Consider the following 57,671-nt stretch of genomic DNA (forward strand, 5'->3'; position numbering starts at 1 on the left):
GCCTGATGACCATAGCAAGTTGGTACCACTCCTTCCCATCCCGAACAGGACAGTGAAACGACTTAGCGCCGATGATAGTGCGGATTCCCGTGTGAAAGTAGGACATCGTCAGGCTCTTACAGCAAGAAACGCCCAGTTGAGTGATTCAACTGGGCGTTTTGTTTAGCGCGTCCGATTTGTCATAAGGCATGATCGGAATAAAAAAGCCCGCATTGCTATAAGCGGGCTTTTTGCTTTCTGTGATGTATCTGCGACACGGGGTGCCAGGCACTCAAATGTACTCAGGCATTCAGAATAAATGCCCCCTCTCTCCTGGCCGCCCCTGCAGCAATCAACTCTGAACACAACTGCTCAATCCACTGGTTGGCAGGGATGTCCGGAAAAAACTTTTCCCGAACCAGTTCGAAATAAGTGGTGGCCACCGCCCATTGGGAAAACTTGGCAAAGGACTGTCGCTGTGTTTCCAGCAATTTGAATTTGAGCAGCACTTTCGCGGCATGGTGCGCATGCCGCACCGGATTTTTGACAAAAGAAGCCAGGCGTTGGCGTGAACGATTAAGCACTTCGGTGGAGTAGGCAAAGATTCGGCCGTGCCCTGGGATGACCGTGCGCGGACTCAAGCGCTCGATCAGGTCAAGCGTACTGCTCACCGCATCAAAAGCATCGATACCCTCCAGTTCCGGAAACACCACGCCGAAGCCGTTTTCCCATAAAGCGTCCGCGGAAATTAGTGTTTTGCTGCCGGGCTCAAAGAAAATGACCGAATGCGGATCGTGGCCGGCGGCGGCGTGGATCTGCCACAGCGCAGCACCCAGGCGCAGTTCGGTGCCAGGTAGCAGCGTTTGATCGAATTTAAATGGTGGACACAGCTGGCCGGTTGGCAAATAAGTCAGCGCCACCGGGTCCCATCGCGCGACCTGAGGGGCCAGCCCAGGCGGGATTAGCGTTTGCAGCGCCGGATAACGCTTTTGCAAGGCGGCATTCCCACCACAATGATCGCTGTGCAAATGGGTATTGACCAAGACATCGAGAGGACGGTCTGGCAGCAAACCCTCGACCAGTGCCAGTGTTTGCGCTGCATGCGTGCAGTAGCCGCTGTCCACCAGGGTGGTGTGCTCATCACCAATGAACAGGATGTTGTTGGAAGACAACCAGCCACGCTCCAAAACATGCAGGCCTGTGGGCAGATTCAGGCTTGTCATCAGGAAAAAGGAGTGGTGAGGCGGCTAGGCCGTCGTGCGCAACTCGCGCCTGAGGATTTTGCCAACATTGGTTTTGGGTAAGTCATCGCGAAATTCAATGTATTTGGGACGTTTATACCCGGTCAGGTTCTGCTTGCAGTAAGCGCTGACATCCTCCTCGGTCAGGGTCGGGTCATTTTTCACCACAAACACCTTGATGGCCTCGCCCTGTTTGTCGTCTGCAATGCCGATGACGGCACACTCCACCACGCCCGGACACAGGGAAATGACGTTTTCCAGTTCATTTGGGAACACATTGAAGCCCGAAACAATGATCATGTCTTTCTTGCGATCGATGATTTTGGTGTAGCCCTGATCGTCCATGATGCCAATGTCGCCGGTGCGCATGAAGCCATCGGCGGTAAAGGCCTTTTGGTTTTCTTCGGGCTGCCTGTAGTAGCCTGTCATGACCTGCGGGCCCTTGATGCAGATCTCGCCGGACTCGCCCACGGGCAAGGACTTCCCCTCGTCGTCCTTGATGGCTATTTCAATGCTGGGCAGTGGCAGGCCAATGGTCCCGCTGAAGGTTTTGTTGGTCACCGGGTTGTTGGTGCCGATGGCGCAGGTCTCGCTCATGCCCCAGCCTTCGACCATGGCGCAGCCGGTGGCTTTAAGCCAGGCCTTGGCCGTTCCTTCCGAGGCCGCCATGCCGCCGGCCTGCGAGACACAGAGATTCGAGCAATCGACACTCTTGAACTGCGGATGCTGCAGCAACGCATTGAAGAGCGTGTTGACGGCCGGAAAGAGATGGAACGGGCGTTTCTTCAGCACCTCGATGAATTGGCCGAAATCGCGCGGGTTGGGGATCAGCGTCAGGTGCGCGCCCCAGCGGATGGTCAGCAGGCCCAGCGTCAGCGCAAAGATGTGATACAGCGGCAAGGCTGCAATGTTGTTGGCCTTGCTGATATCGCCGACCCGTTTGAGCGCCGGCGTGAACCAGGCCTCGGCCTGCAAAATGGCGGCCACGATATTGCGGTGCGTCAGCACAGCGCCTTTGGACAGGCCGGTGGTGCCGCCGGTGTATTGCAAGAAAGCGATGGAGTCGAGCGTGCTCGGTGCGGGCTTGAGCGTCAGGCGGGTGCCCTCTGCAATGGCGCGGTTGAACGGGGTGACGCCGCGGCCGTTGCCCAGCGGCAGTTTGTAGGCCGGCACCATCTTGGCCAGGTGGCGAACCGCAAAAGTGATCCAGCTGCCGAACCAAAAACCCAGCAAGTCTCCCATGGACGCCATCACAACCTGCTTGACCGGCGTGCGTTCAATGACTTCGGCCAGCGTGTGGGCGAAGTTCTCCAGAATCACGATGGTGGTCGCGCCTGAGTCCTTGAGCTGGTGCTCCAGTTCGCGCGCGGTGTACAGCGGATTGACGTTCACGCAGGTGTAGCCGGCGCGCAAAACTCCGGCCATGGTGACTGCAAACTGCGGAATGTTGGGCAGCATGATGGCCACCCGTGCGCCCGGCTCCAGCCCGAGATTCTGCAGCCAGGCCCCCAGCGCACTGGACAGGTCGTCGAGTTCGCCATAAGACATCCAGCGGTCCATGCAGACCGAAAACGGCCTGGAAGCATTCTTTTTGAAGGACTCCTCCAGCAGCTGATTCAGCGAGCGGAATTGCTCGGGGGCAATCTCGTGTGGCACACCTGCGGGGTAACTTTTGAGCCAGAACTTGTCCATACACACTCCTTGTCACGGATTGTGGGAGTGACGGCCTGCAAGTCGTATGGGGCTTGTCCTAATGCGAGCGGCCTGCGCTGAATAATTGCCGCAATTTCGTCTCGCAGGTGACAGCATCATCCTCAAACAGCGATGCAATCCAGCTGGATTCGCGCGTCTCAATCAGGCGCAGGAATTCGCCCGAGCCGTTCATGGTGGCAAACGCGTCAAACCCGGCCTCGAGAAACTGTTGCAAGGACGTCAGCCCTGCGGCGGCTGCCGGGCGATGCATCATCCTGAGCAGCATGCGCAGTCCGCGCATGCGGGTCAGGCGTTCCAGCTCGTGGCCCAGTTGAAGCACCACCTGCAGTTGCTGCTGGCGCGCCGCCGGGTCAGCCACACGGCGCCAGCATGCCATGTAGCCGGCGCCATCCAACTCCTGCAGATGTGATGTCTGGATAGCCAGCCACTGGCGCGCCATCGCGTCATCAAGCTCTTCGGTCAGCGCGTGCACACCGGCCAGCGCCGCGGCGGTGGTCACCACGGCTTCGGGAAAGAGGCGTGCGATGGTGTTGGCAATGCGGGCAAACTGCTGGTCGCGCTCCGCGTAGTCCTTGTCGCTGTATAGCTCATGAAGGAAAAATCGCACCGCGGGGTCGTAGCGCGGCTGCTCCCGCAAGTCGGCATAAGTGGCCTGAAAGCGCAGCGCCTGAAAGCGCTTGATGGCAAGACTGGCTTCGGCCAGCGCGGGATCGGCGGCGCGGCGCTGTCGCAGCAGCGACACTGCTTCAAGCGCTTCGTGAATTTCGCGGGCAGAGGTGTCCATACAAACCCCGAGTCTATCTAGGTATCACGCTCTATTGAAACCCGCAGCCTGCGTGAGAGACTTGCCCATCATGGAACGAAGAACTTTGCTCAAGCTGGGCGCTGTCTCAGCGGCCCTGTTGGTGGTCGCGGGCGGCACGGCGGCCTTGCTGCAGCCCGGCTTGCAGGATGGGAGACTGGCCGCTGCCGGGCGCGAGGTGTTTTCTGCGGTGGGCCGTGGCGTGCTCGATGCCAGCTTGCCGGCCGATGCCGGCGCCCGGGCGATCGCTCTCAATGGCTTGCTGGACCGCGTAGACACGCTCATCCAGTCATTGCCGCCGCATGCGCAAGACGAGTTGTCACAGCTGCTCTCGCTGCTGGCCAGCACGGCGGGGCGCTACACGCTGGCAGGTTTGAGTGTGCCGTGGCCAGATGCCCGCGTGGCCGACATCCAGCAGGCGCTGCAGGGCATGCGGCTGTCAGGGCTGGCTTTGCGCCAGCAGGCCTACGCGGCTTTGCATGACATCACCGCAGGCGCTTACTTCTCGGACGAGTCCAGCTGGCCCCTGCTCGGCTACCCTGGGCCCATGAAAATCTAGGACATTTCCAAAAAGCAGCATGAGTCAATTGCAAGACCCGATTCGCGAGGGCTTAAAACGCGGCTGGAAAGTGATGGGCGGTGCGCTGGCGCCCGTGCCCGAGAAAATCGTTTGCGACGTGGCCATCATCGGCAGCGGCGCCGGGGCGGGCATCACGGCCGAGCTGCTGGCCAAAGCCGGGCTGCAGGTGGTGATGGTTGAAGAGGGGCCCTTGAAAAGCAGCAGCGACTTCAACCAGAAAGAGTCCGAGGCCTATCCTTCGCTGTATCAGGAAAGCGCCGCCCGCAAGACGCAAGACAAGGCCATCAACATCCTGCAGGGGCGCTGCGTGGGCGGCTCCACCACGGTCAACTGGACCAGCTCTTTCCGCACGCCGGCGCCCACGCTGGCGTACTGGCAGGCCAAATTCGAGCTGCCTGATTACACCGTGGAGGCGCTGGCCCCTTACTTCCAGCAGGCCGAAAAACGCCTGAACATCCTGCCCTGGTTGACGCCGCCCAACGAAAACAACGACCTGCTGCGCCGCGGCGCAGCCAAGCTGGGTATTCCCGCCGCAGCCATTTCGCGCAACGTCAAGGGCTGCTGGAACATCGGCTCCTGCGGCCTGGGCTGCCCGACCAATGCGAAGCAATCCATGCTGGTCACCACCATTCCGGCAGCGCTGGACAAGGGCGCCCAGCTGCTGACCGAAATGCGGGCCGAGAGGTTTGAGCTGGCCAACGGCAAGGTGACCGCGCTGCTGTGCCGCCCTGTCAAGCCAAATGGGGCTCCAGCCCTCGATAAATCTGCGCAGGCAGCTATAAAAATCATAGCTAAACACTATGTGCTCGCCGGCGGCGCCATCAATTCGCCGGCGGTGCTGCTGCGCTCGGGCGCGCCCGATCCGCATGGGCTGCTGGGTGCGAGAACCTTTTTGCATCCGGTGGTGATGTCATCCAGTGTGTTCGAGCAAAAAGTCGAGGCCTGGAATGGCGCTCCGCAAAGCATTTACAGCGACCATTTTCTGGAGACCCAGGCGATTGACGGGCCGATCGGTTACAAGCTGGAAGCGCCGCCGCTGCATCCGGTGATCTTTGCCTCCACCGTGCCCGGTTTTGGCCAGAGTCAGCATGACCTGCTCAAGTCCTTCCCGCACAACCACACCTTGCTGGCCCTGCTGCGCGATGGCTTTCACGAGCAATCCCCGGGTGGCAGGGTCTTGCTGCGCGGCGACAACTCGGCCGTGCTCGACTACCCCTTGACCGACTTCGTGATGGACGGCGCCCGCCGGGCTTTGCTGTCGATGATGGAAATCCAGTTTGCAGCCGGCGCCAAACAGGTGCTGCCGCTGCATGAAATGGCCAAGCCCTACACCGCGTGGGCCGAAGCGCGCGACGCCGTCAACGCCCTGCTCATGAAGCCGCTGCTCACCAAGGTCGTGAGCGCCCACGTGATGGGCGGTTGCGGCCTGGGCGGCCACGAGACGCTGGGCGTGACCCGGCCCGACGGCCTGCACTGGCAGCTTGAGAACCTGTCCATCCACGACGGCTCCATCTTCCCCACCAGCATTGGCGCCAATCCGCAGCTGTCCATCTACGGTGCCGTCAACCGTCTGGCGCAAGGCTTGGCCAAAAAGCTGACCGGCCGCGAGGTCACGCTGGCCTAGTGTGCTGTACCTGTAGACTGCCCTGATGCTGGCGCGCCTGCAACAACTCATCACCGTTTCGCTGCTGTTGCTGGGCGCTGCCTGGCTGGCTTATTTTTGGCGCCACTCGCCCGTGCTGGCGGTGTCCGGTTTTTTGGCGATTGTGCTGGGCTACACCGCCTTTCTGGCGCTGGAGTTTGTGGCGCAGCGCTATGCCAACCGAGCCGACCCGGCGCCGCAACCCAGTTGGGCCGAGGTGGCCCGGGCCTGGCTGGGCGAGGCCCTGACCGCACCGCGGGTGTTTTTCTGGCGGCAACCATTTCGCCCCCATGCCATTCCTGACCAGTTGAGCGCGCCGGCCGTGATGCCGGGACGGCGCGGGGTGGTTTTTGTCCATGGGTTCTTCTGCAACCGCGGCTTCTGGACGCCCTGGCTCAAGCGGCTGCAAGGCCAGGGGAATGCGTTTGTGGCGGTCAGCCTGGAGCCGGTGTTCGGCTCGATTGACGCCTATGTGCCGCTGCTGGAAGACGCCGTGCAGCGGGTGACTCGCGCCACCGGCTTGCCGCCCCTGCTGGTGTGCCACAGCATGGGCGGGCTGGCGGCCCGCGCGTGGCTCCAGGCCATGAAGGCCGAAGCACGCGTGCATCACGTGGTCACCATAGGCTCGCCGCACCGCGGTACCTGGCTGGCCCGCTTCGGCCATGCCGCCAATGGCCGGCAGATGCGCCTGGCCAGCGAATGGCAGCGCCAGCAAGACCTGGGCATGCCCGCCAACCGCCATGCGCTGTTTACCTGCTGGTACTCCAACTGCGACAACATCGTGTTCCCGGTGTCCACCGCCACCCTGCCCGGTGCCGACAACCGGCTGGTCCGGGGCGCCGCGCATGTCCAGCTGGCGTTTTTGCCGCCGGTCATGGCGGCCACGTTGGCCTTGCTGAACGACCCCACACCCTGAGCGCTCAGGGTCTCCCGGGTGGCGAAATGTGAATTTCACACAAAAGCGACACCTCATATTCACTGTTCAAAATCGCCCGGTCTTCGTAGGCTCAACAGCTTGTACGCAATAGAAACGGGTAGGCGCGGGCCATGAATTTCCGGGTGGATCACGAATTTTTGACCAGCGGTTTGGGTGCGCTGCCAAGCACCGACGCCGGACCGGATCCAGGCCAGGATGTACTGGCCCTGCTGCTTGATGCCCTGGCCCATGGCGTGCTCGTGGTCAGCGAGCAGGGGCAGATTTTGCACGCCAATCAGGCGGCACAACGCGAACTGGACAGTGGCCGCGTGCTGCAGGCCGTGGGCGGTTACAGGGGGCAGCTATGGGCCGTAAGGCCCGCAGATGGCCGGACGTTGCACGACGCGCTAGCCAAAGCCGCAGCTGGCCAGCGCAATCTGATCAGTTTGTCTGGTGAGAGCGCTCACTTCATGCTGGCCGTCGTTCCCCTGCAGCACGAAGCGGGCGCACACTATGCCCGGTTGGCCCTGTTTTTTGCCCGTGCCGGGGTGTGTGAGTCGGGCATGTTTGATTTTTTTGCCCGCAGCTACGGGCTGACGCACACCGAAGAGCGGGTGCTGGCCATTTTATGCCGAGGCCTCAGCACCCCCGAGATCGCAGCCCAGATGAAAGTGGCCGTTTCCACCGTGCGCAGCCATGTACGCAGCCTGTGCGCCAAGACCGCCTCCAGCGGGGTGCGCGAACTGGTCAACCGGGTGGCCGTTTTGCCGCCTGTGGCCTCGCCGGGCCTGTTGACCTGACGCTTCGGCAGCAATAACAAGTCAGCGCTGTTTTTCACGGCGCTGGCTCTGGCGTGCTAGATTACGCATCATCATGAGTTCAACATTACCCCCCAATGATGATCCGTACGCCGCTTTGATCCCGGAGCTGCGCTCCCTTGCGCAGCGGGGCATACAGCGCAGTTACCGCAAAAACACCGTACTGATCAATGAAGGCGAGGCGGGCGACAGCCTGTTTGTGCTGCTCAAAGGCGGCGTCAAGGTGTTTGCCATGGACGAAAACGGCCGGGAAATTACCTACGGCACGATTGATGCCGGTGACTATTTCGGCGAGATGTCACTCGATGGCGGGCCCCGCTCGGCCTCGGTGATCACGCTGGAGGCCTGCACGTGCGCGGTGCTCAGCCGTACCCAGGTCAGCGAGCACCTGGCCGAGGAGCCGGGTTTTGCCATCAACCTGGTGGCCCAGCTCATACGCCGCGCCCGTGCCGCCACCGAAGCCGCCCGCAACATGGCGCTGCTCAACGTGTATGGCCGCCTGGTCGCCCTGCTCGAAGAGCGCCGCAGCGACACGCCAGACGGTGAATCCATCACCCTGCAGGCCATCACCCACCAGGACATCGCCAACCGCGTGGGGGCTTCCCGCGAGATGGTGAGCCGCCTGCTCAAAGACCTTGAAAAAGGCGGCTACATCGAGCTGGGGGCCAAGCGCATTACGCTGAAGAAGAAGCTGCCTAGTCGCTGGTAAGCCCTTGCCGAGAACCTAGAGCGCGTTAAAAATCCGGCGGGTTTCCTGAGGTGCCGCATCGCTGGTACCTATGGTGCGCACCACGGCCCCGCTGCGTGTGCCGGCACCAAGAACACCGATTAATGCCGGGTTTTCGTCGGTAAACCCCACGGTATCGGGCACTTTCACAACGCCAGGGCGCTGTGGACGGCTCCCATCAGGATCCGGTTTGCGCGGTGAATAGCGCGCCCAGCTTGAATCCGCCACACGCAGCCCTCCTACCGAGATGGTCCGTTTGCCTGTAGACAAACTGTTGAAGTTGCCGCTTCGGCGAATCGGCGTCGGATTGTTAGGGTGATCTACAAACGAGCCTGGGTTACCGCTGGTGTCGTAGTCCCGGTCTTCAAAGTAAGACTGCCGTGCGCCGGTGTGCTGTCCGATGGCGACATCGTCACGTTCGATGTAAGCGTCCAGTGTCACGTTTCCCGAGTGAGTGTTCGTGATCTTCACTTCCCAGATACCGCTGGGCGCGGTTGTCGTTGATGACTTGAAGCTGAAGCTCGGAGCCGCCGCAACCAGCGCGCAGGTGCCATGAGCACCGGTTGCGACGGATTGTGGATAAATCACGGCACAGAGAGGGTGCGCACCGCCGTTGGTCCACATGCCGGATTTTCCCCAGGCAAGGGCGGGCAAAGCGGGACGGCCTGGAGGCGTAATTTGCACGGTGACACCATGCGCACCTTGCGGCAGCCAGATTTCCAGAAAGCTCTGGGTCGAATCATCAGGTTGCCCTCGCCAGTGCAGCGTAACGTGCTGCCCTTTTGATAGCGTTGCATTGGCATGGGTACGGCTTTGATAGCTATTGCCCGCCGGCACAATGATTTGCAATTTGCCATTTTTGAGTTCGATCAGCTGGTCCATTGCAGCCTCCAGCGCCGAGCTGCCGTCATGAGGCCCCGCCAACGTACCCCAACTCAGATTGACCGCGAGCTTGGCGGAAGGGGCGCAACGTGAAAGGATGTACATCAGGCCATCCATGACACTCACGTTCATGGAACCACCGGATGTGTCAGTCACGTTCGACCAGTCAAGCTGAACTGTCACGTTGTCATGCCGGCTGGCATCGTCATTGGCCAAATCCCAGCTGGGGGGCGCATCCGGGTGTGGAGGCGCGCCTGCAAACTGTGCCAGCAAGGTACGCGGCCCACAGGCAAGATCCATGACATGAGTGCCGTGGTTAACGTTTTTTTGTAGGTCACGCAATTCGAAGTGTGTGTATACCGCGCCTTCATCCACCATGCCGTTATACGTGTGGTGTTGCATCGCCTGGTTGATGTCGGCCGCTGTCAGCTCGTGCCCGTAACCCATGGAGGCTGGCGTCTGACCTACTCCCTTGCTGTCCTGGCGCCAGAAATAGGCGGTGCGTGACTTGCCGTTTCGTAAAAAATTGGCATTGGCAAAGGCCAAGCCACCATCAATCAGGCCGATGACCTTGCCCGTGAGCAAGGTCGGCGTCGCACCGTTGCTGGCTGTATGTGGTGCAGGGTCCTCAACGTGGCGACCCGTGGGCAAGCCAAGCTCGAACCGCTGCACCAACGCGTGGAGGCTACCGCCTGGACGAATATGCTTGAAGAAAGCCGGCTTGATGCGCGCCGTACAGAAGCGCAGGCCTGCGGGTGCGGCCGGCGAGGTGTAAACCGGTGGCACGTTTAACCACGCCGGAGAAGCGGCCGTTAGCAATTTGGCGATGCTGGTGCCCGCGGTAAGCTCAATCAATACGGGCAACCATTTGGGTGGCTTCTTCAAGCCGTAACCGACAAAGTTGTCGGCCTCTGCCCAAATCAGGTAGGGGTCAAAGCCGGTGCTTGCACCTGGCTTGGCCCAGTCAATGCCGGAGAAACTGCCTTTGGGTAGAGGAGTCCAGGTCATGATTGTTCTTACTTAAGGGGTTGGCATTCTTTGGACGCCTTGTCCCACATAAATGCAAGGATGGGGGACACCGCCACCGTTCCAGCGGTGGGCAGCAACTGGTAGTAGCCGCTCTTGTTGTCCGACATCGAAACCCGCAGATCAAAGTCGATGACGTGTCCCTTTGCGTCGTGAAACTTGCGCCCGTCAAAGCCGCGCTCATGGAGTTTTGCGCCTTTGCAGCGTGCCACAAGGAACTCGGCCAAGATTGTACCCAGGAGCCTCCCAACGGCAGAGTCCACCGGATAGTGCAAGCCGGCCACGGTGCGGTTAACTGCAATCCTGGCTGCAAGCCGCTGCAGTTGCTCCTGGTACTTTGAGCCCTGGGGAAGCAGGGCTTGTAAGAGGGTGGCAGTTAAGAATGCCTCCGTCGAATGGCCGCTGGGCCAGCTGGCGTGCCCCGGACTCGGAATCATCGACTGGATTTGCGGTGACAGTGTGTCAGGGCGAGGGCAGGCAAAAGCGTGCTTGAAGCGCATCTCCACATGGATGGCCAGTGACATGGCCAGCTCCAGCAGCTCAAGCGTGTATTTGTGACGATGCGCCTGCAGGCCGATGATGGACGCCCAGAACGCCAATCCCCCGGGTATCTGTGCCAGGATTTCGTTGTGACGGTCTTCGCGCAGGTCGGCATAAAGCGAAACCAGCTCCAGCTGCTGGGAAAATACCTTGTGCGTGGGTCTTTTGAGCTTGGCTAGTGAGAGGCTTTTTAAGGGCTTTTTGTCCAGATTAACGAACCCCAGTGTGACCTGTTCGTTACTTTGAGTGACGTCGAAGTGCAACCCGCTCAACAACTCCAGTTCACACACTTGCAGACGAGGGTCGGCAGCCCATTGGGCCAAACGCGACGGTTCATCCAGAGGAGCCGGGAGTTTGAAAGTGAGGGGGGTAGGGTCAAAAGGCCCCACCAGCGCCGCACGGCTTGTGGTCAAGGCATTTGCCAGCTGAACCTCGCTCACCGTGCCGGCTCCGCCACTCGCGCCTCCACTGGCTCCGCCACTCGCGCCCCCGCTAGCTCCGCCGCTCGCGCCGCCACTGGCCCCACCACTCATTGCACTTAATATGGACATAAATACTTACCTTTCATGGAAAAACTTAGGATTCCGGCACGCCCAGATTGCGCAAGACTTGAGCAACGCGCTGGCGTGCGGAACTTGAAGCACCACCCATTGCGAGATAGCGCGCGATTGTCAAATTAGGCGTTTCCTGGAGTAACTGGCTCAGCGTTTGCCGGGCATCTTCAATCTGATTGCTCTCACCTTGTGCCAGCAGCAGGGCTCGCAGTGTAGGTTGATGGTGCTTGTTGGCCTTGAGGGAGCGACGGGCAAACGCAATGGCCTTTTCGTAGTCCCGGTTGAACGAGTACCCCGCGGCCAGAATCATGTCGTAGTAGTACTTCATGGGGTCTAGCGGCGAGAGGCTGCTGGCGATGCTTGCTTCTTCCACCGATGCGGCGGATTCGCCCCACATCGAAGACCATACGCTTTTGTATAGCCATGCCAGTGATTCGCTCGGGTTCAGTCGAATGGCTTCCTCGATCTTGTGCAGTGAACCGCTGGCGTCTCCCGAGAGCTGGCATAAGGCATGTCCCTGAATTGCCAGCGCCAGCGCGCTGTTTGGCTCCAGATCCAGGGCGCGCTCAGCGTGTTCGATGGCCTGGCGCGAGTCTTTTTGGGGAGCGTCGCTCATGCCGCGCACGACCCGCAAGATATACCACTTGGCAAGCCACGCGCGCGGCGCTGCCGCGCGGTTGTGACGTTCAAGCACGGCTTCCAGGACCTGCCGGCTGCGATCGAAGTCATGCATGGATGACCGGTGCATGTGGGAAATACCACCCAGCATGAGCGAGCAACTGTCGAGCCGGGGAAGGGGGTGGATCAGCGATTGCTGGGCTTCCGAATCAATCAATGCATGGGTAGCCGCTGATGCAATGCGGTCGAGCAACTCGCTCTGGGTTTCCAGCAGGTCCATGGTGTCGCCCGAGATGCGGTCCGCCCAGATAATTTGGTTGGTACGACTGTCTGCGAGCTCTGCAATGATCAGAATTTTGCCGCCGCTGGCAATGTAGCTGCCCGAAAGAATGAATCTTGCTGCCAATCGGTCACCCGCCTCGGCCATGACATCGCTGCGTCCCCGGAAGGCAGTGGTGGACAGGCGCGAGATGACCTTCAAGTCGGAGCTGCGCGACAGCTGGGCGATGATCCCGTCGGCCACCACTTCGCCAATGATGAAGTGTTCAGGCTCATTGCTGCGCGCTTCAAATGGAATGATGGCAATGGTGGGCCGGAAATCCGGTACTGCAGCAGTTGGCGACTGTATAACTGGCGCATGGCCCGGCGGTCCGACGCGATACGCCCGTATTGGCTTCGCGACATGCTTGAGATAGCACTCGCCAAGGTCTTCAATGTCGGCCTCGAGCCCATCTGTAAGGTTGTCGCGAAGCTCGGCAGTGATTACGATCTCACCAGGTCCTGCCAAGGTGGCGACCCGGGCTGTCAGATTGACGTCTGTACCGTAAATGTCGTGCTTGTCGCTCACAAACTCTGCGAGATGTGAGCCCATGCGCAGATGGAGTCCTCGTTCGGAAGGGCGACCTGCGTTGTCCTGGACGCGGAAGTATTGCAACGCAAACGCGGCCTTCATGCCGCCTTGCGCGCTGGCAAATTCCAGCATCAAGCCATCTCCCAGGCTTTTGACAATGCGCCCGCCATGCAGCGGCAGGATGTGCTGCTCAGCTTGCTGCACCAGTTGTTGCCATCGCCGTACAAAGTCATCTTGGTCCTGCTCCATGAGCCTGACCGACTCCACCACATCCATCACCAGCAGCACCTTGGTGTTGCGATTCATGGAATACGGGAGTTCAATCAAGGAGGAGGACATCGTAACCGGCGTAACAAATATTTACCTCCTCATTTTGTAGGAGAAGCCGTGTATTAGGGGAATTCTGTCGGCCGTTTTGCAACGAGAAAGCCCGAAACTGTTGCTTGAACGCCAAACAGCGTGATAGATTGCAAGCGCTTGCCTGTTGTGGCAGCTTAAATATCTTTTTAAAGGTTACATGATGCAAAAAGTTCAAATTGGTGGTGGAGTCATTTCGCCGACGGTGACAGCGCATGTCCAGAAAAGTGCGATGCCACTGAAATCTACAGAGGGCAAGCCAAAACAGCCATCTGCTACGCAAATCGGCGGTGGATACATTAGTCCTAATGTCAAAAAGCATGTAGGCAAATCAATGAAGGTGAATATGGGTGGCGGACTCATTTCGCCGACGGTGGCAGCGCATGTCCAGAAAAGTGCGATGCAACTGAAATCTACAGAGGGCAAGTCAACGCAGCCATCTGCTACGCAAATCGGCGGCGGAATTATTAGCCCTAACGTTAAAAAGCATGTAGCCAAATCGACAAAAATGAATATGGGTGGCGGATGGATTCATCCCCACATCGCAAAGCACGTGCAAGCGTAATAAGCATTGAGCATGCAGCCCGGGTTCGAAAACTCTTCCGTCGTTACTTTTCACAAAATAAGCCCGGGCGCAATTTCGCCGATGCATGCTGATAAGTCGGCTCTTGGCAGCATGCCGGCCGCCGCGCACCAGTTTTGCGAGGCGTTGCGCGCTGCTTCCAGTTTTGGGTGGTACATCTTTCCGCCATGCGACATAAGGTTGCGTTGGGATGGTGCCCAAGCTTTCTTTGATGCTGGCGACGAATGGTTGCCGCTGACCAGCGTTGTTGATCCGGAGCTTTCTTCTTATTGGGACGAGCATTGTCCAGAGGATATGAAGGGAGGCGCCCCACCCTATTTGTCCACGCTGTTTGTTCCAGGTGTTGTGCAGATATGGTCTGGATTGCTGGTCAGTACAGCGCCAGATTGGAGCGTTCTTGTCCGTCCGTTGGCAAATCTGGTGCAGAGCCGGGCTTACTCGTGCTACGAAGGCATTGTGGAGGCGGACTGGTTCAAGCCAATGCCCCTATTTATCAATATCCGGTTGAGCGCAACCGATACGGTGATCGAAATCCCTCGAGGCCGGCCTTTGTTCCAGCTTCAGCCTGTTCACCGCGCAAGCTACACCACGGCAATGAGCAGTTTTGTGGAACACGAGGGCTTGCAGCCACGGGAGGGCAACTCCGGTGGCATGTCGCCCGATGACTGGGCGGGCCTGGGAAGCACTATTCGCAGCGTTTCACCCTCAAGGCCGCATGACGTGGGGCGGTATGGGGCTGAGGTGCGAAAGCGCGCTAAACGGATCGTGGGATCGGACTGATCTTGCCCCTGTTTCCCGTCGTCGGCGCAAGTCTGCTATCTGCGGCCGCATCGCTTCCCCTGCATTTGATGCCTTTGGTGGTGGTTGCCGTAGTGGCCGAGTCGCGGTTGGCGGAGGCGCAGGCGGGGTGGATTGCTAGTGCCTATATGCTGGGGCAGTTATTCGCGGTGCTCGCGTTGCCCGGCATCAAGGTCAGCCGGATTCTGCGCTGGCAAGCCTTGGTGGCTGTTGCTGTGCTCCTGGTTACCTTGTGGGTCTCGAAAAGCCCGCAGCGGTCGACCTTGCTCCTGTCGTGGCTAGTGATTGGGATGATTTGCGGCACGCTGCACTTTTCGGCAACTGCCACTGCTGCAGCGACGACTGATCGTCGTACGGCGTTCGCCCTGCGCATGGCGATGAGTTCACTGGTGGGCGGTTCGGTAATTGTGGGGTTGCAACTGATGCGGGGGCTGGTCAGCTACTCGGCGCTGGCAACCCAATTGACTGTGGCATTTGCAGTGATCGCAGGTGTCGGGCTACTTCTCTACCGTGCGCCGGAGGCGATGGGTTCCGCTCCACTGCTCGCCGAGAGCGAGCCGGCAAAGGGGGCCGTGCCGCGAACTCGCGCATCACTTGGGCGTTTGGCAGGGCTGTTCGTATTGTTTGTCTTGTTTGTGGGTCAACATGGGTTGTGGGCCTTTGCGGTGCAGGGTGCGCAGCAGCGTGGGGTAATGCTGGACCATGTGGCTTACGCCGTCGCAGCATGCAAACTTATTGCTGGGGCTGTAGTCTTGGCGAGTGTTGTACGTCATTCCTCTACTCGTCCGGATTCGCCCTACTCTTTGCTTATATCGGGCTTGTCGGTGATGGTGGGAGGAGCGGGTTTTGCTTTCACCGAAAATGTCGTGATCTTCTGGCTTGCGCTCCTGTCTTGGGAAGTCGGATTCAGTGTGTTATCCGCCCGATTGCAGGCGATGACTGCGCAAGACAATCCTCGCATGGCGGGCATGTGGATGACCGGTGCTATCTTTCTGGGCGCGGCGACCGGTCCGGCGCTCAGCGGTTTGATCATTCGGGCAGACTTGTTTTGGGCCTACGTAGTGTTTGCAGGCGTTAGCGCCCTTATCCCGCATGGGTGGGCAGTCGTGAAAGCTCAGGAGAAACCACATTTTGGCCAAAGAGTTGCGCGGTACAAGACTGGCGAGTGAGGATTGATTGCAGCCCACGAGAATGGACATTGGCGCAATAAATATGCAGCAAGAAAAATGATGTTGAACGGCCATGAGCAACAGTAATTCGCCTCTGCCGTCGTGTTCTCCATTTCAGTCGGAATCGGTCGCGGCGATGCCTCTGATCCATTTGACGGAGGTCAAACTTGCACCAAGAACGTCGTTATGCCTGCTTGTGGATCTGTCCGATTTCTCTCTCACGGGGCTGCGGCACCTTGAGTCGCTTCTATCGAGTAGTGAGCGGCAGCAATATGCCAATATCGTCGCTGACACCGAGCGTAGACAGCGTCAGGCGACGCGAGCGGTGCTACGGCTGGTACTCGGGCAGGTGACGGGAGTGTCTCCTGCTCAAGTACCTCTGGGTATGGGCAAGCACGGCAAACCTTACATGATCAGCCCCGGCGTCGTGAACTTCAGTGTGTCGCATTCGCAGAGCTACTCTTTGATCGCGCTATCTCGTTGCGATGTCATTGGATGCGACATCGAAGGGCGGTTTCAAGACGATGATGTGCATCGCTTGGGTCCAGTGGTGCTGCATGCGGCGGAACTGGAATCCATGCGGGGTTTGAAAAACCTGGACCTTCGAGAGGCCTTCATGCGCTGTTGGGTACGCAAGGAGGCTGTCTTGAAAGCAATGGGCACGGGCCTCGGTGCCGATCCGAGGCGCGTGATGGTTGGCTCCGGCTACGCGTCCGCCGGTTGCACCGGTCCACAGGAGCGGCAGTTGCACCTGCATGACGGCCCCGCTGTCGCAGGCTGCATGACTGCGGTTGCTAGCGAAGATCCAACGTGCAATTGGTATTCGCTTGCTGTGTAGCCGGTGGACGCAGGACCGCGCGCTGCAAGGTCGCACGATAGGGGCTCGACAGCAGTGCCAAGCTGGCCAGAGGTGAGCCTGGTCTTTCAAGGCAGTCCTCGGCCAGGGTGGTAAGTTGAGCCAACAGTTGATCGAGTTGCCAAACCTCCAGTCCTTTATGGGCCAGCGTCACTTGGCCAGTTTCGGCGGTAATGTCGAATGTCAGCGCTGAAGATGATTCAAGCGCGCTGGTGCGCCACGTGTTGCCGGTGGCGACGCCATCCATATCTACCGAGATTGGCCACGAGCAAAAGTCATTCCAGCCCCGGGGCCGAACCAGGCCGGGGTAGCGCATGACCGCGTCACGCAGATAGGCCTTGCGAGAGCGCCAAGCCGCCAGGCGAACCATGCAGCCCTGCCGGAACCGCTCAAACGGCTCGTTGAGATCCAGTGCAACGCTGAACGGACGCGTACTGGCCAGCAGCGCATTCGCGCCGTCAGACGGGGGATCAGTCTTGTTGCATTTCAAGCCGATGTCGAAAACCTCTGCTCCGCTGACTCGCGCAAGGTAGGCCAGAACCACCACGAGAGCGAAATCTCCGGCATCCTGCGAGGCAGGCAGTTTGCTTTTGATCGCTGGCAGGACAACGTAGTCCCCAGCGGCCGAGCCGCACCGCTCGGCGGTGCGCAGGGGCAGGCCAAGCGGTTTCAGGCCCTTGAACATGTCCATCCATGCCGCCTCGTGCTTCCATCCGCAGGCGTGGACGGCAGCCGCGGTCCCCGGCGATGCCTGGCTGGGCGTCGGTAGCGCCATACCTTCGCGCAAGGCGAACATTTTCACCAGTTGTGTGACAGACAGGGCACGGCCATCGAGGGACAGGAAATTCCGCAACGCTACGTCGTGGCTGACTGTGGCGACAACCAGCGATTCCTGCGTTACCGAGACCACGGTGCCCGGAGTCGCTGTGGATCGTGCGGCGCGGACATTCAGGCTTTGCACGGCGACAAACGCCTCCCCGAACCATAGCTTTGGCAGGCCGAGCCGGTTCACGTAGGGACCGAAATTCAGGGCGCGGACCAGTGCCGAAAGATCATCTGCTTCCCGGTTCCAATCCAAGGTGGCTGCGTTGTCGGGCCTGCGGTCGCGCGGAAAAAACGTGCGTTGGGACAGATTCTGCTTATAGCCCGTAAACTCATTGCGTATCAAGCCCTCCACCAGCAGGGGAAAGCTTTCCAATGCGGCATCGTGGCACTTCGCATTTAGCGTCAATGCGGTCTCGTTGGCGGTGATGGGAACAGAAGCCTGGAGCAAGATATCGCCCGCATCCGCATAAGAGGTCATGTGGTGCCAACTGACCGCATAGGTCCTCTCGCGCGCCATCAGCGCCCAGGAGGTCACATGGCTGCCCGCATAGCGTGGCAGTGGACCATCGTGGAAGTTGATGGCATGCGTGAACAGTTCCAGGACTGACGGCGAAATAAGCTGCTCGTTCGCAATGCTCAAGAGAACGGGGGCTGAACCTTCCCAGGCCATACCGGCCAGATCGGCCGGTACCGGCAGACAGGGAACGGCGGCGGACTTCGCCCACTGTTGCAGGGCTTCGTCATCCGAAACGACAGCGCGCAGCGGCAGGCCGCGTTCGGCCAGCAGTTTGCAACAACCCAAGGCCAGCGTCCCGCGCCCGATGAGGACAAAGTCCAATGACTCAGCAGCGGCGCTCACGAGACCACCTCGTTCGTTTGGACAAGCAGGTTCACAATTTCGTCAGCAAGCGCGTCCACGTCTGGTTCGCGCAGGATTGACCAGTGTGTTCCCGCAATCGTGCGTTGATTCAGGCTGTCACCAAGGGCCATGCGCCAGTCCTCGATGGACTGCGTGTCCAGCGCAGTGCCTTTGTCGGCCAAGATGAGCGTGAACTCCCCGTCATAGGGGCGCGGCTGGTACCGGCTGATGGCGATGGTGTGCGACTTGAAGGCCTCAGACAGTCGGTTTCGGAAGCCATCCGGGCTCTTGTCGGCAAGCAGCGCCTGTATTTCTGCGCGGTCATGGCCGACCTCGAGCAGGTGTTGCTGCGCCATGGGTTCAAACCAGGCGTCCGTGCATATCGCGCCCAGCAGGTCGGTGGCTGTCCAATGCAGGGCCGAATCAATGGCGAAGGTCATCACTACCGCGTGGCCTTTTTCGGTGAGGTAGCGAGCCATCTCCAAGGCTACTAGGCCACCAAAGGACCAACCACCAAGGCGAATTTCCTGAAGATCCGGGAAGTCCGAAACGATGCGGTCGGCGTAGAGCCGTGCCAATTGCTCCACGCTCAGTTGCTCGTTGGATTCGAGTGGACGCCAGATGTGAATGGCATCCACGCCATAGACCTTTGCGTGCGACTCGAGCTTATGCCCCAGCTTGCGGAAATTGACCGCATTGCCGTCGGCTCCGTGCACGATAAACAGGGGCGCGGCTTCCGAATTCTGGCCAAAACACACGAAGGGCGACTGGGATGCAGCCGCGTCGTGCAAGCGGATGTGTTTGGCCAGGCCCGCGACGGTCGGTGTCTCGAAGAATGACTTCAGGCGGATCTCCACGCCAAACGCTTCGCGCAGGCGGGCCGTCAGGCGCACAGCGGAAAGTGAGTGTCCGCCCAAGGCAAAGAAGCTGAGTTGCGGATTTTGAATGGTGTCCAAACCCAAGACCTGCGCCATCAACTCAGCCACCTTCAGCTCGAACGGATCAAGCTCGGCGGGGTCGTCGTTGGCCCTGTTAGGCCAGTCCGGCATCGGTAGTGCACGTGTATCGAGCTTGCCATTGCGCGTGACAGGCAGTTTTTCCATCGAAACAAAGGCGGAAGGGATCATGTACGCCGGCAACGCTCGGGCCAGATGGGTCTCCAGCACGCAGGTATCCACAGGCTTGCCCTCGCAGCCCACTACATAGGCCACCAGCCGCTTGTCGCCAGGATGATCCTCGCGTGCGACCACGGCCACCGACGTTACTTGGCAATGCGATGCCAGTGCGGTTTCAATTTCACTTAGCTCGATCCGGTAGCCGCGGATTTTGACCTGATGGTCGGCACGCCCAAGGTGTTCGAGCTGGCCATCGGGGCGCCAGCGCACGAGGTCACCCGTGCGATAGAGCCGCTCGCCGGTGGCGAATGGATTGGGAATGAAGCGCTCGGCTGTCAAGTCAGGCCGTTGTGCATAGCCGCGCGCGAGCTGCTCTCCACCGATGTACAGCTCAGCCGGAACTCCTATGGGCACAGGGTTCAGGCGTGTATCCAGCACGTACATGGAAGTGCCGGGGAATGGGCTTCCGATGGATGGCCGCGCACTGACGGGGGACATGAGTTTCGAAGCACTTTGCGAGACGGTGGCTTCTGTCGGCCCGTAGCCGTTCCAAACAGATGTCATCGAACACAGCCGCTCCGCCAACTCCTGTGGCACTGCCTCACCGCCCACGATGAGCCGCAGCGAGTTTGGCGGTATCCAACCCAACTCCAGCAGATTGCGGACAAACGAGGGCGTGCCTACCATGGCGGTAACGCCTTTCGAAGCCACAAGATTTTTGAAGTAATCCAGATCGAGCAAGCGCTGCCGGTCCGCCATCACCACCGTGCCTCCAACACAGAGGTACGGTAGTGTTTCGGAGATGAACATGTCGAACGAAACGCTGGCGGCGCAAACGGCCACGTCCGATGGCCGGATGTCGACAGAGAGCTTGAACGCCTCCAGAAAGGTGGCCAGCGAGCGGTGGCATATTTCCACGCCCTTGGGTTGACCAGTGGAGCCGGATGTGTAGATCACATAGGCCAGTGACTCGGGGTCGCGCGAGACCGTTTCCAGAGCGACGTTCTCGGCGTCAGGCAACTGGTCATGGATATCAATACTTAGCACTTCGTCATTGGCATTCGTGATTGCTGGCATGAGCGTGCTGCTGGTCACGACCAACTTGGCACGGCTGTTGCTCAACATGTAGGCAAGCCGGTCCTGCGGCAGAGCCGTGTCCAGCGGCAGGTACGCGGCACCTGATTTCAGCACCGCCAGTATGGCAACCATGAGGTCAGTGCCGTGATCGAGATAGATGCCCACAACTGCGTCGGGACGTGCGCCGAGCGAGCACAGTCGCTGAGCCAGGCGGGTGGCTTGGGCATCCAACTCGCCATAGGTGATCTGGTCGTCGCCTCTGGTCACGGCGCCGGCGCCGGGGCGTAAGCGGGCTTGGCGCTCGAACAGCTCAACCACGTCGGGGCAGGTGCCAGCCGAAGTCCTGCCGGAATTCCAGTCAGTCACGATTTGTCTGGCCTGCTCAGCATCCAGCAATGGCAGGTCCGCCAAGGTGCTTTGCGGGTCTTGAGTCAAGGTTTGCAACAGGTGTTGATAGTGCCTGGCCCAGCGCTCGATGGTGGAGGCGTCGAACAAATCGCGGTCGAATTCAATGGTCGCGGCATAACCTCCCGCCGCGTCGGCAACCAGTTGCAAGGTCAGGTCGAACCGGGCGGAGCCCGAGTCCGTGCCCACCGCCTGGCTGCGAAGGCCTGGCAGTTCCAGGGTTGTCTCGTGCGCAAGGTACGAGAACATGGCCTGGAACACCGGCATGTGGTTGAGTGAGCGGGTCACGCCAAGGTGCTGGACCAGACGGTCAAACGGTACATCCGGGTGCGACAGGCCGCCCTTGACCACCTCGGAGGTGGAACGAATCAATTCGACGCCTGTTTTCGCAGCGCCGGGCTCGATGCGCAGTGGCAGCGCGTTGACAAAATAGCCGATCAAGCCATCCAGCTGGGCCAGTCGGCGTCCCGCGATCGGCGTTCCCACAACCACCTTTGCCTGTCCGCTGAGCCGCGACAACAGCACACCATAGGCGGCCAACAACACCGAGAACGGCGTCATCGCATGTTCATTCGCCAGCGCTTCGACGCGACGCCGCTGATCTGGACTGACTTGGAAGGTCAAGAGGTCGCCGCGATGCTGTGATACAGCCGGTCTGGGCTGGTCGGTGGGGAGGCTGAGGAAGTCGGGCGCATCCTGGAGGTGAAAGCGCCACCAGTCCAGTTGTTGCTCCTGCTCGTCGAGCCCCGGCCAATGGCGCTGCCAATGGGCGTAGTCGGCGTATTGCGCGGGCAGCGCCGCAAGGGCGGCCGGCCGCCCTACGCTGGCTGCACCATAGAGCTCCCCCAGCTCCTGGCTCAGTACGTCCATGGACACTCCATCGGCCGCGATGTGATGGACGGTGACGACAAGAACGTGCATTGTGCTGTCCAGGCGCAGCAGTCGAGCGCGCAGCATCGAATCGCGTGACAAGTCGAATGGCACCCTGGCAGCCTCCCGGACAAATGCTTCGATCGGGCCAGGCGTTTCGCTCACCTGCAGGTCGAACGACTGGGCAGGCCGGACGGTACCGAAAGCTGTGCCAGCGTCCTCCGAGTAGACCGTGCGCAGGACCGAGTGCCTTTCGACCAGCTCGGTGAAAGCCCGCGCTAGCGCGACGACGTTGAGTTGCCCCTCCAGCCGGAACGCGTAGGACATGTTGTAGGCTGCTGACGGTCCTTGGAGGTGGTCTAAGAACCACAACGCTTCTTGTGCGGCGGACATCGCCACGCGCGAGCCAGGCGGGTAGCTGTGGACGACGAGCGGGGGCAGGCTGTCTTTGCCGGACTCGTGCACGCGTGCGGACAAGCCGGCGACGGTCGGGCTCTCGAATACCGCCTTGAGATTGACATCGGTGCCGAAGACTTCGCGCAGTTGCGCTACCAGGCGCACCGCGGCGAGCGAATGGCCTCCCAGGGCAAAAAAGCTCGCATCCCGTCCCGGGGGCAGGGCCAGTCCCAACACCTGCGCCATAAGTGCTGCAACCCTGGCTTCGATATCGTCGCGCGGCGGTGACGCTTCTATGGGGATAAGTTCGCCCGGCTTGGGCAGCGCGCGTCGGTCCAGCTTCCCATTAGTGGTTAGCGGAAAGTGGTCAAGCGGAACAAAGAAGGCTGGCACCATGTAGTCTGGTAACTGGCCCTCCATGTGCTGTCTCAACTGCTCCTCAAGCAGGCGCTGCATCTGTACTGACAGCGGATTGCCGGCGAAACGCTCCGGCGCCATAAACACTCCAGGTTCTGCGAAGACGAGCGGTTGTGCGCAGCCATGAGACGGCGACAAAAGCACGTCGAACATGCCGTCGCCCACGGTGGCCCGCACTGTTGCCGACCATTCCATGCGCTCGGCCGTAGCAATCACCGATTCAGGATGAACGCCCTGCAGGGCGCCTACGTCCGAGGGGACGGTCAGGTCCGGCGCGGCCTGCCTGGCGGTGTCCAGCGCACCCAGGCCGTGCTGAACCCGCGCGTCGGGCACGCCGCGAAGAATGAAGGGCTCCCGCTCGGCGTCTTCGAGGATCGCCTGCAGGTGCGCCAGGGTCCATTCGGCGGGCTTCCAACACAACTCTTTATCGATGGCGGGGCAGGACGGGCAGTCGGGCCCTTTGCGTTGGAGGAGGGCGTCGAAACGGAAGGCGTTCATCTCCGTGTCGGCATGGCCGCGCCGCGACAGGACCTGTACCGAATGCAGATCGTAGCGGACGGCTAGCGTCGCAAAGAAAAGGGGGGCCAGGCAGAGTTCGCTGTCGTGCCGACACTGGCGGTCGACTTTGCGCAGGAACTGATCGTTGGTCAAACCAAAGCTGGCTTGATGTAGCTCGACGGATGCATGAAAGGCGGGTAGCAAAGCCAGGTTGCGCACGTCGCCGACAAACAGGTAGCCGCCCGGGGCCAGCAGCGAGAACGCTTGGTCCAGTACGTCAAGCAGATATTTGGCGCCGGGGAAATACTGGACCACGGAATTGACGATGACCAGGTCAAAGACCCGGGGCGCGAGTGCCCCGATCCCATGGGCAGGAAGCTGTAGCAGTTCGATCTGGGGCACAGCTTTGACCTGGTCCGCCAGGAGTTCGAGCGCCTTGCCTGAAATATCGGTACCGACGTAGCGCTCTGTGCTCAGCGCCAAGCGAGACATCAGCAGGCCTGAACCGCAGCCGATCTCCAGGACGCGGCGTGCCTGTAGGGCTGCGATACGGCTGACGGTGGCATCCGCCCATTCGAGAATTTCCTCGGTGCGGTAAGGCTGGCCGGTGTAGCTGTTGGTCCAGACGGCTGCATCGGCTTGGTTGCCTTGCGAGACGTCCTGAGCGTAGCGGCTGTCGTAGATGTCGCGCCAGGCCGCGGTTTGCTTGTCAACCAGGTCGGCGTCTGGGCCCTCCCATTCTGATTGGGGCGCAGGGGTGTAGTACGCCACCAGTTGGGTGCCGCCTGGCAGATCGTCACGCGCCAGCACCACGGCTGCGGCCACCGCTGGGTGTGAGGCCAGCACGGTCTCGATCTCGCCCGGCTCGATGCGGTGGCCTCGAATCTTCACCTGCTGGTCGACGCGGCCCAAATACTCCAGTTGGCCGTCGGTGCGCCAGCGTGCGAGGTCTCCAGTGCGATAGATCCGCTCTCCTTTTCCGAAGGGGCTGGGAATGAAGCGTTCCGCTGTCAGATCCGGTCGTGCCGCGTATCCGCGTGCCAGCTGGGCCCCGCCGATGTAGAGTTCTCCGGTCGTGCCCGGCGGCATGGGGTCCAGAAAACCGTCCAGCACATAAAGCTGGGTGTTCCAGATTGGGCGTCCGATCGGTGGCGGACGGTCGCTGTCGGGCATCAACCGGTACAAGGATGCCCAGATCGTCGCCTCTGTCGGCCCATAGACATTGAAAACCGCGGCAGCTGCTTCGAGACGCTGAGCCACATCGACTGTCAGCGCTTCGCCACCCACCAGAAGACGCAAACCGAGCCCAGGCTGCCACCCGGTGTCCAACAGGTTGCGGACCAGCGAAGGTGTTGCCTGGAATAGCGTCGCACCATGCTCTCGAGCCAGGTTTGGAAGGTAGTTCGCTTCGAGCAACCGCTCGCGATCAGCCAGGATCAGAGTGGCACCGGTGCAAAGCGGCAGGAAAAGCTCCAGGCCAAAAATGTCAAACGAGATGCCAGTCGTCGAGAGGAACACTTCGTTCGCGCCGGCCTGCAGGTCATGTTCAAAGCTTGCCATGGCATTGGCGAGTGCTCCGCGGCTGATCTGTACGCCTTTGGGCTTGCCGGTGGAGCCGGAGGTATAGATCACATAGGCAAGCTGGTCCGCATCTGTGGCGCCGAAGTCCATGGTCGCTGGGGCTTTCGCCTCAAGTAGAAGCTGGTCCAGACAGATGGTCTGCGGTGCCGTGATGCCGTGCGACAGAGCGGTTGTGGTCAGCAACAGCGCCGCGCCGCTGTTCTCAAGCATGTAATCGAGACGCTCAGGGGGAATCGAGGTGTCCAGCGGCAGGTAGGCGCCTTGTGCCCGCAAGACCGCAAGTATGGCAACCACCAGGTGCTCATTGCGTTCAAGCCTGATGCCCGCAACCGCATCCGGCCCAATACCCAGGTGGCGGAGATGCCCGGCCAGCAGTGATGAACGCTCATGGAGCTGGCGGTAAGTGATGTGGTCACCATTGCAGGTCATGGCGATCACGTCAGGCCGCGTTAGTGCCTGCATGTCAAAGCGGCACAGTATGTCGCTCGACGCATCCAAGCAGTGCCGTGTGTCGTTCCAGCCTGCGAGCACCCGGTCGCTGCCCGGCAGGTCAAGCAGGGCAAGCTCGGCTGCGCGTAGATGGCGAACATCGGTCCACAGGCCGACAAGGCGAAGAAACTGCTCGAAAAACGCTTCCACTTCCTCCTCGTCCATCAAGTGGGGCGGATATGCCAGCGAAATCTCAACTGGCTGTCTCCCATCGAGCTCGTTGACCATGAGGAAAACCTTGTCGGCATCGCAAGCAATACTGTCGTCGCTGCTGAGCTGCAAGGGCCCCATGGTGGTGGGGGTATCACAATTTACGTGGCAAAACACAAGGTCAAAAACTGGCGTACCCCCGGCCCGGGCCGCCGGCCCTGCAAACTGGTCTACCGTGAACATGCGGTAGCGCAAGTCGCGTCGAAGCTGGGTGTTAATCCGCTGGGCTATTTCAACCAGCTTTTCCTGGTTGTCCAGGTCGATGCGAAAAGGCAGGTAGCCGCTGAACATCCCGAGCGTGTGGCGGTGGTTGCCGCTGCGGCCGTGTGAAGTCATGCCCAGGCACAGGTCGCGCCGCCCCTGCTGGCGCAAGGCCACCAAGGCGACGATGGAGGTGAGCGCACTGGCGGGCGGCAGGCCCTCTTGCCGGCAGGCGTCCAGAAAACGCTCGTAACTGGGGTGGCCGATTTCCGCGCGGCGGCGCTTCAGGCCTGAGTCGGTGCCGCGCCCAGGACGGAAGACGGGTTCAGCCGGGTCGGGGTGGCGTGACTGCCAGTAAGCCCGGTCTTTCTGCCAGCGTAGCGAATCACGATACGCGGCATCGGATGCCAGGTGATCTGCATAGCTGCCTAGGAAAGACAGGTCGAGCTCGCCACCCGCGCCAAGCTGGTGATACGCCTGTGCCACGGCGCTGACGTAGGCATAGGCGCCCACGCCGTCAACGACCAGATGGCTGAAGCGTGTTCGCCAGACCCAGGACTCGGGCGCTTGTTGCAGCAACACGGTTTCGAACAGCACATCCCGGGTGATGTCGAAAGGCTTTTCGTCCCAGGTGGCGAGCGCTTGCTCCCGTGCGGCTCGCTCCTGCTCGTTGCGGGGGATGACCTCGATGCGCAAAGGCGCGTACACCTTCTCGCGCACGTACTGCATCGGCTCGTTGTTCTCAATACCGAAGCACGTTCGCAACGCATCGGATGCATCAGCAACCGCCTGAATCGCCTCTTGGAGGCGCTGCGTATCCAGATTGCCTTCAAGTCGGCAGCCGATACACACGATAAATGCCGGGCTCCGGGGAGCCATCTGGTGCTTAAGCCATAGGCCAAGCTGAGCCGACGCGAGCGGACTCGTGCGAACGATTTGCATGTGAACCCTTAAGGAAGATCGCGCGAAGATGCGGGGGTTGGAAAAGCTTGGGCTATGGCGCCTTGCGCCGCTGCAGCGACAGCGGCCTCGTGTCGGTCCACACCTTGGCGATGTGTTCCAGGCAATCTTTTTTCAGGCCTTTGAAGTCGGTCTCTTGCCAGCCCGCAGGCACGGGTTTGAAGTCCGGCCAAATGGAATGCTGCCCTTCATCGTTAACGACAACGGAGAAGACCCGGTTTTCATCATCTATCGTGCTCACGGCAATCCCCAAAAGAAACGCCGGGCAGATGCCGGCGGCAGGAGGTAGAAGGGTGCCGAATAGCGCTCGGCGCGTTTGGGCGTGATGGGCCCCGCCTTGGGGGCGGATTGTAATGTCCAAGGTTACAAATCGTCAACGGGCGCCTGACATGCGAGACGAGGTTGCGGGGAGCTGGCAGCGCAGTTTTGCTACTCTTTTGATGGCATATCATTCCCGTTTTCAAAGGGATAGGGCTCGATTTTTCTTAAAGAGCTGGCCGGAAACCGTCTCAGAAGGACGCAGCCGCCTGTAGCCATAGCGTAGGCGTCTTGAACGCCGAGACTGGGTTGACAGAGCCCCTTGACTTCCCCTAAAGGCGGGAAGGGGTAAGACGGGCAACTCAGGCATCAAGCTGACGGCGGGGCCGGGGCTTTGACGGAATACTGCAGCTCGCCTGACGAGCTGAGGATGCCGGTGACGTAGGCGCACAAACCGTCTTTTTGCAACAAGTTTTGAAGCTGGATTTGCTTGTCCGCTTGGCCGCAAGGGCTGGGTTTTCTCCCAGGCTGAAGCTGGCAGCTTGAGCTCACGCCACCGCGTCCGCCACCAACTCCGGCAATTGCTTCACCCTCTCATAAATCGGTGTGAAGTCCGGCGCCGTCTTGTCGAACAGCTCCTGGAAGCTGTCGATGACGAAGTAGGTCTGCTGGTAGCTGTCGATCTTGTAGCGGGTGCGCATGGTGCGCAGCAGGTTCAGGGAAATCCGCTGGGGCTGTAGGCCAGCCCGCTGGAAGAGCTCAAAATGCCGGCGCCGATCAATGCAGTTCCGCCGCCGGTGACGCATCACCCGCCAAAAGCAAACCAGACCCAGAAAAATCAATGACTTACGGGCGCCCATATTCGCTATTGTTTTAATAGCTGTCTGCGCCCGTATTCCTTGGGGGAAAGCCTGATTTGTCTTAAAGAACTGGCCTGAAGCCGCCTCAGAAGGCTGCCGCCGCCGCCTGCCGCCACTGCGCAGGCGGCTTGAGCGCCGAGGCCGGGTCGGCAGAGCCCCCCATCCTTGCCTCACGTGTTGCAGTGAGACACTGCGACTCTTCGCCCCGTCCAAGTCCGCGCAGGCGGACTTGGAGCCGCAGGCCTCAGCCCCAAAGGTGGGAAGGGGTGAGGCGGGCAATTACAGCCGGCAGGCGCTCGGGACTTCTGACGGAATACTGCAGCTCGCCTGACGAGCTGAGGATGCTGGTGCCGTCAGATCAAACAGCTGTTTAGATTGGATCGCGGGCTCAGCGCTGAATTACCGCGTCTTCCGGCAAAAGCGCATTGGCTGCCAGCTCGGGCAAGGTTTTCAGCTGCTCGTACAGCGGCGTGAAATCGGGCGTCGTCATGTCAAACAGCTGCTGGAAGCTGTCGATGACGAAATAGGTCTGCTGGTAGCTGTCGATTTTGTAGCGCGTTCGCATGGTGCGCAGCAGGTTCAGGGCAATCCGCTGGGGCTCGGGGCTTTTGACGGAATACTGCAGCTCGCCCGAGGAGCTGAGGATGCCGGCGCCGTAGGCGCGCAATCCGTCTTTCTGCCGAATCAGTCCAAATTCAACGGTGTACCAGTACAGGCGGCTGAGCTGCTCGCAGGCGCCCAGGCCGTGCGCTTTCAGGCCGCCGGCGCCGTAGGCCTGCATGTGGTCGGCAAACACCGGGTTGAACAGCAGCGGCACATGGCCGAACAGGTCGTGGAACACGTCGGGCTCGACGATGTAGTCAAACTCCGCCGGCGTGCGCAGCCAGTCGGTCACCGGGAACTTGCGATTCGCCAACAGGGTAAAAAACGGCACTTCGGGGATCAGCCCCGGCACGGCGACGATTTCCCAGCGGGTGGCCTTGTACAGCCGTTCGTTGATTTCCTCAAAACGCGGAATCCGCTCTTTCGCTCCCAGTAAAGGCAGCGCCGAGATGAATTCATCGCAGGCCAGGCCCGGCACCAGCGCCGACTGCCGCTCGTACAGACGGTGGTAGATGTCGTGGTCTGCGGCGGTGTAGGCGGCGTAGTTTTGCGGGCAGGTGTAGTCGGCCTTGACCTGGCCGCCGCGCGCATAGTCCCCCCGCGGTGGCCGGGCCGACTCGCCGTACACCACCGGGCTGGGCGTGCTGGTGACTACTTCAGCCATTGATTCTCCACACGTTGATAATCGCCGCTGGCTTTGGCCAGGTGCAGCCACTGGTCGACATAGGCTTTGAACGTGACATCGCCGCGCGGCAGCAGGTAGGCCATTTCGCCGTACTGCAGCGGCTTGTCGGGGTTGATGGCGCAAAGACCGGGCTTGAGCCGCTGCTGGGTGATGGCCTCGGCCGATTCGGTCACGAATACATCGGCGCGGTTGGCCAGGATTTCGTCAAAAATCGTGAGATTCTCGGGGTTGAGCCGCATCTGTGCCTGCTTGAAGTTGGCGCGGGCAAAACGCTCGTTGCTGCCGCCCGGGTTGAAAATCACGCGTGTGCTTGGCTTGTCGATGTCGGCCACGGTCTGGTATTTGGCCACGTCAGCGCAGCGTGCAATGGGCGCTTTGCCGTTGATCATGTAGGCCGTGCTGAAGAAGGCTTTCTTCTGCCGCTCGGTGGTGACCGAGATGCCGCCTACCGCCATGTCGCACTTGCCGGCCACCATGTCGGGCATCAGGTTGGACCAACTGGTCTTGATCCATTCGGGCTTCACGCCCAGGCTGGCCGTCAGCGAGGCCATCAGGTCTACATCGATGCCTTCAAATGCGCCATCGGCTTTCTGAAAACTGAAGGGCTTGTAGTCGCCTGGCGTGCAGATGCGCAGCACGCCCGCCTTTTGCACGGCATCCAGGCTGGATGCGGGCGGCGCCGTTTGCGCCGAGGCATACGAAGGCACGAGAAGGGTCCCGAGCAATGGCATGCAGGCGGCAATCACCGCGAATGTTTTGACCGGGGCGCTGCTGCGGCGTAAGAGGCTAAATGGCATGGTGAAGCTTCCGTTGTTGTCAGGGAGTTCTATTCTGCACTCTGTCTTGTCAGCACACCGCGCCGCATCTGGTCCAGTTCGATAGACTCAAACAAGGCCTTGAAGTTTCCTTCACCGAAACCGTCATCGCCCTTGCGCTGGATGAATTCAAAAAAGATCGGGCCGAGCTGGTTTTCACTGAAGATCTGCAGCAGCAGCGCGCCTTTTTTGCCGTCGACCAGGATTTTTCGCTTGTGCAGTTCGGCCACATTTTCGCCATGGCCTGGGATGCGCTTGTCGATCAGTTCGTAGTAGGTGTCTATGGTGTCGAGCAGCTTGACGCCCTGGGCGCGCAAGGCGTCGACGGTAGCCAGCAGGTCTTTGGAGCCCATGGCAATGTGCTGGATGCCTTCGCCGTGATACCTGTCCAGGTATTCCTGAATCTGGCCGGCTTTTTCGTTGCCTTCTTCGTTGATCGGGATGCGGATTTTGCCGCAGGGGCTGGTCATGGCCTTGCTTTTCACGCCGGTCACCTGGCCTTCGATGTCGAAGTAGCGGATCTCGCGGAAGTTGAACAGGCGCTCGTAAAAACCGGCCCACTCGTTCATGCGGCCGCGGTGCACGTTGTGCGTCAGGTGGTCTATGTAGGTCAGGCCGTGGCCCACCGGGTTGAGCGCCTCGGCGCCGCTCACGCCGGGCAGGGGCTCGAAGTCGACATCGTAAAAACCGATGTTGCCAATGTCGCCTTCCTGGGCGCCATTCTTGCCGCGCCAGCGGTCGATGAAATAGATGATCGAGTCGCCAATGCCCTTGATGGCCGGGATGTTGAGCTCGCCCGGGCCGGCGGTGTGGGCATAACCCCAGGCGCCCAGCGAAATCGCGCGCTCGTACGCCGCTTTGGCATCCTGCACGCGGAAGGCGATCGCGCACACGCTGGGGCCGTGCTGGCGCGCAAAGCGCTGCGCAAACGAATGGGGCTCGGCGTTGAGGATGAAGTTGATGCCGCCCTGGCGGTAGAGCGTCACGTTTTTGTGGCGGTGCTTGGCAATCGGCTTGAAGCCCATGCGCTCGAACAGCGCGCCCATGGCTTTCGGATCGGGTGCGGCGTATTCAATGAATTCGAAGCCGTCGGTGCCCATGGGGTTGTCCCAGGCTGAATGGGCCCCCACGCTTGTCACTGCGTGTACTGCGCTGCCCCCCGAGGGGGCTGTGCTTGCTTGGGGCGGCCCTTCGCTGCGCACGCGGGCGCTTGATGCGATGGTGGACGAGGCGAGGGGTTGTGGCAGCGGTGCGTTCATGGGGGTCTCCAAAGCTTGTGATGCGACTTTAGCGCCGCAAGGCCTCAGTTTTTCTGCAAGTTTCGGCGCTTTGCTTGATTGAAACGCATAAAAGCTGCAAAATAATCGATATGGAAGCACTCGACAAGCTCGATAAGTTGATTTTGAACAGCCTGCAAGCGGATGGCCGCGCCACCTACGACCAGATTGCCGAGCAGGTCAGCCTGTCGCCCAGCGCGGTGCTGCGGCGCGTCAAGCGGCTGGAAGAAAGCGGTGTGATTGATCGCTACGTGGCGCTGGTCAAGCCCGAAGCGGTCGGGCTGGGGCTGACGGCCTACCTCAATGTACGGCTCGAAAAGCACACCGAAAGCCACAAGCGCAACCCCATGGATGTGTTTCGCGCCAGCGTGCAGACCTGGCCCGAGGTGGTGGAGTGTGCCGCCTTGACCGGGGAGATGGATTACCTGCTGCGCGTCGTGGTGCAGGACATGGCGCACTACAGCCGCTTCATCATGGACACGCTGCTCAAGCACCCCAGCGTGCAGGACTGCAAAACCAGCTTTGTGCTGGACCGGGTCAAGGCGACGACGGCGCTGCCTTTATAAGGACACCTCCATCAATTCACATTTTCGTCATCCCCGCGCAGGCGGGGATCCAGTGCGCCCCTATCAATCAGTCACTGACGGGATCATGGATTCCCGCCTGCGCGGGAATGACAGATTTATAGAAGTGCAGTGGGTAAGTCTTCTCGGACACATCAACAGCTTGTTGCGTTGCAATTTCGCAACAGTTGAGTTTCTAAAGCAACTAAATCGCTATTATTTTGATAGCTCATTGTGCTTGTATTTAAAGGGGTAGAGGCTTGTTTTGGTTAAGGATTTGGCATGACGCCCCATTCAGCACGCCTCAAAGCCCCTTAGGGTAGATATTCTAGGGAAAACCCTTATATTGAAGCCATGGTTACGCCCACTGCACTACTCAAGGCCTCGATCAAGGCGGGCAAGGAGTTCTTCCGCCCGCCCGTGGAGGTCAAGGTGCGCACGCCGCATGTGGCCCCGGTGATGGTGCCCATCCGCTCCATAGGCTTTAGCCACGGCGAGCGCATCACCAACCATTTGCTGGCGCTCAATGCGCAGGACCGCTACCTGCGCTTTGGCTACGCCGCCAACGATGAGCAGATCCGTCGTTACGTGGCGGGGCTCAATTTTGAGCGTGACGAGATTTTCGGCATCTACAACCGCAAGCTCGAGCTGATCGCCATGGCGCACCTGGCCCTGTCGGCCGAGCCCCAATGCGCCAGCTGCGCCGAGTTTGGCGTCTCGGTGCTGGCCCATGCACGCGGCCGCGGCTATGGCGCCCGGCTGTTTGACCGCGCCGTGATGCACGCCCGCAACGAGGGCGTGTCCATGATGTTTATCCATGCCTTGAGCGAAAACACCGCCATGCTCAACATTGCCCGCAAGGCCGGCGCCACCGTCGAGCGCGACGGCTCCGAGAGCGAGGCCTACCTCAAGCTGCCACCAGCCGACCTCGATTCACGCATGGCCGAGATCGTGGAAGAGCAGATTGCCCAGACCGACTACCGGCTCAAGGTGCAGGCCAAGCAGTTCTGGGACTTCCTGGCGATGGTGCAGGAAGTGCGCCGCGGTGTGCAGGAAGGCCGCGACCGCATGCCGATGTAGTGTGTGGCCCCCACGCTTGCCACTGCGTGTGCTGCGCTGCCCCCCGAGGGGGCTGAACTTGCTCGGGGCGGCCCTTCGCGGCGTTCGGTGGCCCCCACGTTCGCTCACTACGTGTAGCTCTCTGGACGTGCCACTGCGAGACGCAGTGGCTCTTCCGTCCGTCCAAGCCTGCGCAGGCAGGCTTGGAGCCGCGGACGTCAGCCCCTCGGGGGTTATTTTCCTAGGGGCGGCCCGTCGGAAAATTGCTCCGCTTCGCTGCATGCCGCAAAAAGTCCTGTCGCCCAGCGACCCTCCTCCTATATTTCCCCAACTGACCAGAACCCCCTCCCGGAGGGGGCTCGGGGGAGCGGTCCAAGCGCGCCAGCGCAATTTCCCGGACTCCGGCGAGGCCGGAGCCCGGGGAATTGCGTTATCCTAGGTGGCTTCACAACTACCGAACACTTCCGTGTCCGACATGCCCCCCAGTCGATCTTCCCGGCCGGAAGACAAACGCGGCTTTTTGCAAAAGCTCGCTGAAATGCTCCACCCGGGCCCTGACTCCAAAGACGAGTTGATTGAAACCCTGGTGGAAGCCCAAGACAACGAAGTCATAGGTGCCCAGAGCCGCGAAATGCTCGAAGGCGTGATCCGCATGGCCGACATGACGGCCAGTGAGGTGATGGTGGCCGCGCCGCGCATGGACGTGATCAACATCGACGCGCCGTTCGATGAGCTGCTGCACCTGGTGATCGACACCGCCCACTCGCGCTTTCCGGTCTACGAAGGCGAAAAAGAAAACATCATTGGCATTCTCATGGCCAAGGATTTGCTCAAGCTGCAGCGTGCGCCCGAGCTCAACATCCGGGCGCTGCTGCGTCCGGCGGTGTTCGTGCCCGAAAGCAAGGGCCTGAACGACTTGCTGCGCGAGTTTCGCGGCAACCGCAACCACCTGGCCATAGCGATCGACGAGTTTGGCCGCGTGGCCGGGCTGATCACGATTGAAGACGTGCTCGAGCAGATCGTCGGCGAGATCGAGGACGAGTTCGACATCGCCGAAGACGACGGCGACATCTTCGGCCTGACCGACCACACCTACCGCGTCAGCGGCGACACCTCGATCGAGCGCGTCAACGAGGCCTTTGGCGTGACCTTGCCCGAGACCGACTTTGACACCATAGGTGGCCTGGTCGCCCACGAAATGGGCCATGTGCCCAAGCGGGGCGAGCATCACGCACTGTCCGGCCTGCAGTTCACCGTGCTGCACACCAAAGGCGGGGCGGTGCGCTGGTTCAAGGTGTCGCCCGTCGCGGCGAGCGCCTGAGCCCTTGTCAAGGTAACCTGATGGGGCGACGCACGATTCACAGCATGCTGCCTTCGCTGCCGACCCTGCCGGCGTTGCTGGAGCACATAGGCCATCCGCGCCAACCCAAGCGACCTTCGTTGCTCCAATTTGCTATTGTTTTGATAGCTGGTAGCGCCCATGCAGCCAGCATAGCGTGGCCTTTTGCCTTTTGGCTGGCGCAGGGTCAGCCGGTCTGGTGGCTGCAGCTGCTGGCCTTGGGCGTGCTGGTCTGGCAACTGGACCGTGGCATCAGCGTGAAGCGCGCGGCCTGGCTGGGCGGGCTGTTTGCCACGGCCATGCTCTGCGGCACGTTCTGGTGGCTGTTCATTTCCATGCACCGCTACGGCGGGCTGGCCGCACCGCTGGCGGTGCTGGCCATCGTGGCGCTGGCGACATTTTTGGGCCTTTACTATGCGGCCGCCACAGGGGCTTTTGTCGCGCTGGCGCCGGTTGCCCGGGTCGGGCGGGCCTGGCGGGCCCTGGTGTTTGCGGCGCTGTGGCTGCTGGCCGAACTGGCCCGGGTCAAGCTGTTCACCGGTTTCCCGTGGGGCGAGGGCGGCTATGCGCATGTTGACGGCTGGGCCCGGCCCTTGGCGGCATGGATCGGGGTGCATGGCCTGACCTGGCTGGCTGCCCTGGTGGCGGCCTGGCTGGTCATGCTGCTGCGCGCCAGCAAGGGCCCGCGCTGGGGCATGGCCCTGGTCATTCTGGCGCTGGGGTTTGCCGCGGCCCAGTTGCCGGCACGGGACGCAGCCTACAAAAAGGAATCCCCGGCCGCGCCGCCTGCAGCACTGTCGGTGACGCTGCTGCAGGGCAACATTCCCCAGAACGAGAAATTCCAGCCGGGCACCGGCGTGGCCACGGCGCTGCAGTGGTACGGCGAGCAGCTGCGCGATGCCAAAACTTCGCTGGTGGTCGCGCCTGAAACGGCCATTCCCTTGCTGCCCCAGCAACTGCCCGAAGCTTACGGGGCGGCGCTGCAGTCGCGTTTTGCCAAGGGCCAGCAGGCGGCGCTGATCGGCATTCCGCTGGGCAGCCACCAGAGCGGCTACGCCAACTCGGTGATCGGCCTCAAGCCCGCCGCATCAGCAGGCCCGGGCGAGATCTACCGTTATGACAAACACCACCTGGTGCCCTTTGGCGAGTTCATCCCGCCGGGTTTCAAGTGGTTCACCCAGATGATGAACATCCCGCTGGGCGACTTCAACCGCGGTGCCGTGGGGCAGGCGTCGTTTGAGTGGCGGGGTGAGCGGCTGGCGCCCAATGTCTGCTACGAAGACCTGTTTGGCGAAGAGCTGGGCGCGCGCTTTGGCGATCCGGCGGCGGCCCCGACCATGTTTGTCAATGTCAGCAACATTGGCTGGTTTGGCAACACCGTGGCGATTGACCAGCACCTGCACATCTCGCGCATGCGCGCGCTGGAGTTCAACCGGCCCATGCTGCGCGCCACCAACACCGGCGCCACCGCCATCATTGACCACCGCGGCCAGGTCACGCATTCGCTGGCACGCCACACGCGCGGCGTGCTGGTGGGCGAGGTCGAGGGCCGCAGCGGGATCACACCTTACGCCTGGTGGGTTTCGCGCTATGGTTTGTGGCCGCTGTGGGCGCTGGGGCTGGCGGTGGTCGGCTTGGCGCTGGTGTCGCGGCGCCGCTGAGTCCCTAGCCCCCACGCTTGCCACTTCGTGTGCTGCGCTGCCCCCCGAGGGGGCTAATTTTCCTTGGGGCGGCCCGGCGGAAAATTTCCAAGCCCGCTGCTCAATGGCTGGACGCCATCACCCCGCGCAATAAATCCGGCAGCATGTCCAGCATGCGCAAGGCGTCCTGGCCCGGCGGCGTGCTGCTGGCAAAGTACATCTGCAGCGGAACCGGTGCAAAGTCATGCAGGGCCACGGCACTGATGGACGACGGATCGAGGTTGCTGGCCGTCAGGAAATCAACCACCGTCCAGCCCATGCCGCGCTTGACCAGCTCCAGCGCCAGCCGCGAAGTGTGCACCTGCAGGCTGGCCGGGGCCGTGAGCCCCAGGTGGCGGGCCAGCTCGTCAATCGACTGGCACATGGGGTCTTCGCCCACCAGCCGGATCAGCGGCATGCTGGTCAGAAACGACATGGGGTTCAGGCGCCGGGTGCGCACGGCGCGCAGCCAGATGTCGCGCGTCACCGCCAGGTAGAGCGGGCCACTGACCAGCATCTGGCTGGTCAGCAGCGGGTGCGGGTGTTCGTAGTAGCCCAGGGCGAAATCGACGCTGCGGGTGAGCAGGGCCTGCACCATCTGGTCCTGGTGCAGGGTGCGCACTTCAATCTTGACGCGCGGGTAGCGTGCCAGGTGCTTTTCCAGCACCAGCGGGAGAAACTCGTGGCAGATGGACGGGATGGCGGCCAGCCGTACCTGGCCATCGTCAGCCTGGCGCAGGTTGAGCGCAATGCGTTTGAGCTCGTCCAGCTTGCAGTGGATCAGCGTGGATTCTTCAAACAGCACCCGGGCTTCGGGCGTCGGCGCCAGCGTGCCTTTAGCCCGCGTGAACAGTTTGTAGCCGAGCTGGAGCTCGGTGTGTGCAATGGTCTTGCTGACGGCCGAAGGCGTGATGCAGATCAGGCGCGCGGCCGCACTCATGTTGCCGGTTTGCATGACGGCCTGAAAGACTTCAAGTTGCCTGAGGTTCATGTCATGGAGAGGGTGTGAGTTTTATTCATACCCTGCGATTGATTATGCATCGCCATGCATTTTTGCCGTGGCTACGATGAGCCACCTTTTGCCCTGAAGCGCGGGGCAGATCGTCGCGCAGCGCGTGGCCGTACACCCTGGCTGCCTGTAACTTTGGCTTTAATTCAATGATCAGGAGACAACAGAATGCAAATGAAGTTAAAACTCGGAAAGCTGGTGGCGGGCATGGGATTGGCCGTTTTGGCCACTTTTGCCTCGGCCCAGGCCGCCAAGCCCAATGTGGTGATCCTGGCCACGGGTGGCACGATTGCCGGCGCCGGTGCGTCAGCCCTCAACAGTGCCACCTACGCCGCCGCCAAGGTGCCGGTGGACAAGCTGCTGGCGGGCTTGCCTGAACTCGGCAATGTGGCCCATGTGAGGGGCGAGCAGGTTTCGCAAATTGCCTCTGAAAGCTTTACCAACGACAACCTGCTCAAGCTCGGCAAGCGGGTTTCGGCACTGGTCAAGCAGCCCGATGTGGACGGTATTGTCGTCACCCACGGCACCGACACGCTGGAAGAAACGGCTTACTTCCTGAACCTGGTGATCCGCACCAACAAGCCCATCGTGGTGGTCGGCTCCATGCGGCCCGGCACGGCGCTGTCGGCCGACGGGGCCCTGAACCTGTTTGATGCCGTCAGCGTGGCAGCCAGCAAGGACGCGGCCGGCAAAGGCGTGCTGGTGACCATGAACGACGAAATCCAGAGCGGCCGCGATGTCAGCAAAACCATCAACATCAAGACCGAGGCCTTCAAGAGCCAGTGGGGCCCGCTGGGCATGGTGGTCGAAGGCAACAACTACTGGTTCCGCGCGCCGGTCAAGCGCCATACCCTGCAGTCGGAGTTCAACATCGACGAGATGGACGCGCTGGCGCCTGTGGAGGTTGTCTATGGCTACGGCAATGTCTCGCGCACCGCGCTGGACGCCGTGGGCAAGTCCGGCATCAAGGCGCTGATCCACGGCGGCACCGGCAATGGCTCGGTGGCTGACCGCATCGTGCCGGCGCTGCAGGATGTGCGCGCCAGGGGCATCCAGGTGATTCGCTCCTCGCGTGTGGCCGATGGCTTTGTACTGCGCAACGCCGAGCAGCCCGATGACAAATACGACTGGGTGGTGGCGCATGACCTGAACCCGCAAAAGGCCCGCATCCTGGCGGCGGTGGCCATGACCAAAACCCTCGACAGCAAGGAACTGCAGCGGATTTTCTGGCAGTACTGAGCCGTCTTGCGGCGCAGTTTGTGAAAAAAGGCGATGCCTCGCGGCACCGCCTTTTTTCTTGCAGCGTGAAGTACTAAAGCTGGCTCATGCCGCCATCGACGATCAGTTCCGTGCCGACGATAAACGCAGCCTCGGGCGAGGACAGGTAGACCACCGCACTCGCCACCTCGTCGGGCGTGCCAAAACGCTTGAGCGGGATTTGCGCCTGGATGCCGGCGGCCAGCGCATCGAGCTGTTCGGCGGGCACACCCAGCTTGCCATAGAGCGGTGTTTGCACCGGCCCGGGGCTCACCACATTCACGCGAATACCGCGGCTGATCAGTTCACCCGACAGCGTTTTGGCCAGCGAGATCAGCGCCGCCTTGCTGGCGGCATACACGCTGGAGTTCGGCATGCCGATGTGGGCGTTGATGGAGCCGTTCAGGATGATGGCTGCACCCGTGTTGAGCAGTGGCGACAGGGCCTGGATGGCGAAGTACGCGCCTTTGACGTTGGTGTTGAAGGTCTGGTCCCACAGGGCCTCGTCCACGCCTTCCAGTGGTGCAAATTTGGCAATACCGGCGTTGATGAACACCGCGTCCAGTGTGATGTCCTGGGCGGCCAGTGTGCTGGCCAGCGCCTGAGCCGAGCCGGTCGCGCCGGCGTCATTGCGCAGGGCGATGGCATCGGAGCCCAGTTGCGCCTTGGCCTGGTCCAGCGTGGCCTGGTCGCGGCCGGTGATGATGACGCGGGCGCCCTGTTTGGCGAATTCCATGGCGGTGGCCAGGCCGATGCCGCTGGTGCCCCCGGTGACGAGGACGGTTTTGCTGTCGAAGCGGCGGGCGGCAGGGGTGGTGAGCGTAGTCATGTCTGGTTCCATTTCTGAAGGGGTTGGGTGAGAGGTTGGGCGAGCGGTTTGCCGGGTCGGCTGGCTGCATCTGCCCGCCGATGACTGCACTGTACGGTTCATGTTCTGATAGAAGAAGGCCTGAAAAGTGTTTTAATCATTCAGTTTTCATGAATTTAAGGGGCAGACATGGACCGCTTGCGAGCCTTCGAGGTGTTTGCCGCCGTGGTGAGCCGGGGCAGTTTTACGCGTGCTGCCGATGCGCTGGATACGTCTCCGGCCAACGTCACGCGCTATGTGAATGAGCTGGAGGCGCACCTCGGCACCCGGCTGTTGAACCGCAGTTCGCGCAAGCTGTCCCTGACGGAAAGCGGCGAGGCGCTGTACGAGCGCAGCAAGTCCATCCTGGAGGAGGTCGCCGAGGCCGAGGCGCTGGCCTCTTCCGCGACCCTGCAGCCCCGCGGACGCCTGCGCATCAATGCGCCGGTCAGTTTCGGCATCCTGCACCTGGCGCCCCTGTGGCCGCGGTTCATGCAGGCCTATCCCGATGTGGCGCTGGACATCACGCTGAGCGACCGGGTGGTGGACATCGTGGAAGAAGGCTACGACCTGGCCATCCGCATCTCGCGCAGCGGGCCGGCCACGCATGCGGCGCGCAAGCTGGCGACCTCCCGCAACATCGTCTGTGCGTCGCCCGCCTATCTCCAGGCGCACGGCGAGCCCCTGAAACCCGCGGACCTGGCCAGCCACCGCTGCCTGGGCTACACCTATGCGGCCACGGCCAACGAATGGCATTTTGTAGACGGGCAGGGCCGGGCTCACATGGTCAAGGTCAATTACGTGATGCATGCCAACAACGGCGATACGGCTCGCGCAGCGGCCATCGCGGGGCAAGGCGTGATCTGGCAGCCGACATTTCTGATCGGGCAGGATTTGCAGGCGGGCCGGCTGGTTCCCTTGCTGCCCGGCTACCGCATGCCCGACATCGACGTGCTGGCGGTGTACCCGAGTCGCCGCCATCTGAGTGCCAAGGTCCGGGTCATGGTGGACTTTCTGGTGGAGGCCTTCCAGCCCGTCCCTTCGTGGGAAGTCCCGCCGGGGCCGGGCGTGACGGAGAAGGCGATCGCCCGGGCGCCCCGTCATCGCCGCGTAAAATGAACGGTTTAGCGATGGCCATCCGAGGCGTCGCTACCCGCGGCGCCGAACCAGGCGCCGCGCTTTTGTCAATAACACTCCTATGCTCACTTTCCAGCAAATTATCCTGAAGCTGCAGTCCTACTGGGATGCCCAGGGCTGTGCCCTGTTGCAGCCATATGACATGGAAGTCGGCGCCGGTACGTCACACACTGCTACGTTTTTAAGAGCGCTTGGCCCCGAGCCGTGGAAGGCCGCCTATGTGCAGCCGAGCCGTCGGCCGAAAGACGGCCGCTATGGCGAGAACCCGAACCGCCTGCAGCACTACTACCAGTACCAGGTCGTGCTCAAACCCGCGCCAAGCAACATTCTGGAGCTGTACCTGGGCTCGCTCGAAGCGCTGGGCTTCGACCTGAAGAAAAACGATATCCGCTTTGTCGAGGACGACTGGGAAAACCCGACGCTGGGCGCCTGGGGCCTGGGCTGGGAGGTCTGGCTCAACGGCATGGAAGTCACGCAGTTCACCTACTTCCAGCAGGTCGGCGGCATCGACTGCAAGCCCATCACCGGCGAAATCACCTACGGCCTGGAGCGCCTGGCCATGTATTTGCAGGGCGTGGACAACGTCTACAACCTGACCTGGACGGATGGTTTGAGTTATGGCGATGTGTACAAACAAAACGAGGTGGAGCAGTCGACTTACAACTTCGAGCACAGCGACGCCGACTTTTTGTTTACCGCCTTCAGCGCGCACGAGAAGCAGGCCAAGCATTTGATTGAAGCGCAACTGGCCTTGCCGGCCTACGAGCAGGTGCTGAAAGCCGCCCACAGCTTTAACCTGCTGGACGCGCGCGGCGCGATCAGCGTGACCGAACGCGCTGCCTACATTGGCCGCATCCGCAACCTGGCACGCAGCGTCGCGCAAAGCTACTACGACAGCCGTGAACGCCTGGGCTTTCCGATGGCGCCGCGCGAGTGGGTGGAACAGATGAGCAAGAAGGCAGCATAAGAATGACGACGAAAAACCTTCTGGTTGAATTGTTTGTGGAAGAGCTGCCGCCCAAGGCGCTCAAGAAATTGGGCGATGCGTTTGCAGGGGTGCTGCTGGAGCAGCTTAAAGGCCAGGGACTGGCCACGGCAGAGGCCGTGCTGACTTCTTTTGCATCGCCACGCCGGCTGGCTGCACACATCACGGCCGTTGCTGCGCAGGCCGCTGACAAAGCGGTGTCGCAAAAACTCATGCCGGTGACGGTGGGCCTGGATGCTTCGGGCACCGCCACGCCTGCGCTTTTAAAGAAGCTGCAGGCGCTGGGCGCCGATGCCTCTGCCGTGGCCAGCCTCAAGCGTGCGCCGGATGGCAAGGCCGAGGCGCTGTTTTACGATAGCACCGTCAAGGGCGCGACCTTGGTTGAAGGCCTGCAAAAAGCCCTGCTGGAGGCTATTCGCCTGCTGCCCATCCCCAAAGTGATGACTTACCAGCTGGAAAGCAATTGCGAACTGCCGGGCTGGAGCAGTGTGAGCTTCGTGCGCCCCGCGCATGGCCTGGTGGCTTTGCATGGCAGCGAGGTGGTGCCGGTTGAGGCGCTGGGCCTGAAGGCCGGCAACGTGACGCACGGCCACCGTTTTGAAGCATCGGTCGATCCGGTGGTTTTGAAAGATGCCGACAGCTACGCGCAGGCGCTGCAACAAGACGGTGCCGTGATTGCCAGCTTTGCCGAGCGCAAGGCCGAGATCGCCCGCCAACTGGCGGCGGCCGCCGCCAAAGTCGGCGGCGGGGCGAAAGCCATTGAAGACGACGCCCTGCTGGACGAAGTGACGGCTTTGGTCGAACGTCCCCATGTGCTGGTCTGCGAATTCGAGAAGGAATTTCTCGAAGTGCCGCAGGAATGCCTGATTCTTACGATGAAGGCCAACCAGAAGTACTTTCCGCTGTTGGACTCCTCAGGCAAGCTGACTAACAAGTTCCTCGTGGTCAGCAACATCAGCCCCGAAGACGCCAGCGCCGTGATCGGCGGTAACGAGCGTGTGGTGCGCCCGCGTCTGGCCGATGCCAAATTTTTCTTTGACCAGGACCGCAAGAAGACGCTTGAATCACGCGTAAGTGGCTTGGGCAAAGTCACTTACCACAACAAACTTGGCAGCCAGAACGAGCGGATGTTGCGTGTCAAGGCGATCACCGAATGGGTTGCTGAGCGCATTGGCGCAGATGTTGATCTGGCTGGAAGGGCAGCTTTTCTTGCAAAAGCCGACCTGCTGACCGACATGGTGGGCGAATTTCCAGAGCTGCAAGGCGTCATGGGTGGCTATTACGCAAGGCATGACGGCGAGAACGCGCTGGTTGCAGAAGCCATTGAAGACCAGTACTTACTGCAGCGCGACCACACAGACGCTGCCAGTCTCGTTTCTGTTGCACTCGATATTGCAGATCGGGCCGAGACGCTCGTGGGAATCTGGGGTATTGGCCTGAAACCGACGGGCGAGAAAGATCCGTACGCCTTGCGGCGCCACGCCCTCACATTAATCAATCGTTTCGAACTCCTGAGCTTGGCGGCGTTTCTCGGCGACGGAAATTTCAAGTTGCATTTGCTCGAACTGCTTGAATATGCGCTGCGTCAGTTTCCAGCTGGTTTGCTGGGTCAGCAAACGCTTGTAGAACTGACCGAGTTCATCTACGACCGTTTCCACAACCGCTTGGTTGGGCTTGGAGGCCACCGCGTTGAAATTGTCGATGCTGTGGTGTCACAGCGTCCGCCCTTGCACGAAATTGTGAGGCGTATTCAAGCAGTTGCGGACTTCGCTGCTCTGTCCGAAGCGCCGGCGCTGGCCGCCGCCAACAAGCGCGTCGGCAATATTCTCAAGAAGGTCGAAGGCACGGTTGAGGCGAAGATCAATCCGGCATTGCTGCAAGAGCCCGCTGAAAAGTCGCTGGCCGAAGCACTGCAGTCCGTCGCGCCCAAGGCCGATGCGGCCTTCGCTGCGGGTGACTACGCCGTTTCACTGCAGGCGCTGGCTGCGCTCAAAGCTCCCGTCGATGAATTCTTCGACAAGGTCATGGTCAATGCTGATGATCTAAAACTGCGCGCCAACCGCCTTGGGTTGCTGGCCACGCTGCACCAAGCCATGAACCGCGTCGCCGATCTGTCCAAATTGGCGGCGTAAGCCACCAGCGTTAAAGTCTGAGCCAAACACCATGAAACTCGTCATCCTCGACCGCGACGGCACCATCAACAGCGACAGCGACGATTTCGTCAAGACGCCGGACGAATGGATGCCGCTGCCTGGGGCGCTGGAAGCCATTGCGCGGCTCAACCATGCGGGCTGGCATGTGGTGATCGCGTCCAACCAGTCGGGCTTGGGGCGCGGGCTGTTTGACGTGGCTTCGCTCAATGCCATGCACGCCAAGATGCACAAGATGCTGGCCGCCGTGGGCGGGCGGGTCGATGCGGTGTTTTACTGCCCGCACAGCCCGGAAGAAAGCTGCAACTGCCGCAAGCCTTTGCCGGGGCTGTTCGAGCAGATTGGCGCACGCTTTGGGGTGCCGCTCAAAGGCGTGCCGACGGCCGGCGATTCGCTGCGCGACTTGCAGGCGGGCGTGACGGCGGGTTGCGAGCCGCATCTGGTGCTGACCGGCAAGTCAGCGCAGTACCGTGAAGGCGGCCGGCCGGCCGGCTTGCCCGAGGGCACGCGGCTGCACCAGGACTTGTCGGCGTTTGTGGACTTCATTTTGGAGCGCGGGGCCCAGCCATTGAAAGTGGCGATCTGAAGAAATTGCTATAAAAACAATAGCTTTCTTCGCATATTCCATCAGGGCGAGAGCCTTGAAAGATTAAACATTTATCCGAAGCTCCTGCCATGCCCCTGATCCGATCCATTTTGCACCTGCTCTGGATGACCATCACGGTGATTCCGTGGGCCATCTTTGTCATCATCGCTTCGCTCTTTGTCAGCAGCACCACCATGTACTGGATGTGTGCCGGCTGGCTGCGGGTGGCGGTGACTGGCGGCACGGTGATTCTGGGCATCAAGAACCGGGTGACGGGCATGGACAACCTGCCCACCGGCGAGACCAGCGCCGCGGTGCTGCTGGTCAAGCACCAGAGCACCTGGGAGACCTTCTGCATGCCCACGCTGATGCCGCATCCGCTGGCCTATGTGTTCAAAAAAGAGCTGCTGTACGTGCCGTTTTTTGGCTGGGCCATGGCGCGCATGGACATGATCCACATCGACCGCAGCCTGCGGGCGCAGGCTTTTAACAGGGTGGTCGCACAGGGCAAGCGCCTGATGAGCCAGGGCACCTGGGTCATCATGTTCCCCGAGGGCACGCGCATCCCGCGAGGTCAAAAAGGCGTCTACAAGTCCGGCGGCACGCGGCTGGCGATTGAAACCGGTGCGCCGGTGATCCCGATTGCGGTGACCTCGGCCAAGTGCTGGCCGCGCAAGGCCTTCATCAAAACCCCGGGCGTGGTGGATATTTCAATTGGCAAGCCGATTGACAGCACCGGCCGCCAGCCAGACGAGCTGATGCGCGAAGTCGAGGCCTGGATCGAGGCCGAGATGCGCCGGCTGGACCCCGAGGCCTATGCCCAGAGCAAGGGCAGTGAAGGGGCTACTTCCAGCGCCAACCCCGGCGCCCAGGCGTGAGAGGCCAGCACGCAGACACCCGCTGGCTCGCGCTAAACTGACATTATGCAAAGGCTTCTCCAGTTCACCCTTGACCTGTTTGAAGCAGCGCCTTTGCCTCCCATTGCGCCTTCGCCGCGCCCATCATCGGCCGATACGGCTGGGCGCGCCGAAGGCTCCAGAAAAAATAAGGCTCCAACCCTTGATGGTATTGCGCCAGCAGCTATTGAAACCATAGCGAATGACGCGCCTGTCGCAGAGTCCTTGCCCACCCAGACGCTGCAACAGGCGCTGGCGCCCGCCACGTCCCGCCACCCGCGGGCGACGCGCGAGGCCTTGCTCGACGACACGCGGGTGGCCTACGAGTTCCGGCGCGGCAAGCGCCGCACCATTGGCTTTTCGGTCGGGGCGGACGGGCTGACGGTCAGCGCGCCCAAGTGGGTGCCGCTGTATGAAATCGACAAGGCCGTGCAGGAGAAAGGCAACTGGATACTCAGGAAGCTGCAGGAAACCCGCGCGCGCCACGAGCGGCTGGAGTCCGCGCGCATCGAGTGGAAGGACGGTGCCACCCTGCCGTTTCTGGGCGAGTCGGTGATCGTGGTGCTGGATCCGCGCCATGCGTTTGGCGCGATTGGCGCCGAGCTCAAAAGCAGCGCTGCCGAGGCCGTGCTCAATACCGGCGCGGCGGTGCAAAACGACACGCTGCCCGGCATCCCGCGGCTGACCTTGCACGTGGGCCTGCCGCAGAGTGCGACGCCCCAGCAGATTCGCGATGCCGTGCAGGCCTGGCTGATGCGCCAGGCCAAGCGGATCTTCATCGAACGGCTGAACCACTTTGCACCGCACTTGAGCGTGCAGTGGCGCAAGCTGAGCCTGAGCAGTGCCGGCACGCGCTGGGGCAGCGCCAGCGCCGACGGCGCCATCCGCCTGAACTGGCGGCTGATCCATTTCAGGCAGTCCGTGATTGACTATGTGGTGGTTCACGAGCTGAGCCATCTGCGCGTGATGGACCACAGCCCGCGCTTCTGGGACACTGTGCGGGCGGTGGTGCCCGACTACGCCGAGCTGCGCGGGCAGCTCAAAGACGAGGCGATTCCGAAGTGGTAGGAAAAAGGGTTGCTTTTTGTGCTTAACTGTTAGTATTTGTAATGTGATAATAGTCGCAAAATAGATGATAGAAATGATAGTCAGCAGCTGAAAGATTTCACCATGCACGACCACCAGCCCATTCTTGTAGTTGAAGATAACCCGGATCACCTGGAGTTGACCGTGCTGACCCTGGAAGAGCAGGGCGTTGATGCCGAAATTGTGGTGGCACGCGACGGGGCCCAGGCGCTGGACTACCTGTTTGGCCAGGGCGCGCACGCGGGCCGCGACACGCATCTGCAGCCGGCCTTCATCCTGCTGGACTTGAAACTGCCCAAGCTGTCGGGCCTGGATGTGCTGCGCAGCGTGCGCAGCAACCCGCTGACGGCGCTGGTGCCGGTGGTCATGCTGACCTCTTCCAGCGAGCAGTCCGATATCATCGCCTGCTATAAAAGTGGCGCCAACGGATTTGTCCGCAAACCCGTTGACTTTGGTGAGTTCACCGAGAAGCTGAGCCGGGTGCTGGCCTATTGGCTGGGGGTGAACGAGTCGATCGCGACCGGCTGATTCAGGCTGATTCAGGCCGCGAGACAAGACCTGTCACGCCTGCTGCCAGGGCAAACGCCCCGTCGAGTTGTTCGCGGCAGTCACGCTGTCAGGAGGAAAATTTTGCGATGAAGGCCAGTAACACGCTGCGAACCCGACTCGTCATCCTGGTGGTGGCCGCGATTGTTCCCCTGTTCGGCCTGTCCATTTTCAAGGCCTTGCACAACGCCAATGCAGCGGTGGAGCGCGCGCTGGCCGATCTGCAGTTTGCCGCCTCGCTGGCCGCATCCAGCCAGCAGCGGGTGAGCGAAACGGCGCACCAGCTGCTGACGGCCATTGCCAATGCATCCGACATCCGGGATGGCAAGGCGGCACGCTGTGAGCATTACCTGGCTGAACTGAGGCGGCTGTTTCCGGTCTATGCCAACCTGGGCATTGTCGGGGCGGATGGCTATGTGCGCTGCCATGCGGTGGGCGGCAGCGGGCCTATGTACCTGGGCGATCGCGCCTACTTTCGCGAAGCCGTGGCCCGCCGCAGCTTTGTCGTCGGCGAGTACATCGTGGGGCGCTTGACGGGGAAAACTTCCATCACGTTTGCCTTGCCGGTGCTCGATGCGGACGGCCGCGTGGCCATGGTCGCCTATGCCTCGCTCGATCTGGCCGAGATGGCCAAGGCGGTCGCCGAGATTCAGATGCCACCCGGTGCCGCGCTAGGGATCTACGATCGCAATGGCACCTTGCTGGCGAGGAAGCCCGGCCTGCCTGTCCGGGTTGGGCAGAAGGCTGCCAGCCCGGTTCTGCAGGAAGCCGTGAAAACCATGAGTAAGGGGGTGCGCGAGGGCGTCGATGGCGCGGATGGCGCGGGCCAGCGCCGGCTGTGGGCATTCATGCCCAGCAGTCCGGTTCCGGACGCGGCGTTTTTCGTGGCGGTCAGCATTGACAGCGACCTGGTGGTGGGACCAGGCCAGCGCCAGTTGTTGCTGGAGTTGGCCATGCTGGCGCTGCTGGCTACGCTGGGGGGCTTGATTGCCTGGGAGATTGGCGGGCGCGCCATTGTGGAGCCCACGCGGCAGATTCTGCAGGCCACCCACCGGCTGACCAGTGGCGATCTGGATGTACGCATTCCAATCCGGTCGGCCGGTCACCGCGGCGAACTGGCCCGCATTGCCCACGGTTTCAACCTGATGGCCGCCTCGCTTCAGCAGCGTGAGAATGACCTGGAAACCGAGTTGGCACGCAGCCGGCAGGCTTACATCACGCTGGAACTGACGGTTAACAGCATGCAGGAAGGCTTGATGGCCGTGGACACTGCGGGGCGCCTCTTGCTGATCAATGAAGCGGCCTCCAGGCTGTTTCAGCTGGACCAGGCCCCGATGGTGCTGTCCAGCCAGTGGCCGCAGCGCCAGGGACTGTTTGTGCCCGGCACCGACACCTTGTATGCCTATGACGAATTGCCCCTGTACAAGGCCCTCCAGGGGGAAAGCGGCGGGCCGCAGCATATTCTGGTGCGCAACGACGTCGCGCCCTGGGGGCGCCTGATCAGTTCCAGTTACCGGCCCATGCACGGCAGCGAGGGCGTGATGGGCGCGCTGATGGTGTTTACCGACATCACGCAGCTGGAGCAACTGCAGATGGAGCAGGCCAAGAGCTATGCCGAGCTGCGCGAGACCCAGCGCAAGCTGCTGGACGCGCAGCGGCTGGGCCGTATCGGGAACTGGGAGTTTGATTTGCAGACCCAGCGGCTTTGGTGGTCGGACGAAGTCTACGAATTGTTTGGTCAGGCGCCCGGGACTTTCGACGGGCGTCATGAGACGCTGATAAAGATGATTCACCCGGACGACCGGGCCGGCTACGAGCAACGCCGTGCACGAGCCATTCGCGACGGCGAAGAGCTCGATATCGAGTACCGCATCATCACGCCGGCCGGTGATGTGCGATGGCTCCACCAGCTGGGCAAGCTGCATGTCAACGACGCCGGTCAAGCGGTTTACCGCACCGGCGTGGTGCAGGAGATTACGCAGCGCAAGCAGTCGGAGCTGGCGGTGGCGCACACCACCGACCTGCTGCACCGCACCGGCGAGATGGCCATGGTCGGCGGCTGGGAGGTGATTCTGGACGGCATGCGCACGACCAACTCGGAGCAGGTGTACCGGATTCACGACCTGGAGCCGGGGGCGCCGCTGGGACTGGACGACGCCATGAGCTTTTATGCGCCCGAGGCGCAGCCGGTGTTTCGTGCGGCGGTCCAGGCCGCGATTGAAAACGCGACGCCATGGGATCTGGAACTGCCGATGATTACCGCGATGGGCCGGTCCATCTGGGTGCGCACGCAGGGCCGGGCTTATCCGCAGGATGGCAAGGTGGTGCGGTTGGCCGGGGCCGTGCAGGACATCACCGCGCGCAAACGCTCGGAGCTGGCATTGATTGACAGTGAGCAGCGCTACGCCGCCCTGTTCGAAACCGCACCGGTCCCCATGTGGGTCTTTGACGCCGCCAACCAGCGCTTTTTGACGGTCAATCAGACGGCCGTCAACAATTACGGGTATTCGGCGCAGGAATTTTTGTCGATGACGCTGTTTGACATCCGCTCCGGGATTGAGCAGGCGCGCCTGCGGCAGCAGCTTGAAAATGATTTTTACGAAAGAAGAGGTCCCTGGCTGCACCGCCGCAAAGACGGCTCCGAGTTTCCGGTGGAGGTCGTGTCGCAGCCCATTCAGTATGCCGGGCGGGACGCGCGCTTTGTCGTGGCGCTGGATTTGACCGCCCAGATCAAGGCCGAGAAGGATGTGCAGGAGCATCTGTTTACCCTGCAGCGTGCCGCCGATGCGGCCCAGGCGATTACCTGGCACCAGACCGTGGAGGCCACGATGCAGGAGACTGCTGACCAGGCCCGCGGCGTGGTTGGCGCGCACCAGACGATGGTCAGCCTGGTCATCAATCAGGACTGGACGCGGGCCACCAGTGCGCTGTCCCTGTCGAAGAAATATACGAAATACCGCGACCTGATCAGCACCCCGGACGGCACCGGCATTGATGCCCTGGTGTGCGAGACCAACCGGCCCATGCGGCTGGCGCAGGCCGAACTGCAAGCGCATCCGCGCTGGCGCGGTTTTGGCGCGCATGCCGACCAGCACCCGCCCATGCGGGGCTGGCTGGCCGTTCCCCTGATGGGGCGTAACGGCAAGAACATTGGCTTGCTGCAACTGTCGGACAAGTATGAAGGCGAGTTCACGCTGGAGGATGAGTATGTGGCCATCGAGCTGGCCCAGTTGGCCTCGATTGCCATTGAAAACGCCAAGCTGTTCGAGCAGATCAACCAGCTCAATGCGGGGCTGGAGCAAAAAGTGGTGGAGCGCACCGCTGCGCTGACACGTCAGGAAGCGCTGTTCAGGGCGCTGGCCGAGCAGGCGCCACAGGTGGTCTGGACCGTCAATCCCAAAGGCCTGGTCACTTATCTGAACCGTGCCTGGTTTGACCTGGTGGGAGGGGGGGCCGCAGACTGGCTGGGCCTGAAATGGAAGTCAGTGGTTCATCCTGAAGATCTGCGCGTTATTGCCGCCAACTGGAGAGCGTCCTGCCGCAGCCACGCGCCTTATGAGGGCATCCGGCGTGTTCTTGGCAAGGACGGGGCCTATCACACCATGTCCTACAAGGCGTCGCCGGTGCTCGATGGGCAAGGCGAGGTGGCCTTCTGGGTGGGAATTGACGCGGACATCACGGAAATCAAGGCGATTGAAGCGGCCTTGCGCCTGTCCAACCAGGAGCTGGAGGCGTTCTCCTATTCCGTCTCGCACGACCTGCGTTCGCCCCTGAACACCATTGACGGCTTCAGCCGCCTGCTGGCCAAGCAACTCGACGCCAGCAGCAGTGAAAAAGTGCAGCACTACCTGTCGCGCATCCAGTCCGGGGTGGCGCAGATGGGGCGCTTGATTGAAGACCTGTTGTCGCTGGCGCAGGTCTCGCGCGTACAACTGCGTTATGAAAGCGTCGATCTGAGCGCTCTTGCGCGCGACATACTCGGGGAATGGCAGGCGCGCCACCCGGAGCGCCAGGCGAGCATCCATATAGATCCCGGCCTTCAGGTCCAGGGCGACGGACGGCTGATACGGGTGGTCATGGAAAATCTGCTGGGCAACGCCTGGAAATTCACATCCCGCCAAGACCGTGCCGACATTCATGTGGGGCAAAAATCCGATGCGGCAGGGATGCCGGTATTTTTCGTGCAGGACAACGGTGCCGGTTTTGACATGGCCTATGCCGACAAGCTGTTCAACGCTTTCCAGCGCTTGCATGCGGTGTCAGAATTTCCCGGCTCAGGGGTGGGGCTGGCTTCCGTCAGCCGTGTCATTAAACGCCACGGCGGCCGTGTATGGGCGCAAGCGGAGCCGGATCAAGGGGCTACTTTCTTCTTTACCTTGCCGAAGCCCGCCATGCCGCAGTAACAGGCCTGATTTAGGCAAAACGGCTGTCTGAAGAACTGGATTAATTTCGATAAAAGTAATAAAAGTAACTAAAATGTTAAAAATTCCAACTTCAATGCATTGCGGTGCCAATTATGTCGCGTGAGCCCAAAACCTTTGAGGCTGCCATCACGGCGGCGGATTTTTCCAGTGATGACTATTGCGGCACCAGCTATGCGGCCAAGCTGCTGAGCCTGTCAGTGGCCACGGTGCAATCGCTGGTGGAAAAGGGCGAAATCGAGGCCTGGAAAACACTGGGCGGGCATCGCCGGATCTCGCTGCATTCCATCAATCAGTACCTGGCGAAAAACAGCCCGCAGCTGGCACGGGTGGACACCGACCCCAAGCACCGCTTGCGGGTGCTGCTGGTGGAAGATGATGAAAACACCCGGGAGTTGTACAAGAGCCATTTTGAGGACTGGGATTTGCCGGTGGACTGCACCTGGATGTCCTCGGCGCTTGAAGCCCTGATGGATATCGCCAGCATGCAGCCGGACCTGCTGATCACCGACCTGTCCATGCCCGGCGTGGATGGCATCGAAATGCTGAAGGCGCTCCAGCGCAACCAGCAATTGGCGGCCATGCAGATCATCGTCATCAGCGGGGTGCCGGCACAGGCCATTGCGGACCGGGGCGGGTTGCCGGAGCATGCGCAATTGCTCCAAAAGCCGATCAACTTTGACTGGTTGCATGGTTATGTCACGGCGCTTGTAACCGCCAACCGCAAATGGCGCTCATGACCCGGCGGTGAATCTTGAACTCGCTTGAGCTGGCCAACGAAGGTATCCTGATACTCGACGACGCGTGCCAGATTACCGCGGCAAACAGCCGTGCACAGGTGATTTTGCGCAGCACGCTGCCCAGCCTGACAGGCGCTGACTTCTGGGACGTGGTTTCAGAAGATGTCGCCAAGCAGCACCAGCGTCCGACCAGCAAGGCGCTCAAATCCTCTTCCAGCCATGTGTTTGTGGCCTACCACCGGTTTGAAGATGGCTGGGTGGAGTACCACTTCCGAAGGCAGCCTTCGGGTTGTGTCGTCAACGTGAGGGACGTCAGCGACACCTACCAAACCTTGCGGCTGCTCGACCAGAGCGAGCGTTGCAACCAGATGCTTTTTGATGTCAATCCCAATGCAATGTGGATTTTCGACAGCAGCACGCTGCGCATTCTGGCTGCCAACCAGGCGGCGGTGCTGTTTTACGGCATCCCGCACAATGCTTTTCTGGAGCTGTCGCTAGGGGCGCTGTTTCCAGATGCGCAAGAGGCCGCACAGTTCAGCGAGCCGCCGGCGGCGGGCGATATCGGCCGGGAGTTCGCGCTGTCGATGCGGCTTTGCAAGCAGAAAAAAATGGATGGCCAGATTGTTCTGGTGGAGCTGGCCGGTGGGCGGGTGGAGTGGAAGGGCTATCCGGCCGTACTGGTCAGCCTGGCCGATGTCACCGGGCGCCATCTGGCGGACGCCAACTTGCGGCGGCTCAATGCGGAGCTCGAGCAGCAGGTGGAGCAGTCCACCCGGGAGCAGCAGCGCACCAGCCGGGACCTGGAGGCCTTTACCTATGCGATGTCCAACGACCTCAAAGCACCCCTGCACGTGGTCAATGGCTTTGCCAAAACACTGGCGGAAAAGTATGCGGCGGTGCTGGACCGGCAGGGCCTGCACTACCTGGAGCGGATACAGGTCAGCACCCGGCAGCTGGCCAAGCTGGTTGAAGATTTGCTGGTCTTGACGCAGATCCCGCGCATGGCCATGACCCCGGAGCTGGTTGACCTGGCTCCGGTTTGCAACTGGCTGATGGACGAGCTGCGCAAACGCACGCCCGAGCGGGAGGTGGCGCTGGAGATGGAGCCCCAACTGCTGGTGACGGGCGACAAGAGCCTGCTGGTCACGGCACTGACCTGCCTGCTGGACAACGCCTGGAAATTCACCGCGAAGAAGCCGCAGGGCTGGATCAAGGTGGGGCTGATGGCGGGCCAGACGCCCGATGAGCGGGTGCTGTTTGTGTCGGATAACGGCGCCGGTTTTGACCCGGCTTATGCCGGCAAGCTGTTCACGGCTTTCCAGCGCCTGCACTCCTCGGCGGACTTCCCGGGCAATGGGCTGGGCCTGGCCCTGGTGAAGCGGATCGCGAGCCGGCACCAGGGCGAGGTGTGGGCTGACAGCACCGAAAACTCGGGCGCCAGTTTTTTCATGTCGCTGTCCCAAAAGCTGCCGCAAGCGCAGCCGGAAGTGCCGGAAGTTCCGGAGGTGCCGTAAGGCGGGTTCGCGTCAGGCCGGGCAGAACCGGTAAATGCCGTCAGAGTCCAGGGTGCGCCGCAGGCGCCCCTCGAACCAGAGGGCATGCAGATGGGCCACCGACTCGCCCATGGCAAACGTGGTCTGGTGCAGGTCCAGCTTGCGCTTGAACATGACGGGCAGTATGTCGGCGGCGCTGCAGGGGCTGGCTGCGCAGGCCTGCATGACTTCGGCGAGACGGTCGCGGTGGTGGTCCTGCAGCTGGTCAATGCGGGTGTGCAGGCCCTGAAAGGGTTTTCCGTGGGAGGGCAGGGTCAGGGTGGCGGTGTCCAGCGACCTGAATTTGTCAAGGGATTGCAGGAACAGCGCCAGCGGGTTTGACTCGGGCTCCATGTCGTAGACGCTGACATTGGTGGAGATGCGGGGCAGCACCATGTCGCCGCTGATCAGGACGCCGCCCGCCCGCCCGGTCGCCCCAGGCTCCGCGGCGCCCCACGCGATGTCGGGGCAGTACAGGGCGATATGTTCCGGCGCGTGGCCAAAGCCGCTGATGCAGACCCAGTCGCGCCCGCCAATGCGGATGCGCTGCCCATCCATCATGCGGTGAAAGCTGCGCGGCACATCGGGCACCATGCTGGGGTAGTAATTGGCGCGGCCCCTGATTTTCTCGACCGACTCCGGGTCGGTCAGGCCGTGCGAGGCAAAAAAACGGGCGGCACTGTCGCCGCCAAAGCCGGTGGTGCTTTGCGAGCCGATGCGTGCCGAGTTGTAGTCGGTGGCGCTGATCCACAGGCGGCAAGTCCATGGCGCCCCCACGCTCCGCCGCTGCGCGGATTGCTGCCCCCCGAGGGGGCCGGGCCCGCCTGGAGGCGGCTCGTCGGCGGGCCCCGCAGGAGATGACCAGCGCTCGCACAGCCAGTGCGCCAGGCCGATGTGGTCGGGGTGCATGTGGGTGACGATGACGCGCAGGATGGGCAGGCCCTCCAGCTGGCTGGCGAAAATCGCTTCCCACTGGCTTTTGGCTTCGTCTTTGGCAATGCAGCAATCCACCACCGTCCAGCCGGCCCGGCCATCGATCTCGTCGCGCAGCAGCCACAAATTGATGTGATCGAGTGCAAACGGCAGCGCCATGCGTATCCATTTGATGCCCGGGGCCACCTCCAGCGTGGCGCCGGGTGCCGGCAGGGTGTCGCCAAAGGGGTAGTCCAGCTGCTGTTCGAGTAAGTTCATGTAGTATTGCCGGTATATTTGACGTTTACGTAAACGTCATATGTAATCGCATTGCATTGTAGGGACGACTCACATCCGGTGCTGTCGCCTGTGTTTGCACCTGACCCCTCATCATGGCTACTACCTACACCATCAGCGACCTGGCAAAAGAGTTTGACCTGACGACCCGCGCCATGCGCTTTTATGAAGACATGGGTTTGCTGCAGCCCAAGCGTGAAGGGCCGGGCGGGCGCAACCGGATCTACACAGCGCGTGACCGCACACGGCTCAAGCTGACCTTGCGCGCCAAGCGGCTGGGCCTGAGCCTGTCCGAGGCCAAGGAGATCATTGACTCCTACGAGAGCCCGCGCGATACCGCACCGCAGCTGAAAAAATTCCTGGTCATCCTGGCCGGCCACCGCAAGCAGCTGGAAGAGCAGATGGCCGATCTGCAGGCTAATCTGGATGAAATCAAGGTTCATGAAAAGGAAGCCCGTGCGCTGCTGCAAAAAGGGGAAAAGTCGAAATCCGGCGCGCAATAAACCCCCTGAGAACCCGGGCCGGCTTGTGGCAAAGGCTGCATGCCCTGGTAAAAATAGTCCATAATTGACGTTTACGTAAACGTCAATTAAAGAGTGCCCGCGCCATGGATGCATCCGTCACGCCGTCTGAACTGTTTCAGCGCATCGAAGCCAGCTTTGCCCGGCAGGGGATGATGCAGCATCTGGGCGCGCGCCTGGTGCGGGTCGAGCCGGGTCTGTGCGAAGTGGCCTTGCCTTACTCGGAGCGCGTCACGCAGCAGCAGGGCGGCTTTCATGGCGGCGCCATGGGGGCTTTGGCGGACATCGCCGGGGGCTACGCCGCACTGACCGTCGCGCCCGAAGGCATGGAGGTGACGACGGTGGAGTACAAGATCAACTTCCTGGCCGCATTCCAGGGCGGTGAACTGCGTGCGACGGGCCGTGTGACGAAAGCGGGCAAGCGCATCATTGTCGCGACGGCTGAAGTCGCGCATGTGGACGCCAGCGGCAAGCTCAGTGCCTGCGCGCTGATGCAGCAGACGCTGGTGCCCGTGCCCAAAACCTATTGAAATCACCTCATCACCGATCAAGGAGACAGACCATGAACATGCCAGGACTCAACTTCCAGCTGGGCGAAGACATCGATGCCCTGCGCGATGCCGTGTATGACTTTGCCCAGGCCGAAATTGCGCCGCGCGCGGCTGAACTCGACCGCTCAGACCAGTTCCCCATGGATTTGTGGCGAAAAATGGGGGACCTCGGCGTGCTGGGGATTACCGTGAGCGAGGAGTACGGCGGCGCCGGCATGGGCTATCTGGCCCACATGATCGCCATGGAAGAAATCAGCCGCGCCAGCGCATCCGTGGGCCTGTCGTATGGCGCGCACAGCAACCTGTGCGTGAATCAGATCAAGCGCAACGGCAACGAAGCGCAGCGCAAAAAGTACTTGCCCAAGCTGATTTCGGGCGAGCATGTGGGGGCGCTGGCCATGAGCGAGCCCGGTGCGGGCAGCGACGTGATCAGCATGAAGCTCAAGGCCGAAGACAAGGGAGGCTACTACCTGCTCAACGGCAACAAGATGTGGATCACCAACGGCCCCGACGCCGACACGCTGGTGGTCTACGCCAAAACCGAGCCTGAGCTGGGTGCCCGCGGCGTCACGGCCTTCCTGATTGAAAAGGGCATGAAGGGTTTTTCCATTGCGCAAAAACTCGACAAGCTGGGCATGCGCGGCAGCCACACCGGCGAACTCGTATTCCAGAACGTGGAAGTGCCCGCCCAGAACATCCTGGGCGGCCTGAACGGTGGCGCCAAGGTGCTGATGAGCGGTCTCGACTATGAGCGCGCCGTGCTCTCGGCCGGCCCTATCGGCATCATGCAGTCGGTGATGGACAACGTCGTGCCCTACATTCACGACCGCAAGCAGTTTGGCACCAGCATCGGCGAGTTCCAGCTGATCCAGGGCAAGGTGGCCGACATGTACACCGTGCTGCAGGCCGGCCGCGCCTTTTGCTACACCGTGGGTAAAAACCTGGACATGCTGGGCAGCGAGCATGTGCGCCAGGTGCGTAAGGATTGCGCCTCCGTCATTCTCTGGTGCGCTGAAAAGGCCACCTGGATGGCCGGCGAAGGCGTGCAGATCTTCGGTGGCAACGGCTACATCAACGACTATCCGCTGGGTCGCCTCTGGCGCGATGCCAAACTCTATGAAATCGGCGCCGGCACCAGTGAAATCCGCCGCATGCTGATAGGACGGGAATTGTTCGCGGAGACGATGTAAACGCATCGGCAAGCCACAATAGCGTTTATGACCTCTTCTATCCAGGACCTCTTCACCCACAACCGCAACTGGGCCGCGCAAATGGAGCGCGAGCGGCCGGGCTTTTTCACCAGCCTGATCAAGCAGCAAAAGCCCAAGTACATGTGGATTGGCTGCTCCGACAGCCGCGTGCCGGCCAACCAGATCACCGGGCTGGAGCCGGGCGAGGTGTTCGTGCACCGCAACGTGGCCAACATCGTGGTGCACTCCGACCTCAACGCGCTCTCGGCGATCCAGTTCGCGGTGGAGATGCTCAAGGTGGAGCACATCATGGTGGTCGGCCACTACGGCTGCAGCGGCGTGCAGGCGGGGCTGGAAGGCACGCGCATCGGCCTGGCCGACAACTGGATACGCCACATCCAGGACGTGCGCGATCGGCACCGCGGGCTGCTCGAGCGCCTGCCCGAGGCGCAGCGCGCCGACGCGTTGTGCGACCTCAACGTGATCGAGCAGGTGGTCAACGTCTGCGTCAGCACCGTGATGGTCGATGCCTGGGCCAAAGGTCAGAAGGTCAGCATCCACGGCTGGGCCTTCGGCGTACACGACGGCCTGTTGCAGGACCTGCAGATGACCGTGGCCAGCACCGACTCGATCGAGCCGCTGTACCGTGCTGCCATCGAGGGCGTGATCGCCGCGAGGAGCTAGGCCGTGTTCCCGCAGCGCCTCGATTCGCCGCATGCCTATGACATCGCCAAGGCGATGATGGATGGCTTCAACCGGCATTACCGCCTGTTTCGCACTGAATCCGCGCGCGCCAAGCACCGTTTTGAGACCGCCGACTGGCACGGCCAGCAGCGCGCCCAGCGCGAGCGCATCGAGTTCTACGACCTGCGTGTCAAGGAATGCGTGATGAGGCTCGACAAGGAGTTCAAGGCCGGCGAGCAGCCCATGGACGTCTGGCAGCAGATCAAGCTGCACTACATCGGGCTGCTGGTCAATCACCACCAGCCCGAGCTGGCCGAGACCTTTTTCAATTCGGTGACCTGCAAGATCCTGCACCGCACGCATTTCCACAACGACTTCATCTTCGTGCGCCCGGCCGTCAGCACCGAGTACATCGAGAACGACGAACCCGCGGCCAGGCCGACCTATCGCTCCTACTACCCGACGCGTGAGACCATGCACGAGACCATCGTGCGCATCATCAACAACTTCCAGCTGCAGCGCGAATTCGAGGACCTGCCGCGCGACGCCGCTTATGTGTTCGATGCCATGAGCGGACGGCTGGCCCAGGTCAAGCTGCGCGCCAATTTCCAGATTCAGGTGCTGTCGGGCCT

The 57,671-nt window shown here is 61.4% G+C and carries 44 protein-coding genes, 1 rRNA gene and 1 pseudogene (1 of these 46 running past the window's edge); 30 read left to right on the plus strand and 16 right to left on the minus strand.

Annotated elements, in window-relative coordinates:
- The first annotated feature begins 1 nt into the window (after nt 1).
- Nucleotides 2-114 (plus strand): 5S ribosomal RNA (rrf, locus tag V6M61_RS04860).
- A gap of 167 nt (nt 115-281) precedes the next feature.
- Here rrf and V6M61_RS04865 read toward each other — a convergent pair.
- The 3 genes from V6M61_RS04865 to V6M61_RS04875 are packed head-to-tail and all read right to left on the minus strand — an operon-like array spanning nt 282 to nt 3,717.
- A complete protein-coding gene (locus V6M61_RS04865; RefSeq protein WP_332775439.1) occupies nt 282-1,202 on the minus strand; it encodes an MBL fold metallo-hydrolase in 921 nt (306 codons plus the stop codon).
- Between the two features lie 24 nt (nt 1,203-1,226).
- Entirely contained in the window at nt 1,227-2,912 is a 1,686-nt protein-coding gene (locus V6M61_RS04870) for an AMP-binding protein (protein WP_332775440.1), read from the minus strand.
- A 58-nt stretch (nt 2,913-2,970) separates the two neighbouring features.
- Nucleotides 2,971-3,717: an FFLEELY motif protein gene (locus V6M61_RS04875; RefSeq protein WP_332775441.1), complete on the minus strand. Its 747-nt coding sequence runs from the start codon at nt 3,715-3,717 to the stop codon at nt 2,971-2,973.
- A gap of 70 nt (nt 3,718-3,787) precedes the next feature.
- Here V6M61_RS04875 and V6M61_RS04880 point away from each other — a divergent pair, with 70 nt between their 5' ends.
- The 5 genes from V6M61_RS04880 (at nt 3,788) to V6M61_RS04900 (ending at nt 8,400) form a co-directional block, all read left to right on the plus strand.
- Nucleotides 3,788-4,294, plus strand: coding sequence for a hypothetical protein (locus V6M61_RS04880; RefSeq protein WP_332775442.1), 507 nt, complete (start codon nt 3,788-3,790; stop codon nt 4,292-4,294).
- A gap of 19 nt (nt 4,295-4,313) precedes the next feature.
- Nucleotides 4,314-5,939 carry a GMC family oxidoreductase gene (locus V6M61_RS04885; RefSeq protein ID WP_332775444.1) on the plus strand — a complete coding sequence of 542 codons (1,626 nt, stop codon included), beginning with the start codon at nt 4,314-4,316 and terminating at the stop codon, nt 5,937-5,939.
- Between the two features lie 25 nt (nt 5,940-5,964).
- Complete coding sequence (locus V6M61_RS04890) at nt 5,965-6,873, plus strand: esterase/lipase family protein (protein WP_332775445.1); 909 nt, start codon at nt 5,965-5,967, stop codon at nt 6,871-6,873.
- A 131-nt stretch (nt 6,874-7,004) separates the two neighbouring features.
- Nucleotides 7,005-7,673, plus strand: a complete 669-nt coding sequence (locus V6M61_RS04895) for a helix-turn-helix transcriptional regulator (protein ID WP_332775446.1) — start codon at nt 7,005-7,007, stop codon at nt 7,671-7,673.
- 73 nt (nt 7,674-7,746) lie between these two features.
- The gene (locus V6M61_RS04900; protein ID WP_332775447.1) at nt 7,747-8,400 is read left to right on the plus strand and encodes a Crp/Fnr family transcriptional regulator; all 654 of its coding nucleotides are present in this window, start codon (nt 7,747-7,749) and stop codon (nt 8,398-8,400) included.
- 15 nt (nt 8,401-8,415) lie between these two features.
- Here the strand turns inward: V6M61_RS04900 and V6M61_RS04905 are convergent, their stop codons facing one another.
- From V6M61_RS04905 to V6M61_RS04915, 3 genes are all read right to left on the minus strand, one after another.
- Complete coding sequence (locus V6M61_RS04905) at nt 8,416-10,308, minus strand: hypothetical protein (protein ID WP_332775448.1); 1,893 nt, start codon at nt 10,306-10,308, stop codon at nt 8,416-8,418.
- A gap of 8 nt (nt 10,309-10,316) precedes the next feature.
- Nucleotides 10,317-11,306 (minus strand): phosphatase PAP2 family protein, encoded by a 990-nt coding sequence (locus V6M61_RS04910; protein ID WP_332775449.1) that lies wholly within the window; start codon nt 11,304-11,306, stop codon nt 10,317-10,319.
- Between the two features lie 136 nt (nt 11,307-11,442).
- Nucleotides 11,443-13,194, minus strand: coding sequence for an adenylate/guanylate cyclase domain-containing protein (locus tag V6M61_RS04915; RefSeq protein WP_332775450.1), 1,752 nt, complete (start codon nt 13,192-13,194; stop codon nt 11,443-11,445).
- Nucleotides 13,195-13,408: 214 nt separating this feature from the next.
- Here V6M61_RS04915 and V6M61_RS04920 point away from each other — a divergent pair, with 214 nt between their 5' ends.
- From V6M61_RS04920 to V6M61_RS04935, 4 genes are all read left to right on the plus strand, one after another.
- On the plus strand, nt 13,409-13,810 hold the full coding sequence (locus V6M61_RS04920; RefSeq protein WP_332775451.1) for a hypothetical protein: 402 nt from the start codon (nt 13,409-13,411) through the stop codon (nt 13,808-13,810).
- A 12-nt stretch (nt 13,811-13,822) separates the two neighbouring features.
- The gene (locus V6M61_RS04925) at nt 13,823-14,608 is read left to right on the plus strand and encodes a DUF6065 family protein (RefSeq protein WP_332775452.1); all 786 of its coding nucleotides are present in this window, start codon (nt 13,823-13,825) and stop codon (nt 14,606-14,608) included.
- Nucleotides 14,609-14,610: 2 nt separating this feature from the next.
- Nucleotides 14,611-15,795, plus strand: coding sequence for a hypothetical protein (locus V6M61_RS04930; RefSeq protein WP_332775453.1), 1,185 nt, complete (start codon nt 14,611-14,613; stop codon nt 15,793-15,795).
- A 73-nt stretch (nt 15,796-15,868) separates the two neighbouring features.
- Nucleotides 15,869-16,633: a 4'-phosphopantetheinyl transferase family protein gene (locus V6M61_RS04935; RefSeq protein WP_332775454.1), complete on the plus strand. Its 765-nt coding sequence runs from the start codon at nt 15,869-15,871 to the stop codon at nt 16,631-16,633.
- On the opposite strand, the gene V6M61_RS04940 is transcribed toward V6M61_RS04935, so the two are convergent.
- The 7 genes and pseudogenes from V6M61_RS04940 to hppD all read right to left on the minus strand — a co-directional run bounded on the left by V6M61_RS04940 (nt 16,590) and on the right by hppD (nt 30,875).
- Entirely contained in the window at nt 16,590-18,335 is a 1,746-nt protein-coding gene (locus tag V6M61_RS04940) for a formyltransferase family protein (RefSeq protein WP_332775455.1), read from the minus strand. The two genes, V6M61_RS04935 and V6M61_RS04940, sit on opposite strands and share 44 nt — an antisense overlap.
- A complete protein-coding gene (locus V6M61_RS04945) occupies nt 18,332-26,536 on the minus strand; it encodes an amino acid adenylation domain-containing protein (protein ID WP_332775456.1) in 8,205 nt (2,734 codons plus the stop codon). Before V6M61_RS04945 ends, V6M61_RS04940 begins: the two co-directional genes overlap by 4 nt.
- 52 nt (nt 26,537-26,588) lie before the next feature.
- The gene (locus V6M61_RS04950; RefSeq protein WP_332775495.1) at nt 26,589-26,807 is read right to left on the minus strand and encodes an MbtH family protein; all 219 of its coding nucleotides are present in this window, start codon (nt 26,805-26,807) and stop codon (nt 26,589-26,591) included.
- Between the two features lie 553 nt (nt 26,808-27,360).
- Nucleotides 27,361-27,587 (minus strand): annotated as a pseudogene (locus V6M61_RS04955) (phenylalanine 4-monooxygenase); the annotation flags it as partial.
- 473 nt (nt 27,588-28,060) lie between these two features.
- A complete protein-coding gene (gene phhA, locus V6M61_RS04960) occupies nt 28,061-28,939 on the minus strand; it encodes a phenylalanine 4-monooxygenase (protein ID WP_332775457.1) in 879 nt (292 codons plus the stop codon).
- Nucleotides 28,927-29,691, minus strand: a complete 765-nt coding sequence (locus tag V6M61_RS04965; protein WP_332775496.1) for a transporter substrate-binding domain-containing protein — start codon at nt 29,689-29,691, stop codon at nt 28,927-28,929. The genes phhA and V6M61_RS04965 overlap by 13 nt, the downstream gene beginning before the upstream one ends.
- 95 nt (nt 29,692-29,786) lie before the next feature.
- Complete coding sequence (gene hppD, locus V6M61_RS04970) at nt 29,787-30,875, minus strand: 4-hydroxyphenylpyruvate dioxygenase (protein ID WP_332775497.1); 1,089 nt, start codon at nt 30,873-30,875, stop codon at nt 29,787-29,789.
- A gap of 269 nt (nt 30,876-31,144) precedes the next feature.
- On the opposite strand from hppD, the gene V6M61_RS04975 reads away from it, so the two are divergent.
- The 4 genes from V6M61_RS04975 to lnt all read left to right on the plus strand — a co-directional run bounded on the left by V6M61_RS04975 (nt 31,145) and on the right by lnt (nt 35,674).
- The gene (locus tag V6M61_RS04975) at nt 31,145-31,618 is read left to right on the plus strand and encodes an Lrp/AsnC family transcriptional regulator (RefSeq protein WP_332775458.1); all 474 of its coding nucleotides are present in this window, start codon (nt 31,145-31,147) and stop codon (nt 31,616-31,618) included.
- A gap of 351 nt (nt 31,619-31,969) precedes the next feature.
- Entirely contained in the window at nt 31,970-32,695 is a 726-nt protein-coding gene (locus V6M61_RS04980; RefSeq protein ID WP_332775459.1) for a GNAT family N-acetyltransferase, read from the plus strand.
- Between the two features lie 454 nt (nt 32,696-33,149).
- On the plus strand, nt 33,150-33,995 hold the full coding sequence (locus V6M61_RS04985) for an HlyC/CorC family transporter (RefSeq protein WP_332775498.1): 846 nt from the start codon (nt 33,150-33,152) through the stop codon (nt 33,993-33,995).
- Between the two features lie 20 nt (nt 33,996-34,015).
- Nucleotides 34,016-35,674 carry an apolipoprotein N-acyltransferase gene (gene lnt / locus V6M61_RS04990; RefSeq protein WP_332775460.1) on the plus strand — a complete coding sequence of 553 codons (1,659 nt, stop codon included), beginning with the start codon at nt 34,016-34,018 and terminating at the stop codon, nt 35,672-35,674.
- Nucleotides 35,675-35,774: 100 nt separating this feature from the next.
- Here lnt and V6M61_RS04995 read toward each other — a convergent pair whose 3' ends face one another.
- On the minus strand, nt 35,775-36,683 hold the full coding sequence (locus V6M61_RS04995; RefSeq protein ID WP_332775461.1) for a LysR family transcriptional regulator: 909 nt from the start codon (nt 36,681-36,683) through the stop codon (nt 35,775-35,777).
- A gap of 192 nt (nt 36,684-36,875) precedes the next feature.
- On the opposite strand from V6M61_RS04995, the gene V6M61_RS05000 reads away from it, so the two are divergent.
- Entirely contained in the window at nt 36,876-37,940 is a 1,065-nt protein-coding gene (locus tag V6M61_RS05000) for an asparaginase (RefSeq protein WP_442957730.1), read from the plus strand.
- A 73-nt stretch (nt 37,941-38,013) separates the two neighbouring features.
- On the opposite strand, the gene V6M61_RS05005 is transcribed toward V6M61_RS05000, so the two are convergent.
- Nucleotides 38,014-38,787 (minus strand): SDR family oxidoreductase, encoded by a 774-nt coding sequence (locus tag V6M61_RS05005; RefSeq protein WP_332775462.1) that lies wholly within the window; start codon nt 38,785-38,787, stop codon nt 38,014-38,016.
- 168 nt (nt 38,788-38,955) lie between these two features.
- On the opposite strand from V6M61_RS05005, the gene V6M61_RS05010 reads away from it, so the two are divergent.
- From V6M61_RS05010 to V6M61_RS05055, 10 genes are all read left to right on the plus strand, one after another.
- The gene (locus V6M61_RS05010) at nt 38,956-39,924 is read left to right on the plus strand and encodes a LysR family transcriptional regulator (protein ID WP_332775463.1); all 969 of its coding nucleotides are present in this window, start codon (nt 38,956-38,958) and stop codon (nt 39,922-39,924) included.
- 79 nt (nt 39,925-40,003) lie between these two features.
- Nucleotides 40,004-40,909: a glycine--tRNA ligase subunit alpha gene (glyQ, locus tag V6M61_RS05015; RefSeq protein WP_332775464.1), complete on the plus strand. Its 906-nt coding sequence runs from the start codon at nt 40,004-40,006 to the stop codon at nt 40,907-40,909.
- Between the two features lie 2 nt (nt 40,910-40,911).
- Nucleotides 40,912-43,059, plus strand: coding sequence for a glycine--tRNA ligase subunit beta (gene glyS / locus V6M61_RS05020; RefSeq protein ID WP_332775465.1), 2,148 nt, complete (start codon nt 40,912-40,914; stop codon nt 43,057-43,059).
- Between the two features lie 31 nt (nt 43,060-43,090).
- Nucleotides 43,091-43,663: a D-glycero-beta-D-manno-heptose 1,7-bisphosphate 7-phosphatase gene (gene gmhB / locus V6M61_RS05025; RefSeq protein WP_332775466.1), complete on the plus strand. Its 573-nt coding sequence runs from the start codon at nt 43,091-43,093 to the stop codon at nt 43,661-43,663.
- 89 nt (nt 43,664-43,752) lie between these two features.
- Nucleotides 43,753-44,541 (plus strand): lysophospholipid acyltransferase family protein, encoded by a 789-nt coding sequence (locus V6M61_RS05030; RefSeq protein WP_332775467.1) that lies wholly within the window; start codon nt 43,753-43,755, stop codon nt 44,539-44,541.
- A 45-nt stretch (nt 44,542-44,586) separates the two neighbouring features.
- On the plus strand, nt 44,587-45,627 hold the full coding sequence (locus tag V6M61_RS05035; protein ID WP_332775468.1) for a M48 family metallopeptidase: 1,041 nt from the start codon (nt 44,587-44,589) through the stop codon (nt 45,625-45,627).
- Between the two features lie 102 nt (nt 45,628-45,729).
- The gene (locus V6M61_RS05040) at nt 45,730-46,173 is read left to right on the plus strand and encodes a response regulator (protein ID WP_332775469.1); all 444 of its coding nucleotides are present in this window, start codon (nt 45,730-45,732) and stop codon (nt 46,171-46,173) included.
- Between the two features lie 107 nt (nt 46,174-46,280).
- A complete protein-coding gene (locus V6M61_RS05045) occupies nt 46,281-50,594 on the plus strand; it encodes a PAS domain S-box protein (protein WP_332775470.1) in 4,314 nt (1,437 codons plus the stop codon).
- Nucleotides 50,595-50,707: 113 nt separating this feature from the next.
- A complete protein-coding gene (locus V6M61_RS05050; RefSeq protein ID WP_332775471.1) occupies nt 50,708-51,352 on the plus strand; it encodes a response regulator in 645 nt (214 codons plus the stop codon).
- 14 nt (nt 51,353-51,366) lie between these two features.
- Nucleotides 51,367-52,866: an ATP-binding protein gene (locus V6M61_RS05055; protein ID WP_332775472.1), complete on the plus strand. Its 1,500-nt coding sequence runs from the start codon at nt 51,367-51,369 to the stop codon at nt 52,864-52,866.
- A 12-nt stretch (nt 52,867-52,878) separates the two neighbouring features.
- Here the strand turns inward: V6M61_RS05055 and V6M61_RS05060 are convergent, their stop codons facing one another.
- Nucleotides 52,879-54,075 (minus strand): MBL fold metallo-hydrolase, encoded by a 1,197-nt coding sequence (locus tag V6M61_RS05060; protein WP_332775473.1) that lies wholly within the window; start codon nt 54,073-54,075, stop codon nt 52,879-52,881.
- 113 nt (nt 54,076-54,188) lie between these two features.
- Here V6M61_RS05060 and V6M61_RS05065 point away from each other — a divergent pair, with 113 nt between their 5' ends.
- The 5 genes from V6M61_RS05065 to aceK all read left to right on the plus strand — a co-directional run.
- Complete coding sequence (locus V6M61_RS05065; RefSeq protein WP_332775474.1) at nt 54,189-54,596, plus strand: MerR family transcriptional regulator; 408 nt, start codon at nt 54,189-54,191, stop codon at nt 54,594-54,596.
- Between the two features lie 104 nt (nt 54,597-54,700).
- On the plus strand, nt 54,701-55,144 hold the full coding sequence (locus V6M61_RS05070; protein ID WP_332775475.1) for a PaaI family thioesterase: 444 nt from the start codon (nt 54,701-54,703) through the stop codon (nt 55,142-55,144).
- A gap of 32 nt (nt 55,145-55,176) precedes the next feature.
- Entirely contained in the window at nt 55,177-56,355 is a 1,179-nt protein-coding gene (locus V6M61_RS05075) for an isovaleryl-CoA dehydrogenase (RefSeq protein ID WP_332775476.1), read from the plus strand.
- A gap of 27 nt (nt 56,356-56,382) precedes the next feature.
- On the plus strand, nt 56,383-57,039 hold the full coding sequence (gene can, locus V6M61_RS05080) for a carbonate dehydratase (RefSeq protein WP_332775477.1): 657 nt from the start codon (nt 56,383-56,385) through the stop codon (nt 57,037-57,039).
- A 3-nt stretch (nt 57,040-57,042) separates the two neighbouring features.
- Nucleotides 57,043-57,671, plus strand: the start of a protein-coding gene (aceK, locus tag V6M61_RS05085; RefSeq protein WP_332775478.1) for a bifunctional isocitrate dehydrogenase kinase/phosphatase. 1,183 nt of this gene lie beyond the right edge of the window; only the first 629 of its 1,812 coding nucleotides appear in the window; the start codon lies at nt 57,043-57,045; its stop codon lies off the right edge, out of view.

This window comes from Polaromonas sp. (genome assembly GCF_036676035.1).
GTDB lineage: Bacteria > Pseudomonadota > Gammaproteobacteria > Burkholderiales > Burkholderiaceae_C > Polaromonas.

Bases quoted from the DNA above. Each gene is read 5' to 3' on its own strand.
- V6M61_RS04865 (WP_332775439.1), bottom strand. From the start codon at position 1,202: ATGACAAGCCTGAATCTGCCCACAGGCCTGCATGTTTTGGAGCGTGGC.
- V6M61_RS04870 (WP_332775440.1), bottom strand. From the start codon at position 2,912: ATGGACAAGTTCTGGCTCAAAAGTTACCCCGCAGGTGTGCCACACGAG.
- V6M61_RS04875 (WP_332775441.1), bottom strand. From the start codon at position 3,717: ATGGACACCTCTGCCCGCGAAATTCACGAAGCGCTTGAAGCAGTGTCG.
- V6M61_RS04880 (WP_332775442.1), top strand. From the start codon at position 3,788: ATGGAACGAAGAACTTTGCTCAAGCTGGGCGCTGTCTCAGCGGCCCTG.
- V6M61_RS04885 (WP_332775444.1), top strand. From the start codon at position 4,314: ATGAGTCAATTGCAAGACCCGATTCGCGAGGGCTTAAAACGCGGCTGG.
- V6M61_RS04890 (WP_332775445.1), top strand. From the start codon at position 5,965: ATGCTGGCGCGCCTGCAACAACTCATCACCGTTTCGCTGCTGTTGCTG.
- V6M61_RS04895 (WP_332775446.1), top strand. From the start codon at position 7,005: ATGAATTTCCGGGTGGATCACGAATTTTTGACCAGCGGTTTGGGTGCG.
- V6M61_RS04900 (WP_332775447.1), top strand. From the start codon at position 7,747: ATGAGTTCAACATTACCCCCCAATGATGATCCGTACGCCGCTTTGATC.
- V6M61_RS04905 (WP_332775448.1), bottom strand. From the start codon at position 10,308: ATGACCTGGACTCCTCTACCCAAAGGCAGTTTCTCCGGCATTGACTGG.
- V6M61_RS04915 (WP_332775450.1), bottom strand. From the start codon at position 13,194: ATGAATCGCAACACCAAGGTGCTGCTGGTGATGGATGTGGTGGAGTCG.
- V6M61_RS04920 (WP_332775451.1), top strand. From the start codon at position 13,409: ATGCAAAAAGTTCAAATTGGTGGTGGAGTCATTTCGCCGACGGTGACA.
- V6M61_RS04925 (WP_332775452.1), top strand. From the start codon at position 13,823: ATGCAGCCCGGGTTCGAAAACTCTTCCGTCGTTACTTTTCACAAAATA.
- V6M61_RS04935 (WP_332775454.1), top strand. From the start codon at position 15,869: ATGAGCAACAGTAATTCGCCTCTGCCGTCGTGTTCTCCATTTCAGTCG.
- V6M61_RS04945 (WP_332775456.1), bottom strand. From the start codon at position 26,536: ATGCAAATCGTTCGCACGAGTCCGCTCGCGTCGGCTCAGCTTGGCCTA.
- phhA (WP_332775457.1), bottom strand. From the start codon at position 28,939: ATGGCTGAAGTAGTCACCAGCACGCCCAGCCCGGTGGTGTACGGCGAG.
- V6M61_RS04965 (WP_332775496.1), bottom strand. From the start codon at position 29,691: ATGCCATTGCTCGGGACCCTTCTCGTGCCTTCGTATGCCTCGGCGCAA.
- hppD (WP_332775497.1), bottom strand. From the start codon at position 30,875: ATGGGCACCGACGGCTTCGAATTCATTGAATACGCCGCACCCGATCCG.
- V6M61_RS04975 (WP_332775458.1), top strand. From the start codon at position 31,145: ATGGAAGCACTCGACAAGCTCGATAAGTTGATTTTGAACAGCCTGCAA.
- V6M61_RS04980 (WP_332775459.1), top strand. From the start codon at position 31,970: ATGGTTACGCCCACTGCACTACTCAAGGCCTCGATCAAGGCGGGCAAG.
- V6M61_RS04985 (WP_332775498.1), top strand. From the start codon at position 33,150: ATGCCCCCCAGTCGATCTTCCCGGCCGGAAGACAAACGCGGCTTTTTG.
- lnt (WP_332775460.1), top strand. From the start codon at position 34,016: ATGGGGCGACGCACGATTCACAGCATGCTGCCTTCGCTGCCGACCCTG.
- V6M61_RS04995 (WP_332775461.1), bottom strand. From the start codon at position 36,683: ATGAACCTCAGGCAACTTGAAGTCTTTCAGGCCGTCATGCAAACCGGC.
- V6M61_RS05000 (WP_442957730.1), top strand. From the start codon at position 36,876: ATGAAGTTAAAACTCGGAAAGCTGGTGGCGGGCATGGGATTGGCCGTT.
- V6M61_RS05005 (WP_332775462.1), bottom strand. From the start codon at position 38,787: ATGACTACGCTCACCACCCCTGCCGCCCGCCGCTTCGACAGCAAAACC.
- V6M61_RS05010 (WP_332775463.1), top strand. From the start codon at position 38,956: ATGGACCGCTTGCGAGCCTTCGAGGTGTTTGCCGCCGTGGTGAGCCGG.
- glyQ (WP_332775464.1), top strand. From the start codon at position 40,004: ATGCTCACTTTCCAGCAAATTATCCTGAAGCTGCAGTCCTACTGGGAT.
- glyS (WP_332775465.1), top strand. From the start codon at position 40,912: ATGACGACGAAAAACCTTCTGGTTGAATTGTTTGTGGAAGAGCTGCCG.
- gmhB (WP_332775466.1), top strand. From the start codon at position 43,091: ATGAAACTCGTCATCCTCGACCGCGACGGCACCATCAACAGCGACAGC.
- V6M61_RS05030 (WP_332775467.1), top strand. From the start codon at position 43,753: ATGCCCCTGATCCGATCCATTTTGCACCTGCTCTGGATGACCATCACG.
- V6M61_RS05035 (WP_332775468.1), top strand. From the start codon at position 44,587: ATGCAAAGGCTTCTCCAGTTCACCCTTGACCTGTTTGAAGCAGCGCCT.
- V6M61_RS05040 (WP_332775469.1), top strand. From the start codon at position 45,730: ATGCACGACCACCAGCCCATTCTTGTAGTTGAAGATAACCCGGATCAC.
- V6M61_RS05045 (WP_332775470.1), top strand. From the start codon at position 46,281: ATGAAGGCCAGTAACACGCTGCGAACCCGACTCGTCATCCTGGTGGTG.
- V6M61_RS05050 (WP_332775471.1), top strand. From the start codon at position 50,708: ATGTCGCGTGAGCCCAAAACCTTTGAGGCTGCCATCACGGCGGCGGAT.
- V6M61_RS05060 (WP_332775473.1), bottom strand. From the start codon at position 54,075: ATGAACTTACTCGAACAGCAGCTGGACTACCCCTTTGGCGACACCCTG.
- V6M61_RS05065 (WP_332775474.1), top strand. From the start codon at position 54,189: ATGGCTACTACCTACACCATCAGCGACCTGGCAAAAGAGTTTGACCTG.
- V6M61_RS05070 (WP_332775475.1), top strand. From the start codon at position 54,701: ATGGATGCATCCGTCACGCCGTCTGAACTGTTTCAGCGCATCGAAGCC.
- V6M61_RS05075 (WP_332775476.1), top strand. From the start codon at position 55,177: ATGAACATGCCAGGACTCAACTTCCAGCTGGGCGAAGACATCGATGCC.
- can (WP_332775477.1), top strand. From the start codon at position 56,383: ATGACCTCTTCTATCCAGGACCTCTTCACCCACAACCGCAACTGGGCC.